Raw genomic sequence first — 56,507 nt, 5'->3', positions numbered from 1 at the left:
AGCGCCGGGCTGTCCAGGTACTGGAGGCGGATCGCCGGGCCGCCGCGGTCCCGGGCCAGCATCGCGACGGCCGTCGCCAGGCAGGCGCCGGCGCTGTCCCCGGCCACGGCGAGGCTGTCGGCCCGGATGCCGAGGCCGGCCGCGTTCTCCGCGGTCCAGCACAGGGCGGCGTAGCAGTCCTCCAGGCCGGCGGGGTAGGGGTGTTCCGGCGCGAGCCGGTAGCCGGGGGAGACGACCGCGCAGGGCAGTTCGCGGCACAGGCGGAGGTTGGCCTCGTGGTCGACGTCGGGGCTGCCGAGGACGAAGCCGCCGCCGTGGATGCGGAAGACGGCGGGGAGGGGGTGGGGGGCGTCCCCCGGGCGGGTGCCTTCCGGACGGGTGCCTTCCGGGCGGTAGACGCGCAGGGAGACGCCGGCCTGCTGCACGTCGATCACGGTCACGCCGGTGGTGTCCGTGTCGGTGACGCGGAGGAAGGTCTCGGCCTTCTGCGCGGCGCGGGCGGCCGCGAGGTCGGAGATGTCGACGGGGGGCATCATCGCGAGCGCGGCGGCGAGTTCGGGGTCCAGGGGGTGCGTCATGGGGACACGGTGGCATCGGGGGCGGGACGGGGGGAGCCGACGGGTGTCGGGGGCGGGGGGCTCCGCGTCCGACGGGCGTGCGGTGGGTGGTTCCGACAGGGGCCCGGGGAACTGCGCGATCTTTTCGGGGTCCGGGGGCGGAGCTCCCGGGGGACGGGAACGGGTAAGGGCGGCAGGGGCGAAAAGATCCGGGGCGCACCCCGCCGGTCAGGCGTTCGGTGCCGCGCTGCTCTGGCGGACGACCAGGCGGGTCGCCAGTTCCATGCGCAGCGCCGGGCGGTCGGCCTCGGCCGGCTGGAGCAGCATCCGCGCCGCCTCCTCCGCCATCTGCCGCAACGGCTGGTGCACGGTGGTCAGCGGCGGGCTCGACCACTGGGCGAGCGGCACGTCGTCGTAGCCCACCACCGAGAGGTCCTCCGGCACGCTCAGCCCCTGCCGCCGTGCCGCCTCCAGGACGCCCAGCGCCTGCAGATCACTGCCCGCGAAGATCGCGGTGGGCCGGTCGGGGAGGGTGAGCAGCTCCATGGCCCGCTCGAAGCCGCCCTGGACGTGGAAGTCGCCGTACCGCACCAGACGTTCGTCGGTCTCCAGGCCCGCCATCGTCATCGCGGAGCGGAAGCCGTCCAGCCGGGCGAGCGAGCACATCATGTCGGTGGGGCCGGTGATGATGGCGATGCGCCGGTGGCCGAGTTCGGTCAGGTGCCGGGTCGCCGCCATGCCGCCGGCCCAGTTCGCCGAACCCACCGAGGGCACGTCCGCCTCGGGGTCCCCGGCCGGGTCGATGATGACGAACGGCACGGCGCGGGAGCGCAGTTGGCGCTTGACCCTGTCCGGCAGCGAGGAGAAGACCAGCACCACGCCCAGCGGGCGGCGCTGGAGCACGCCCTCGATCCACTCGCGCCCGGGTGCGTGCCGGTCGCCGCTCTCGCTCAGCACGACGCTGGCCTTGTGCTGCTTCGCGACGTTCTCCACGCCGCGGATCAGCTCCATCGCCCAGACGCTCTCCAGCTCCGGAAAGACCAGCTCGATGAGCGGCGCGTGCGAGGACGTCGCCGCCCGGCGCCGGTAGCCGTGGTTCTCCAGGAGCTGCTCGACCCGGGTCCGGGTGGCCGCCGACACGTCCGACCGTCCGTTGAGGACTTTCGAAACCGTCGAAAGGGACACACCGGCCTGAGTGGCCACCTCCGCGAGGGTCACCCTGCCGGCCGTGTTGTCCTCGTCTGTCACGCGCATGGGCAGCAGCATAGGGCACGACGCCGGTAACGGTTCGGTCGCGGCCGCACACCCCCGTTGACCGAGCGGAAACACTCGCCTAATGTCCCGGCAACAGCGAATTTCGTGAGCTTGATCGAAACTTTCGAAAAGGGGTGGGTGATGCGGACACGTACTCGGTTCTCCCGCATGCTCGTCGGCGGTGTGACCTTGGGCATGGCGCTGTCACTCTCCGCGTGCGGGGACAACGGCGGGTCGGGCTCCAGCGACGGGAAGATCCACGTACTGGTCTACGGGGACGCCACCAACAAGGTGGAGAAGGCGGTCGTCGCCGAGTTCAACAAGACCTCCAAGGTCAAGGCGGTCCTCGACACCATCCCGGGCGCCACGTACCAGCAGAAGCTCCAGACGATCATCAACACCCCGCAGGCCCCCGACGTCTTCTACAACTGGGGCGCGGGCAGCATCCAGCCCTTCGTCAAGGCCGGCCTGCTGATGCCGCTGGACGACTTCATCAAGGACGACCCCAAGCTGAAGTCGGCGTTCCTGCCCAGCGTCTTCAACGCCGCGGCCGTCGACGGCAAGGCCTACGGCATCCCGATGCGCGGCACCCAGCCCGTGCTGCTGTTCAGCAACGACAAGGTCCTGAAGAACGCCGGCACGCAGGCGCCCAAGACCTGGGACGAGCTGCTGGACTCGGTCAAGAAGCTGAAGAAGTCGGGTGTCACCCCGATCGCCCTCGGCGGCGGCGACCAGTGGCCCACCCTGATGTGGTTCGAGTACCTCTACGACCGCATCGCCGGCCCCGACCTGCTGAAGAAGGCCGTCGGCGGCGACAAGGACGCCTGGGCGAGCCCGGACAGCAAGGCGGCCCTGAACAAGCTCAAGGAGCTCGTCGACACCGGCGCCTTCGGCACCAACTACGACTCGGTGAAGTACACCGACGGCGGTTCGCCCGCGCTGGTCGCCCGCAGCAAGGCCGGCTTCGAGCTGATGGGCTCCTGGTACTACTCCCAGCAGCAGGAGAACGCCAAGGAGTTCGCCGAGAAGGACCTCCGGTACAGCTCCTTCCCGACGATCGACGGCGGCAAGGGCGACCCGGCGGACATCGTCGGCAACACGAACAACTACTACTCGGTGATGAAGAAGACCAAGCATCCCGAGGCCGTCGCCAAGTTCCTCAAGCTGATGTACTCCGACAAGTTCATCAAGCAGCAGCTCGCCATCGGCAACCTGCCGACGACGACGAACACCGAGAAGTTCCTGGACACCGCCGCCGACCCGAAGTACGCCCACTACCAGTTCGACCTGGTGAAGAAGGCCCCGTCCTTCCAGCTCTCGTGGGACCAGGCCTATCCGCAGTCGGCGAGCGAGCAGATGCACCAGGCCGTGCAGCAGTTCTTCAACGGCTCGCTGGACGTCGACGGATTCATCAAGGCCATGCAGGCCCTGCCGACCAGCTGAGCACACCATGACGACACAGCTGACACGCGCAGCCGCCCCCGCGAAGGACTCCGGCCGCAGGAGCGGCCGGGCCCGGGGCGCGCGAAGCGCCGACGTGGGCCGCCCGGGCTTCGCCTGGGCGGTCCCCGCCACGATCTTCTTCGTCCTCTTCGCCATCCTCCCGCTGCTCGCCGTCGCGGTCCTGTCCTTCATGAGCTGGGGCGGCATCGGCGACCCCGAGTGGGTCGGCCTCGACAACTGGAACCGGGTCTTCGACGACCCGGTCATGATCAAGAGCATCTGGCTGACCCTGCTGCTCACCGTGCTCGGCGTGGTCCTGCAGACCCCGCTGAGCATCCTGATCGGCGTCTGGGCCGCCGGCACCCAGCGCAACCGGGCCGTCATCTCCGCCGTCTACTTCGTGCCGCTGCTGCTGTCCTCCACCGCCGTCTCGGTGCTGTGGCGGGCGCTGCTCGACCCGAACTTCGGCATCCCCTCCGAGGCGACCTGGCTGTTCGGCGACGGCAACCTGTTCGGCGAGCAGTCCACCGCCATCGGCGTCCTCGCCTTCGTCAGCACCTGGCAGTTCACCCCGCTGCACAGCCTGATCTACCAGGGCGCCGCACGGGCCATCCCGCAGGTGCTCTACCAGGCCGCGGAGATCGACGGTGCCGGCCGGGTGCGGCAGTTCTTCTCCATCACGCTGCCCCAGCTGCGCAACTCGATCATCACCTCGATGATCCTCATGGTCGTCGGCGGCCTCACCACCTTCGAGACCGTCCTCATCCTGACCCAGGGCGGCCCCGGCACCGACACCACCATCAGCGCCTACTACATGTACCAGAAGGCCTTCAAGAGCTTCGACTTCGGCGCCGGCGCCGTCATCGCGCTGCTCCTGGTCGTCGCGGCCACGATCATCTCGCTGATCGTCGTGCGTCTCTCCGGCTACGACAAGATGCGCTCCACCATGGAGGGTGTGTCATGAGGCGGCGCCCCAACTACCTGGCCGGCGTCGCCGCCGTCGCCTGGCTGATCATCGTCGCCCTGCCGCTGTACGTGATGCTCGCCGCGACCGTGCAGTCCAAGGGCGACTACGCCAAGGGCAGCCCGCTGTCCTGGCCGGAGCACTTCACCTTCGAGAACTACTCGGGCGCCTTCGACGAGGGGTTCGGACAGTTCTTCGTCAACACGCTGATCGTCACCGTGGCCGTGGTCGGCATCGTCGTCGTCCTGGTGCCGCCGCTCGCGTACGCCGTCGTCCGCAGCCGGTCCCGGGTCGCCTCGGGGGTCTTCCGGCTGTTCCTGCTGGGCCTCGCCATCCCCGCCCAGGCGGTGATCGTGCCGATGTTCTACCTGATCAGCGAGGCCGGGCTGTACGACAACCTGATCGGTGTCATCCTGCCCACCGCCGCGTTCTGCCTGCCCATCTCCACATTGATCCTCAGCGGCGCCATGCGGGACATCGGACACGAACTCTTCGAGGCCATGGCCGTGGACGGCGCCTCGCCGCGCCGGATGTTCCTGCAACTGGTGCTCCCGCTGTCCAAGGGCGGCATCTCCACCATCGTGGTGTTCTCCGCGCTCCAGGCCTGGAACGGCTTCCTGTTCCCCCTCGTCCTGACCCAGTCCGACTCCACCAAGGTCATCACCCTGGGTCTGTACAACTTCCAAACCGAGCACGGCATCAACGTCCCCGGCACGCTGGCCGCGGTGTTCATGTCCATGGTGCCGATCCTGCTCGTCTACCTGTTCGCCCGCCGAGCCCTGGTCCAGGGCCTGATGGGCGTCGGAGGAAAGTGACCGCCAACGTGGCTGTTGAGACAACCCCCGTCACCCCGACCACTCCCACCACCCCCACCGCGCCGGTCTGGCAGGACAGCGGTGCGGATCTCGACACCCGGGTCACCGCCCTGATCGAGGCCATGACCGTCGAGGAGAAGATCGCCCAGCTCGTCGGCGTCTGGGTCGGCGCCTCCGACGAGGGAGGTGAAGTCGCCCCGCACCAGCACGACATGGAGGAGGCCGTCGACCTCGACGCGCTGCTCCCCTCGGGCCTCGGGCAGCTCACCCGCCCCTTCGGCACCGCCCCCGTCGACCCCGCGCTCGGCGCGCTCTCCCTGCTGCGCACCCAGCAGCGCATCGCCGCCGCCAACCGCTTCGGCATCCCCGCCCTCGCCCACGAGGAGTGCCTGGCCGGCTTCGCCGCCTGGCGGGCCACCGCCTACCCCGTGCCGCTGTCCTGGGGCGCCACCTTCGACCCGGACCTGATCCGGGAGATGGCCGCCGCCATCGGCCGCGACATGGCCGCCGTCGGCATCCACCAGGGCCTCGCCCCCGTCCTCGACGTGGTGCGCGATGCCCGCTGGGGCCGGGTGGAGGAGACCATCGGCGAGGACCCCTACCTCGTCGGCACCGTCGCCACCGCCTACGTCCAGGGTCTGGAGTCGGCCGGCATCGTCGCCACCCTCAAGCACTTCGTCGGCTACTCCGCCTCCCGCGCCGGACGCAACCTCGCCCCCGTCTCCATGGGGCCGCGCGAACGCGCCGACGTGCTGCTGCCGCCGTTCGAGATGGCGATCCGCGAGGGCGGCGCCAGGTCCGTCATGTCCGCCTACACCGACATCGACGGCATCCCGTCCGCCGCCGACGAGGACCTCCTCACCGGCCTGCTGCGTGACACCTGGGGCTTCGAGGGCACCGTCGTCGCCGACTACTTCGGCATCGCCTTCCTCAAGACCCTGCACGGTGCCGCCACCGACTGGGCCGACGCCGCGGGCACCGCGCTGCGGGCCGGCGTCGACGTCGAACTGCCCAGCATCAAGACGTTCGGCGAGCCGCTGCGCGCCGCCGTCGCCGACGGCCGCGTCCCCGGGGAACTCCTCGACCGCGCCCTGCGCCGGGTGCTCACCCAGAAGGGCCAGCTCGGCCTCCTCGACGCCGACTGGGACCCGGTGCCGCCGGCCCTGGCCGGAGCCGCCCTCGACGACCCCGAGGCGCTGCGCGGCACGGTCGACCTGGACTCCGACGACAACCACCGGCTGGCCGCGGAGATCGCCGACCGGGCCGTCGTCCTGCTCGCCAACAACGGCGCCCTGCCGCTGTCCGCGCCCCGCCGGATCGCCCTGGTCGGCCCCCAGGCCGACCAGCCGTACGCCGTGCTCGGCTGCTACTCCTTCCCCGCGCACGTCGGCGTCCACCACCCCACCACCCCCGTCGGCATCGAACTGCCCACGCTGCGCGAGGCGTTGGTGCGGGAGTTCCCGAACGCCGAGATCGTCACCGTGCGCGGGGCGGACATCGACGGCGAGGACACCTCCGGGTTCGCCGCGGCCGTGCGCGCGGCACGCGACGCCGACGTGGTGGTCCTCGCGCTCGGCGACCGCGCCGGGCTGTTCGGCCGCGGCACCAGCGGCGAGGGCTGCGACGCCGAGTCGCTCGCCCTGCCCGGCGTGCAGCAGGCCCTCCTCGACCGGCTGCTCGACGTGGGCACGCCGCTGGTGCTGACGCTGCTCGCGGGGCGCCCGTACGCGCTCGGCCGGGCCACCACCGAGGCGGACGCCGTCGTGCAGTCCTTCTTCCCCGGCGAGGAGGGCACCGCCGCGATCGCCCGGGTCCTCAGCGGCCGTACCAACCCCTCCGGCCGGCTCCCGGTCAGCGTGCCCGCGGGGCCGGGCGTCCAGCCCTCCACCTACCTCGCCGCGAAGCTCGCCCGGGCCAGCGAGGTCTCCGCGATCGACCCCGGCCCGGCGTACGCCTTCGGCCACGGACTGTCGTACACGAGCTTCGCGTGGAGCGACCTCGCGGTGGAGGGGGAGGAGGCCGCCACGGACGGGGAGTTCCGGCTCGGGTTCACGGTGCGCAACACCGGGGACCGGGAGGGGACGGAGGTCGTGCAGCTGTATCTGCACGATCCGGTGGCCTCGGTGGTGCAGCCGGTGCAGCGGTTGATCGGGTACGCGCGGGTGCGGCTGGCGCCGGGGGAGTCCCGGCGGCTGACGGCGCTCGTCCCGGCGGACGTGGCGTCCTTCACGGGGCGGGACGGGCACCGGGTCGTCGAGCCGGGCGAGCTGGAGCTGCGGCTGTCCGCGTCCTCGGCGGAGTCGCGCCTGACGGCGGCGGTCCGGCTGACGGGGGCGGCCCGCCGGGTGGACCACACGCGCCGCCTGCACGCGACGATCCGGCCGGCGTAGGCGTCTCTCCCGCCCCCGCCACCCTTCCCGTCCCGACCCCGGGGGGGGGCTCCGTCCCCCGGGACCCCCGAAAAGATCGCGCGGTTCCCCGCGCCCCCGACCAGGGGCGCGGGGCTGTGCCGGCATGCGGCTCCGCCGGGTGGGCACGAAACGCCCCACCCACCCGTACGTCCGGGTCAGAGGGGCAGCGCCCCTTGTCGTGAGGGGGAGGGCAGGGGCGGCGGGGGCGTGAACAACTGGTCGCGTGCCCGTACCGTGTCGCGCCACAGCGTCCGCGCCGCGCTCACCGTCGCCCCCACCAGCAACCCGTTCCGCACCACCAGCGACAGAACCCCCACCCCGTCACTCGCCACCACCTCCCCGAAGTACACCGGGAACTCCAGCACCGTCACCGGACACGCCACCAGCACCAGCACGGCCGGCACCTCCATCCGGCTCCCCCGGCAGCACAGACACACCGCTCCCAGCCCCACCAGCCACACCAGGTACTGCGGGCTGATCACCCGGCTCGTCACCGTGAACACCAGCACCGCCACGAACCCCGCGTCCACGAGCGTGCGCGGCGAGAACGCGCGGGCGCTCAGCCGCCACACCACCAGCCACCCCAGCCCCGCCACACTCAGCACCATCGCCCCCGCGCTCACCGCTCCCACCCACGGCCCGAGGAACTCCACCGAGCCGTAGTGGAGCAGCACCCGCCCCCGCCACCCGAAGTGCCGCGCCGCGTGGAAGACGAGCGCCCCGAGCGACTCCACCTCCGTGCCCCGCCCGCCCTGGTGACGCAGGAACGTGAACGCCCCCGGCATCACCACCGCGCACACCAGCGCGAGCCCGCCCGCGGCCACCGCCGCCGCGCCCCACGCCCGCCGCCGCACCGCTCCCGCCAGCAACAACGCGGGCCACACCTTCAGCAGCGCGCCGAACCCCGCGAGCACCCCCAGCACCCGCGGACGCCGAGCCCCCGCCACCAGCGCGGCCACCGCCACCGCCGTCACCATCAGGTCGTAGCGGGCGTACACCGTCGGCCCGAGCAGCGCGACGCCCAGCGTCCACAGCCACACCCCGCGCACCCCGCCCCCGTCCCGGGCCCCGGCGTACAGCAGCAGGCACACCACCGCCAGGTCGGCCAGGAGAGCGAGGGCGAAGAAGGCGTGCGCGTAGTCCAGGAACGGCAGCAGCGCGGGGGAGAGGACCGCGAGGACGGCCCCGGGCGGGTACTGCCAGGAGACGTCGCCGCTCGGGAAGCCGCCGGAGCGCAGGACGTCGTACCACCCCCGGTAGATCACCGACACGTCGCTGGTGACGTCCGGCCCCGGGAACACCCACACCTTGAGGACGTACAGCAGCAGGGCCGACCGGCTCACCGTCCAGACGGCGAACAGCCCCACCGGAATCCGTCGCGCACCCGCCATGCCCACGAGAACCCCGCCCGTCCGTCCGCCGCCGCTGCCGTCCGGGGCATGATCGCGCGACGGGCGGGGCGGCGGCCGTGAGGCGGGGCCGTACCGTGCGCGAAAACGACCGGGCGGGGGGTCCCGCACGGCCGGTTCGGTACTGTCGTCGGCGATGCACAAGACCCTGATCGTCACCAACGACTTCCCGCCCCGGCCCGGCGGCATCCAGGCCTTCCTGCACAACATGGCGCTGCGGCTGGACCCGGAGCGGCTGGTCGTCCACGCGTCCACCTGGAAGCGGAGCGGGGAGGGCGTCGCCGCGACGGCGGCCTTCGACGCGGAGCAGCCCTTCACCGTCGTACGCGACCGCACGACGATGCTGCTGCCGACGCCCGCCGCCACCCGCCGGGCCGTCGGACTGCTGCGCGAACACGGCTGCACCTCGGTGTGGTTCGGGGCGGCGGCACCGCTCGGCCTGATGGCCCCCGCGCTGCGCCGGGCCGGGGCGGAGCGCCTGGTGGCCACCACCCACGGCCACGAGGCCGGCTGGGCGCAGCTCCCCGCCTCCCGGCGACTGCTGCGCAGGATCGGCGACTCGGTGGACACGATCACCTACCTCGGCGAGTACACCCGTGCCCGCATCGCCCCGGCGCTCACCCCCGCCGCCGCCGCGAGGATGACGCAACTGCCGCCCGGCGTCGACGAGAAGACCTTCCACCCCGGCTCCGGCGGCGCCGAGGTCCGGGCCCGGCTGGGGCTGACCGACCGGCCCGTGGTGGTGTGCGTCTCCCGGCTGGTGCCGCGCAAGGGCCAGGACACGCTGATCCTCGCCCTGCCCCGTGTCCTGGCCGCGCACCCGGACGCGGTGCTGCTGATCGTGGGCGGCGGCCCCTACGAGCGCGACCTGCGCCGCCTCGCGCGCGAGACGGGCGTCGCGGACTCCGTACGCTTCACCGGTTCCGTGCCGTGGGAGGAACTGCCCGCGCACTACGGCGCCGGGGACGTCTTCGCCATGCCGTGCAGGACCCGGCGCGGCGGACTGGACGTGGAGGGCCTCGGCATCGTCTACCTGGAGGCGTCCGCCACGGGCCTCCCCGTCGTCGCCGGCGACTCCGGCGGCGCCCCCGACGCCGTGCTCGACGGCGAGACGGGCTGGGTGGTGCCGGGCGGCGCCCCGACGGCGGTGGCCGACCGCGTCAACGCCCTCCTCGCCGACGAGGAACTACGGCACCGCATGGGCGAACGGGGCCGGCGGTGGGTCGAGGAGAAGTGGCGCTGGGACCTCCTGGCGGAGCGTCTGAAGGCGCTGCTCTAGCGTCCGTCCGGACCCGGTCGGCCCCGCCTTCCCGGCCCCGTCACCGCGCGTACATCTCCTCGATCTCCGCCGCGAAGTCCTTCGCTACCACGCCCCGCTTCAGCTTCAGCGACGGCGTGAGGTGCCCCGACTCCTCCGTGAACTGCCCCGGCAGTACCCGGAACTTCCGCACGGACTCGGCCTTCGACACCGCCGCGTTCCCGTCGTCCACCGCCCGCTGCACCGCCGCGAGCAGCTCGGGGTCCTCCCGCAGCGACGCCGCCGTGGAGCCGGCGGGCTTCCCGCGGTCCGCGGCCCAGCGGCCCAGGAACTCCTCGTCCAGCGTGACCAGCGCGCCCACGAACGGCCGCCCGTCGCCCACCACCATGCACTCGGCGACCAGCGCGTGCGCCCGGACCCGGTCCTCGATCACCGCGGGGGCGACGTTCTTGCCGCCGGCGGTGACGATGATCTCCTTCTTGCGGCCGGTGATCCGCAGATACCCGTCCTCGTCGAGGGTGCCGACGTCCCCCGTGTGGAACCAGCCGTCGGCCAGCGCCTCCGCCGTCGCCGCCTCGTTGTTCCAGTACTCCTTGAACAGGTGCTCGCCGTGCAGCAGCACCTCGCCGTCGTCCGCTATGCGGATGACCGAACCGGGCAGCGGCTGCCCGACCGTGCCGATCTTCTGCCGGTCCCAGGGGTTGAACGCCGTCGCCGCGCACGACTCGGTCAGGCCGTAGCCCTCCAGGACGGTGAAGCCGATGCCGCGGAAGAAGTGACCGAGCCGCTCGCCCAGCGGGGCGCCGCCGGAGATGGCGTACTCGCCCCGGCCGCCGAGCACCGCCCGCAGCTTGCGGTAGACGAGCCGGTCGAAGAGCCGGTGCCGGATCCGCAGCCCGAGGGAGGGGCCGGAGCCGGCGTCCAGCGCACGGCTGTACGCGATCGCGGTGTCGGCCGCCCGGTCGAAGATCTTCCCCTTGCCGTCGGCCTGCGCCTTGGCGCGCGCCGAGTTGTAGACCTTCTCGAAGACGCGCGGCACGCCGAGGATCAGCGTGGGCCGGAAGGAGGCCAGTTCGCCGGTGAGGTCCTTGATGTCCGGCAGACAGCCGAGCTTGATCGGCGCCATCATCGGCGCGACCTGCACCAGCCGCCCGAAGACATGGGCGAGGGGCAGGAACAGCAGCACCGAGCACTCGCCGGTGCGGAACAGCGGACGCAGCCGCTCCACCACGTTGCCGCACTCGGCGAAGAAACTGCGGTGGGTGAGGACACAACCCTTGGGGCGGCCCGTGGTGCCGCTGGTGTAGACGATGGTGGCCGGGTCGTCCGCCCGGGCCAGCGAGGAGCGCTCCTCCACCGTGGCGTCGCTGACGTCCCGGCCCAGGCGGCCCAGCTCCGCCACCGCGCCGGCGTCGATGCCCCACACGTGCTTGAGCGCGGGCAGTGCCTCGCGCACCGACTCCACGGCCGCCGCGTGCGCGTCGCTCTCCACCAGGCAGGCGGTGGCGCCCGAGTCGCCGAGGATCCACTGCACCTGCTCCGCCGAGCTGGTCTCGTACACCGGTACGGTGATCGCGCCCGCGCTCCAGATCGCGAAGTCCAGCAGCGTCCACTCGTAGCGCGTACGGGACATCAGCCCCACCCGGTCGCCCGGCTGCACGCCCGAGGCGATCAGGCCCTTCGCCGCCGCCCGCACCTCGGCGAGGAACACGGCCGCCGTGACGTCCTGCCAGCCGCTGTCCGTCCGGCGGGCGATGACCGCGACGTCGGGATGCTGCGCGGCGTTTCTGCGGACGATGTCGGTCAGATTCCCGTCCGCAGGGACCTCGTACAGAGCCGGAAGGCTGAACTCGCGCAAGACTGCTGCTCCTCATAGGGCACCGACGCCACGACGTCGTGCTGCGACGGTGCGGTCCAAGGCTGGGGGCGGGTGCGCGGGACCCCGGCGAACGCGGTGGCCGGAAACCCTGGGCACGACTGGACTGCCTGGACGTTACCCGTCGGTATGGTTCCGGGACAGGGGGTCCCGGGGAGATGTTCGGTGTGTCACACGCCGTGGCGTCACCGGGATCACGGTAGTGCAGCCGGGCGACAACCGGCCAGTAACCGCCGGTTCGGCCCGGACTGTTCACAACCGTTCCGCTCCGCCTACCCTTGATCACCATGGCACGGACCCCCGGCGGTGACCGCACTACCCCGACGACCAGGATCCACGTGGTCAGCGACGTGCACGGCAACGCGCGCGACCTGGCCCGCGCCGGGGACGGCGCGGACGCCCTGGTCTGCCTCGGCGACCTCATCCTCTTCCAGGACTACGCCGACCGCTCGCGCGGCATCTTCCCCGACCTCTTCGGCGCCGAGAACGCCAACCGGGTCGTCGAACTGCGCACCGCCCGCCGCTTCGAGGAGGCGCGCGCACTCGGGACCCGGCTGTGGGAGGCGCTCGACGTCGACCGCGTCACCGCCATCGAGTCCGCGGTGCGCAGGCAGTACGCCGAACTGTTCGCCGCCTTCCCCACCCCCACGTACGCCACCTACGGCAATGTCGACATGCCCGCGCTGTGGCCGGAATACGCCGGCCCCGGTACCCGCGTCCTCGACGGCGAGCGGGTCGAGATCGGCGGGCGCGTCTTCGGCTTCGTCGGCGGCGGCCTGCGCACCCCCATGCGGACTCCGTTCGAGATCGGCGACGAGGAGTACGCGGCGAAGATCGAGGCGCTGGGCGAGGTCGACGTGCTGTGCACCCACATCCCGCCCGAGGTGCCGGAACTCGTCTACGACACGGTCGCGCGCCGCTTCGAGCGCGGCAGCCGGGCCCTGCTCGACGCCATCCGCCGCACCCGGCCCCGGTACGCCCTGTTCGGCCACGTCCACCAGCCGCTGGCCCGGCGGGTGCGGATCGGCGGCACGGAATGCGTGAACGTGGGCCATTTCGCACGGACCGGGCGGCCTTGGGTTCTCGAGTGGTGAGGCGGGGCGGTGAGGCGCGGTGGCAACGAGATCGCCGGCGCGCGGTAGCCTTCCGCTGCACATACGTGCGCTTTAGCGCACACCCTCCCTCACCGGACCGCACCTGGAGGAGCCACGGCGATGGCGGAACACACCAGCTCGAGCATCACGATCGAGGCGGCACCGGCCGATGTCATGGGGGTGATCGCCGACTTCGCCCGTTATCCGGACTGGACGGGCGAGGTGAAGGAGGCCGAGGTCCTCGCTACGGACGGACAGGGCCGCGCGGAGCAGGTGCGCCTCGTCATGGACGCGGGCGCGATCAAGGACGACCAGGTGCTCGCGTACACCTGGGGGTCCGAGCAAGAGGTGTCCTGGACGCTGGTGAAGTCGCAGATGCTGCGCTCCCTGGACGGCTCGTACCTGCTGAAGCCGGCGGGCGCGGGAGCGACGGAGGTGACGTACCAGCTCACGGTGGACGTCAAGATCCCGATGCTCGGCATGATCAAGCGCAAGGCGGAGAAGGTCATCATCGACCGGGCGCTGGCCGGCCTGAAGAAGCGGGTGGAGTCGGAGCGGTAGCTCTTCGGCGGTAGATTTTCCGCCCCCGCCCCGCCCCCGCCGCCCCTGCCCTCCCCGTCCGTCCAAGGGGCTTCGCCCCCTGGACTCCCGAGGTGCGCTGTCGGCCGCCCGCCGGTGGGGACTTCCCGCGCAGTGCCCCGCGCCACTGAAAGCGGGGTGCAGCCCCGGCTTCACAGGGGCGCGGGGCTGTATCCGTCCGCGGCTCCGCCGCGGGGCGCGACCGGCCACGACGCACCCGCAGCCGGCCACGCACCCCACCCACCCGAACTCCCCGCGCCCGTCCCACCGCTTCCAGCTCTTAGGCGCCCCCTTTGCGTACTCTCCTCGTCACCGGCCCCGGCGGCTCCGGTCGGACCACCGTCGCCGCCGGCGCCGCACTGCGCGCCGCCCGCCTCGGCGTCCGCACGCTGCTGCTGTCCGCCGACCCCGCCGACACCCCCGGTGCCGCCCTCGGCACCCCCACCCACGCCGGCTCCCGGGCCGTCGAGGGCGTCCCGTGCCTCACCGCCCGGCGGCCCGACGCCGACACCCGCTTCCGCGACGACCTCCTCGCCCTGCAGACCAAAGCCGCCTCCGCCCTGGACCTGCTCGGCGCAGCCCGCCTGGACGCCGAGGAACTCACCCCGCTCCCCGGCGCCACCGAACTCGCGCTGCTGGGCGCGGTGCGCGACGCCGCGCTCTCGGGCGACCACGACCTGATCGTCGTCGACCTGCCGCCCGCCCCGCAGGCCCTGGCCCTGCTCGCCCTGCCCGAGCAGCTCCGCCGCTATCTGCGCCGGCTGCTGCCGCCCGGGCGGCAGGCCGCCCGCGCGCTGCGGCCGGTGCTGGGCCGGCTCGCGGGAGTCCCCGTGCCCGGCGAGCGGCTCTACGAGGCCGCCGCCCGCTGGGACACGTCCCTCGGCGCGACCGAGGCCGTGCTCGCCGACCCCGGCACCACCGCCTGGCTGGTCGCCGAACCCGGCCCCGCCGGCGCCGACGCCGTGCGCACCGCCACCACCGGGCTCGCCCTGCACGCCCTGCGCCTGGACGCCGTGATCGCCAACCGGGTGCTGCCCGAGCCCGGCGCGGACACCTGGTCGGCCGGGCTCACCGCACAGCAGCGCAAGACGACGGACGAGTGGCGGGAGACGTACGGGAGCGACGCCGTGCACTGCGTCCCGCACCTCGGGCGGGACCCGCGCGGCACCGACGACCTGGCCGCGCTGCGCCTCCCCGGGCCCGCGCCGGACGACCCGGCGCCCGCCCCCGTCGAGTGGCCGGTCACCGAACAGCCGGCCGAGGACGGTCGTGGGGGAGGCGTCGTCCTCGTGTGGCACCTCCCGCTGCCCGGCGCCGTACGGGAGGAGCTGGACCTGGTCCGGCGCGGCGACGAACTGATCCTCACCGTCGGCCGGTTCCACCGGATCGTCCCGCTCCCCTCCGCGCTGCGCCGCTGCACCGTCGTCGGCGCGGCCCTGCGCGAGGGCGAGCTGCGCGTCCGGTTCGCTCCCGATCCGGAACTGTGGCCGGGGCGGTTCGGGTAACGTCGAAGGGACGAGACGCAGTCAGGAGCCCGCCATGAGCGAAGAGCGCCCCCACCCCGACGCCGATGGCGCCGATGGCGCCGACGAGGCCGCCCGGGAAGCGGCGCAGGCGCACTCGGAACCGGACCGTGAGCCGGCGGCCGCGAAGCCGGTGGCGGAGCCGGCCCCGAAGCCGGCCGCGGACGGTGACACGGGCCGCCCGCGGGCGACCGCCCCCGATCCCGATGCCTGGGCCACCGCCGCCGCCGAGGACCTCGCCGAGGAGAAGGCCCGCCGCAGGGCCCAGTACGGCGCGCCGCCCGGATCGGCCGCGGACGAACTGCGCCGTCTCCTCGACACCGTCGCCGACAGACTGTCCGGCCTCCAGTCGCCGCTGCTCGGCGCCGCCGCCTCCGGCGCGGCCCAGCAGATGGTCAACCAGGTGGTGCGGCAGGCGCGGGCGGTGGTGGAACCGGTCATCGAGCGCAACCCCGATGTCTTCGACCACCTCGCCGCCGCCGGCACCGAGCTGCTCGCCGCCTACCGCAGCGCCGTGCAGGCCCAGGAGAGCCGTTGGACCGCCCGTGACCAGGGCGCGAACCCCCGAAAGGACGTCCGGAAGGACCCCGGGAACGACGACGAGGGGCCCGGCCCCACGGTCCACATCGACGTGGAGTGACACCGCCCTCGGGTACGGTTGACCATAGCGGGGCTCGACCGGAACTGAGGGATTCATGGGACTCACCATCGGCGTCGACATCGGCGGCACGAAGATCGCGGCCGGCGTGGTCGATGAGAAAGGCAACATCCTTTCCACCTTCAAGGTGCCGACCCCCACCACGCCCGAGGCCATCGTGGACGCCATCGCCGCCTCGGTCGAGGGCGCGCGGGCCGGGCACGAGATCGTCGGCGTGGGCATCGGCGCCGCCGGTTACGTCAACCGGCAGCGGTCGACGGTCTACTTCGCGCCGAACATCGACTGGCGGCAGGAGCCGCTCAAGGAGAAGGTCGAGGCCCGGGTCGGGCTGCCGGTCGTCGTGGAGAACGACGCGAACGCGGCGGCCTGGGGCGAGTACAAGTTCGGCGCGGGTGCGGGTCACCGCAACGTCATCTGCATCACGCTCGGCACCGGGCTCGGCGGCGGCATCATCATCGGCAACAAGCTGCGCCGCGGGCACTTCGGGGTGGCCGCCGAGTTCGGCCACATCCGCATGGTGCCGGACGGGCTGCTGTGCGGCTGCGGCAGCCAGGGCTGCTGGGAGCAGTACGCCTCCGGGCGGGCGCTCGTGCGGTACGCGAAGCAGCGGGCCAACGCGACGCCGGAGCGCGCGGACATCCTGCTCGCGCTCGGCGACGGAACGCCCGACGGCATCGAGGGCAAGCACGTCTCGATGGCCGCGCGGCAGGGCTGCCCGGTGGCGGTGGACTCCTACCGTGAGCTGGCCCGCTGGGTGGGCGCGGGCCTCGCCGACCTGGCCTCGCTGTTCGACCCGTCGGCGTTCATCGTGGGCGGCGGACTCTCGGACGAGGGCGACCTGGTCCTCGACCCGATCCGCAAGTCCTACAAGCGCTGGCTGGTCGGCGGCAACTGGCGTCCGGTCGCCGACGTGATCGCCGCCCAACTCGGCAACAAGGCGGGCCTCGTCGGCGCGGCCGACCTCGCCAGGGAGCCCGACCCCGTCATGTGACGGAGCGGCGGCAGGGCCACCTCGCCCCCGCCGCCCCTGTCCTCCCGGCCCGGTTCGGGGGAGGGCAGGGGCGGCGGGGGCGAGAACGTTTCCGGCGGGAGCAGGGCGGCGAACCCGCGGCGTATCTTGATCACCATGCCGACCACAGCCCCGCTGGCCACCTCCCGCACGGAGCCCGACGGCACCGCCGTCATCCGTGCCCTCAGCTACAACGTGCGCTCCCTCAAGGACGACACCGACGCTCTCGCCCGCGTCCTCACCGCCTGCGCCCCGGACCTCGTCCTCCTCCAGGAGGCCCCCCGCTTCTTCCGCTGGCGCAAGAAACTGGCCCGCCTCGCCGCGGCCTCCGGGCTCGTCATGCTCTCCGGCGGCGGCACCGCCGCGGGGCCCGCCCTGCTGTGCTCCCTGCGTGCCACCGTCGAGCGCACCGAGGACGTCCTGCTGCCGCTCACCCCCGGACAGCACCGGCGCGGCTTCGCCACCGCGGTCGTCCGCTTCGGCGGCGCCCGCCTCGGCGTCCTGAGCTGCCACCTCTCGCTCCAGGAGCAGGAGCGTCACCAGCAGGGCGGCCTGCTCCTCGACCGGGTCGCCGCCCTCGGCACCCCGCACGTCCTGGCCGGCGGCGACCTCAACGAGCCCCCCACCGGCCGTACCTTCGGCCGGATCGCGGCCGACCTGCGGGACTGCCGGACCGCCGCGCCGTGGGGCGAGGAGCACACCTGGACCCGCACCGACCCGCACCGCCGTATCGACGCGCTCTTCGCCACCAAGGGCGTGGAGATCCTCGGCTGCGGCGTCCCGTTCGGTCACCCGGGCGTGAGGGCACGGGACCTGAAGGCGGCCAGCGACCACCTTCCGGTCCTCGCCGCCCTGAGGCTTCCGCCCACCGGCTGAGCCCCGGCACGGGGGCCGCCCGTCGTCCGCGGAGGCCGCCCCGTCGTCAGACCACCGCGCCCCGGCCGGGGTCGTCGTCGTCCTCGTCGCCCGGGTGCATGCGCACCACGAGGGTGGCGCAGCCGCCGAGGAACCCGCCGATACAGGCGGTGGTGAGCCACCAGGTCATGTCCCAGCCGAGCAGGACGGCGAGCAGGAGCAGGATCGGACCGCCGACCGCGCCGAGCCAGGCGAACCTGGCCGTGGTGTCGGAGGCGGGCAGCGGCGGCGGCTCCGGAGGCACGAAGTGCCCCTCGTCGTCGTCCCCACGGGGCCCGCTCGGCGGGGAGTAGTCCCGCGGCCCGACACCGGGCGCGAACGAGATCGAACCGCCCAGCGCCCCGCCGGGCCGCCCCGTACGCGGCGGCCCGCCGTCCCCCGCCGAGGGGGCGTCGGCGCCGGACGAGCCGGGCGCGTCCCCCGCACCCGGTACGGCCGCGGGACCGGAGTCGCCGGGGATACCGACCGCGCCCTGCCCTCCGGCCCGGCCGGGAGAGCCGATCCCGCCGGGTCCCGTGACCGCGCCCGCGGGTCCGCCGGACCCCGTGGCGTCACCCAAGGTTCCGGTTCCGCCGCCCGCCGTCGTGTCTCCACCGGGAGTCCCGGCCGCGCCGGGTCCCTCCGCCGCTCCCGGTCCGGCCGCCGCTCCCGGCGGCTCCGGCAGGGACACGTCCTCCACCGGGCGGACCGGTCTCACCGGCCGGAACGGTTTGAACGGTTTCGCGCCGGGCGGGTCCGGCGGTTCCTCGCCGTACCCCGCGACGATCGCCGCCCACGCGGCGTCCTCGTCGAGGGGGAGCCCTCGCTCCTCCGGCTCGTGGTCGGAGTCGTGCTCAGCCACCTACGGCCGTCCCTTCCTCGTGGTCGTGCCCCTCCCCGGGTGCGGGCGCGGACTCGGGCGTGAGACGGCCGATGAACGCGTGGGTCTCCTCGAAGATCCGGTCCGCGTCATGGTCCAACGTCGCCACGTGGTAGCTCTGTTCCAGCAGGATCTCGGTGACGTCGGTCGACGACACCCGGCTCAGCACCCGCGCGGAGTCGGCGGCCGGCACCACGTGGTCCCGCGTGCTGCGCATCAGCAGCAGCGGTTGTGTGACCTGTGGCAGCTCGCCGTCCACCCGGCGCAGGAAGGAGCGCAGGGAATGCGCCGCGTGCAGCGGCACCCTGCCGTACCCGACCTCCTCGCCGCCCTCCTTCGCGATGTCGCTGACGATCCCCCGGGTGCTCGGCACCAGGTGCCGGACCACCGGCAGGGCGTGCGCGGCGAGCCCGTGCACCTTGTTGGCGGGGTTGACGGCCACGACCCCGGTCACCGCGTCCCCGTGCTTCGCGGCGAGCCGCAGCGCCAGCGCCCCGCCCATCGACAGGCCGAGGACGAAGACGTGCGCGCACCGCTCCCGCAGTACCCGCAGCTCGCGGTCGACCTCGGCGTACCAGTCCGGCCAGCCGGTGAGCTGCATGTCCTGCCAACGGGTGCCGTGCCCGGGCAGCAGCGGCAGGGAGACGGTCAGATGCCGCCGCGCCAGATGCTCCGCCCAGGGGCGCAGCGACTGCGGGGAACCGGTGAAGCCATGGCACAGCAGCACACCGACCGGACCGCCCTCGTGGCGGTACGGTTCGGCTCCAGGGAGGACCGGCACGTCGGTCTCCTGTTCGTCAGTAGTCGGTACGGCGGAGTAGTCGGTACGGCGGAGTAGTCGGTACGGCGGAGTGGTCGGTACTGCGGGAAGGACTGTGCTCGCTGGTGAACACCGCGCCCAGTGGTGATGCCTGTGCTCAGCAGTACGGAAACCGACGACCGGCCGTTCGGTGATCGACGGTCGCGGTCGGACGGCGTACTTCACCGTACGCGACCGCACTGACACCGACCAGGGCCGTCGGGCCCTGCGGCCGCAGGCCGCGCCGGGCGCGGCGCAGATCCGCACGGACGTCCCACCCGCGTCCGCCCCGTCCCGAACTCGCCCTTCGCGGAGTGGACTTGGGGGCACCCCCGCGCCGGGCACAGTTACCGAGCCATGACATTCGCATGTACAACTCATGGCCCCCGGATCACGTCGAACTCACTGAACGCGGCATTCCGCGTCCCGGAACCGACCGATCCGAAAGGCTCCCCCACATGACCCGACCGCTCCGCCGAACCCTTACCGCGCGTCTCACCGCGCCCCTGGCCGCCGCCGCGCTGCTCGCCGCGGGACTCGGCGCCGTGGCCCTGTCCGCCGGCTCCGCGCAGGCGGCCCCGGCCACCCCGGCCGGGGCCGCCGCGCAGAACGACTTCAACGGCGACGGATACGCCGACCTGGTCGTGGGCGCCCCCGACGCCACGGTCTCCGACGCGGCCAAGGCCGGCTACGTGGCCGTCACCTACGGTTCCGCCGACGGCGTCTCCCTCACCGACAAGAAGGTGATCAGCCGCTCCACCAGCGGCGTCCCCGGCTCCGCCACCGCGGGCCAGCGCTTCGGCTCCACCTTCAGCAAGGGCGACCTGGACGGCGACGGCTTCAGCGACCTGGTGATCGCCGGCGGCAAGGCCGGCTCCGTCGTCCTGTGGGGCTCCGCGTCCGGGCTCACCGGCGGCACGGCCCTGGCCGGCTACGGGTCCGCCCCGCAGGCCGGCGACTTCGACGGCGACGGGAAGACCGACCTCGCCCTCTTCTCCGCCCAGTCCCTCGGCGGCGACGACCCCGAGGGCGCCCCGGCCGCCCTGTGGAAGGGCCCCGTCTCCCGGGCCGGCAAGCCCACCGCCGTCCTGCCCCTCCTGAACAAGTCCCTGTGGTGGGGCTACGGGGCGGACGACGCGTCCTGCGCCACCAACGGCGGCTGCGAGGACGGCGCCTCCTCGATCACCGGCCCCATCGACTCCGGCCAGGTCGGTGACGTCAACGGGGACGGCAAGGACGACATCGTCCAGTGGGTCTACGGCGGCGACGGCGTCTGGGGCAACCGGCTGCTGCTCGGCGGCGGCGCCTCCGGCTTCACCCGCGGCTGGGTGCCCGGGGAGGACACCGGCCACGAGACGGGCACCGGCATCGGAGACGTCAACAACGACGGCTACGACGACGTGGTCGTCGGCCGCGACGGCTGGAACGACAAGGTCCGCATCGCCTTCGGCTCGGCCTCCGGCCTCTCCGAGGACCACGTGCAGTCCTTCGACCAGAGCCTGCCCGGCTTCCCCGGAGCCGAGGAGGAGGGCGACGGGATCGGCACCACGGTGTCGGTCGGCGACGTCACGGGCGACGGGTACGCCGACATCGCGCTCGGCCTGCCCGGCGAGGACGTCGGCGACATAGAGGACGCCGGCTCGGTCGCCCTCGTGCCCGGCAGCGCCTCCGGCGTGACGGGCGCCGGCGCCCAGACGTTCCACCAGAACACCGCCGGGGTGCCCGGGGCCGCCGAGGCCGGCGACCGGTTCGGCGTGAGCAGCGCGCTCCTGGACGTCGACGGCGACGGACACCTCGACCTCGCCGCCGGGTCCACCGCCGAGAACGCCGAGAAGGGCTCGGTGTGGGTGCTGCCCGGTACGGCGAACGGCCTGACCGCCACGTCGTCCGTCTCGTTCGGCGCCGGTGACCTCTCGGCGCCCGCCACGAAGGCCCACTTCGGGGCGTTCCTGCGCTGAGCCGACGCGCGACAGTGCGGTGGGGCGGCCGGGTGCCGCCCCACCGTCATGTCCGGGGGCGTCGTGCCACCGTCATGTCCGGGGACATCGCCCCGCCGTCATGTCCGGGGACATCGTTTATGGTCTGTTCGAGGACATCGGGAGGCACTCGGTTGTTGTACGGCGCGATGAAGGTCACCGTCGGGGGCACGCTGAAGCTCGCCTTCCGCCCCTGGGTGGAGGGCCTGGAGCACGTGCCCGCCACCGGTCCCGCGATCCTGGCCAGCAACCATCTGTCCTTCTCGGACTCCTTCTTCCTGCCCGCGGTGCTCGACCGCAAGGTCACCTTCATCGCGAAGGCCGAGTACTTCACCACGCCCGGTATCAAGGGACGGATGACCGCCGCCTTCTTCAGAAGCGCCGGCCAGCTCCCCGTCGACCGCTCGGGCGCGCGCGGCGCCGGTGAGGCGGCCGTGCGCAGCGGCGTCGAGGTGCTGCGCCGCGGCGAACTGTTCGGCATCTACCCGGAGGGCACCCGCTCGCCCGACGGCCGCCTCTACCGGGGCAAGCCCGGCGGACTGGCCCGCGTGGCGCTGGCCGGCGGCGCGCCCGTCCTCCCGGTCGCGATGATCGACACGGAGAAGATCCAGCCGCCCGGGAAGGTGGTGCCCAAGCTCATGCGCCCGGGCATCCGTATCGGCAGGCCGCTGGACTTCTCCCGCTATCAGGGCATGGAGCACGACCGCTTCGTCCTGCGGGCGCTGACCGACGAGGTCATGTACGAGATCATGCGGCTCTCCGGCCAGGAGTACGTCGACATCTACGCGACGGCCGCCAAGCGGCGGCTCGCGGAGGCCGCCAAGGCCGAGAAGCAGGGGTAGCCACGGGGCCGCCGGCCGCCACGGGGGCGGGCGGCCGAGGATTCCGGCAGAGGCGGGGGAACATGCCGAAACGCGTGAAGGTCATGAGGATGTCGGTCGAGCAGCCTCTGTGGCGCGCGCTCACCGCCTACCGCGTCCTGACGATGCTGTACGCCCTGGGGTTCTTCCTCAGCGCGTACGGCGACTTCCGGCGGCCCGGCGTGGCCATCGGTTACTTCGCCGTCCTGGTCGTGTGGACCCTGGCCACCCTGCCCAAGGTCGCGGGCGCGGCGCACTGCACCAAGCCGTTCCTCGCCGTCGACCTGACCGTCGCGCTCACCGGCATCCTGCTCACCCCGGTCGCCGACGCCCACCAACGGGTCGTCGAGGGCGGCCCGACCCTGCCCTCGATATGGACCGCCGGCTCCGTCCTGGCGTTCGCCGTCAAGGGCGGCTGGCGCTGGGCGGCCTTCGCCTCCACGCTGGTGGCCGCCGCCAACCTGGTCGAGCGCGGGGCGCCGACCCGGGACACCCTGCACAACGTCGTCCTCGTCTGGGTCGCCGCCATCGCCATCGGTTACGTCGTCGAGGTCGCCCGCGCCTCCGAGCGCACCCTCGCCCGCGCCCTGGAGATCGAGGCCGCCAACCGCGAACGGGAACGGCTCGCCCGGGACATCCACGACGGCGTGCTCCAGGTCCTCGCCATGGTGCAGCGGCGCGGTACCGCGCTGGGCGGCGAGGCGGCGGAACTGGGGAGGATGGCCGGCGAGCAGGAGGTGGCGCTGCGCTCCCTGGTCACCGGCGGCCCCAGCCCCGTCTCCCGCCTTTCCGAGGACGCGGCCGAGGGCGCGTTCGTCAGACTCGTGCAGGAACCGGACGACGGGGCCGACGAGGCGGCGGGCGCGGAGAGCGGTGCGGGGGAAGGCCCGCACGGGCCGGTCGACCTGCGCTCCCTCCTCGCCCCCCACGCCGGGGCCCGGGTCACCCTCTCCGACCCCGGCGCGCCGGTGCCCCTCCCGCCGGCGGCCGCGCGCGAGGTGGCCGCCGCGGTCGGTGCCGCGCTGGACAACGTACGGCTCCACGCGGGGGACGAGGCCCGGGCCTGGATCCTGGTCGAGGACGAACCGGACGAGATCGTCGTCACCGTACGGGACGACGGCCCCGGGGTCCCCGAGGGGCGGCTGGCCCAGGCCGAGGGGGAGGGCCGGCTCGGCGTCGCCCAGTCGATCCGGGGCCGGCTGCGCGACCTCGGCGGCACGGCCGAGCTGCTCTCGGTCCCCGGTCAGGGCACCGAGGTGGAACTGAGACTGCCGAAGGACGCGCCGGACACAGGGGCCGGTGCACGGGACGTACGGGACGTACGGGGGAAGGCGGGACGGCGATGAACGACCGGCGGGACACACGCGACACGCACGGCGCTGCCGGCGAGGGCGGTACCGGTGTGGGCGAGGGCGGCGGCCGGATCCGGGTCATGGTGGTCGACGACCACCCGATGTGGCGCGACGCCGTCGCCCGCGACCTGGCCGAGTCGGGCTTCGACGTGGTCGCCACCGCCGGTGACGGCGAACAGGCGGTGCGCCGGGCCACGGCCGCCGCCCCCGACGTCCTCGTGCTCGACCTCAACCTGCCCGCCAAGCCCGGCGTCCAGGTGTGCAAGGAACTGGTCGGCGCCCGCCCCGGCCTGCGGGTGCTGGTGCTCTCGGCCAGCGGCGAGCACGCGGACGTGCTGGAGGCGGTGAAGTCCGGCGCCACCGGCTACCTGGTCAAGTCCGCCTCCACCGAGGAGCTCGTCGACGCGGTGCGCCGCACGGCGGCCGGCGACCCCGTCTTCACCCCCGGACTCGCCGGGCTCGTCCTCGGCGAGTACCGGCGGCTGGCCGCCGAGCCCGCTCCCGTCCCGGACGCCGGTGACGCCGCCCGGGCGCCGCGGCTGACCGAACGCGAGACCGAGGTGCTCCGCCTCGTCGCCAAGGGCCTGAGCTACAAGCAGATCGCCGAACGCCTCGTCATCTCGCACCGCACCGTCCAGAACCACGTGCAGAACACCCTGGGCAAACTCCAGCTCCACAACAGGGTCGAGCTGGTCCGGTACGCCATTGAGCGGGGTCTCGACGACTCCTGACCGCGCGGTACGCACCGGTTCCCAAACATATGTGACGTCACCGATCCGCCAAACGAAGCCCGATTGATCAACGTCCGAGTGATTCACCGGAATTGACCGTCCCGTGCATGCCGAAGTGACGTGGGTCACCATTAGCGTGACCCGCGTCAGGCAACCGCGGCGAAGGGACACTGTCATGCGGGTAGGAGTACTGACCGGGGGCGGCGACTGCCCCGGGCTCAACGCCGTCATCCGGGGCATCGTCCGCAAGGGCGTGCAGGAGTACGGCTACGACTTCGTCGGCTTCCGGGACGGCTGGCGCGGTCCCCTGGAGGGCGACACCGTCCATCTCGACATCCCCGCCGTGCGCGGCATCCTGCCCCGCGGCGGCACGATCCTCGGCTCCTCCCGCACCAACCCCCTCAAGCAGGAGAACGGCATCCGCCGCATCAAGGACAACCTCGCCAAGGAGGAGGTCGACGCGCTCGTCGCGATCGGCGGCGAGGACACCCTCGGGGTCGCCGCGCGCCTGGCCGACGAGTACGGGATCCACGTCGTCGGCGTGCCGAAGACCATCGACAACGACCTGTCCGCCACCGACTACACCTTCGGCTTCGACACCGCCGTCAACATCGCCACCGAGGCCATCGACCGGCTGCACACCACCGCCGAGTCGCACATGCGGGTGCTGGTGGTCGAGGTGATGGGCCGGCACGCCGGCTGGATCGCCCTGCACTCCGGGCTGGCCGGCGGCGCCAACGTCATCCTCATCCCCGAGCGGAGGTTCGACGTCGAGCAGGTGTGCGCGTGGGTGACCTCGCGGTTCAAGGCGTCGTACGCGCCGATCGTGGTCGTCGCGGAGGGGGCGCAGCCCCGGGACGGCGACATGGTGCTGAAGGACGACTCCATGGACTCCTTCGGGCATGTGCGGCTGTCCGGGGTGGGGGAGTGGCTGGCGAAGCAGATCGAGCGGCGGACGGGGAAGGAGGCGCGGACGACGGTGCTGGGGCATGTGCAGCGCGGGGGGACGCCGAGCGCGTTCGACCGGTGGCTCGCGACGCGGTTCGGGCTGCACGCGATCGAGTGCGTGCGGGACGGGGAGTTCGGGAAGATGGTGGCGCTGCGGGGCACGGACATCGTCCGCGTCCCGATCGCCGAGGCGACGTCCCGCCTGAAGACGGTCGACGCGTCCCTGTACGAGGAGGCGTCGGTCTTCTTCGGCTGAGGGCACTTCTTCCCGCCCCGCCGCCCCTTCCCGTCCCACCCCCGGGGGGCTGCGCCCCCGGACCCCCGGAAGACGCCAGTTCCCCGCGCCCCTGATCAGGGGCGCGGGGAACCGCGCGATACGGGGCGAAGCCCCGTGCCGGGGTCCGAGGGGCGGAGCCCCCTGAAGGGACGGGAAGGGAAGGGGCGGCGGGGGCGAGGAAGAAATTCAGGGGCGCACCCCTTCCGCCACCCCCGCCAGCAACTCCCGTACCACCTCCGCCCCGTTCACCGTCAGCACCGACTCCGGATGGAACTGCACCCCCGCGAACCCGGCCCCCCGCACCGCGTGCACCTCCCCGTCACCACCCCGGCAGACCTCCACCCCCCGCCCCGCCAGCTCCCGTGCCGCCCCCTCGTCGCACCGCGCCACGAAGCTGTTGTAGAACCCCACCGTCTCCGCCCGCCCGAACAGTTCGATCCCCACCTGCGCCCCCTGGTACGGCACCCGCTTCCGCTCCACCACGAGCCCCAGCTCCGCCGCGATCAGCTCGTGCCCGAGGCACACCCCCAGCACCCCCCGCCGATGTCCGCGCAGCACCTCCCCCGTCAGCCCCCGCAGGAACCGCATCTTCGGATCCGCCAGGTCGCAGGGGTCCCCGGGGCCGGGGCCGAGCACCACGACCCCCTCGTGCGCGAGCACCTCCTCCCGCAGCCCCGCCGCGTCGTACCGCCGCACCGTCACCCCCAGCCCCGACGACCGCAGCATGTGCGCCAGCATCGCGGTGAACGTGTCCTCCCCGTCGACGACGAGCGCGTGACCGTTCGACTCGTGCGCCGGCTCCCGCATCCGGAGCCAGAACGGCGCCAGCGCCGCCCGCCGCCCGTCCAGCGCCGCCCGCACCCGCGGATCGTCGGCCAGCCGCGACCGTACGGACTCCTCGCGCGGCCGCCCCGGCCGCACCCCCAGCGCCGCCAGCACCCCGGCCGCCTTCGCGTGCGTCTCGGCCACCTCGCCCGCCGGGTCCGAGCCGCGCACCAGCGTGGCCCCGACCGGCACCCGCAGCCGCCCGTCCGCCGCGATGTCGGCGGTCCGGATCAGGATGGGGGAGTCCAGGGTCTGCGCGCCCCCGGCGTCCCGCCCGAGCAGGGCCAGCGCCCCCGCGTAGTAGCCGCGCCCGCCGCCGTCCGGACCGGCGGGCTCGTACCGTTCGATCACCCGGCAGGCGTTCTGCACCGGCGAGCCGGTGACGGTCGCCGCGAACATGGTCCCCTTCAGCACCTCGCGCACGTCCAGCGAGGAGCGGCCGCGCAACTCGTACTCGGTGTGGGCGAGATGGGCCATCTCCTTCAGCCGCGGTCCGACCACCACCCCGCCCATGTCGCCGACCGTGCACATCATCTTCAGTTCCTCGTCGACGACCATCGAGAGCTCCTCGGTCTCCTTGGCGTCCGCGAGGAAGTCCAGCAGGTGCTCCGGGGTCGGCCCGCCGGCCGGATAGCGGTACGTGCCGCTGATCGGGTTCATCACCACCGTCCCGCCGGCCATCCGCACATGCACCTCGGGGCTCGCGCCCACCAGGGTCCGCTCGCCCGTGTGGACGACGAACGTCCAGTACGCGCCCCGCTCGCCCACCAGCAGCCGGCGGAAAAGAGCCAGCGCGTCCGCCCGCCCGAAGCCGGGGATCTCGCCCCGGTACGTCCGCCGGATCACGAAGTTGGCGCCCTCGCCCCGGCCGATCTCGTCCCGCAGCACCCGCCCGACGATGTCCGCGTACTCCTCGTCGTCGACGTCGAAGCCGCCGTCCGCCACCCCCACCTCGTGCCGAGGCAGCTGCGCGAGCGCCGTCTCCAGGGGGAGCGTGTGCGTCTCCTCGGGGACGAGGACCAGCAGCGGGGTGCCGTCGTCCCGCACGTCGAAGCCGCGTTCGCGGATCTGCCGGAACGGGACGAGGGCCAGGCCCTCCTCGGGCAGGTCGGCCAGGCGCTCGCGGGCGGTGACCGGGCCCCGCAGCACCTCCACCGTGTCGTGGTCGTGGCCCGGGGTGCGGCGGCGCAGCAGTGCGAACGGCCGGTCGTCGGTCAGCAGGGCGGACAGGTCCATGGGGTGGTTCCTCTTCAGTCAGTGGGAGGAACGGCCCGGCCGGTCGCGGAAACGCCGAAGGCCGCCCCTCGGGCGGCCTTCGCGGAGATCAGTGTGTACGCGCGATCAGCGGGCCGCCGGGTGAGCGGTCCACCACCACATACGGTGCACTGGCGCGAACATGGCGTGCACCCTACCCGATACCGGTCCGTCACGGCAGCCGCGCTCGCCCGACACGGCGGAGGGCGGCCCCGGACGGCCCACGCGGGGCCTCACCACGGTTTCGCGGCACGGCCGTTGGTGGAAGGACGCCGAGCACACTGGCTCACCGGAGAGGTCCGTCCTCGTGCGCACCATTCCCGACCCGCTCCCGCCGCGTTCCCCCTTCCCCCGGACGCGGAGCGCGGCCCGCCGTACCGTCCGTACACTCGCCGCGCTGACCGCGACGCTCGCCGCGCTCGGCGCCGCCGCCCCTGCCGGGGCCGCCCCCGCCGGGGCCGACGACGGCAGCACTCGCATCAGCTACCGCGGCCACACCTTCACCGTCCCCGCCGGCTGGCGCGTCGTGGACCTGGAACAGAACCCCACCGCCTGCGTCCGCTTCGACCGGCACGCCGTCTACCTCGGCACCCCCGGCGAGCGCCAGGACTGCCCGGCCCGCGTGCTCGGCCGCACCGAGGCGCTGCTCCTGCAGCCCGCCCAGGCGGTGGCGTCCGAGCGCTCGGTCACCGAGAACTCCACCTCCCGCACCTACCGCGCCACCGACGAGCGCATCACGGTCACCGCCGCCTACGGGCGGGACCGTGCGGCGATCCGGCGCATCCTCGACGGCGCCGGGCTCTCCGCCGGAGCCGCCCGCGTCGAACCCTCCGCCGCGGTACCGGCCCCGCTGCCCGCCGACGCCACCTCCTACCGGGGCCGGGGCTTCGACGCCTGCACCGCGCCCAGCCAGTCGTCGATGGACGCCTGGAAGGACGACTCGCCCTACAGCGCCGTCGGCATCTACATCGGCGGCGTCAACCGCGGCTGCTCGCAGGCCCGGCTCACCGCACAGTGGGTGCGCAACCAGTACGCGGGCGGCTGGCGGTTCCTGCCGTTCTACGTCGGCCCCCAGCCGGTCGGCGGCAGTTGCGGCAGCGCCTGCACCACGCTCACCAGCCCCACCGCGCAGGGCACCGCCGCCGCCGACGACGCGGTCCGCCAGGCCGCCGCGCTCGGCCTCGGCAAGGGCACGGTCCTCTACAACGACATCGAGGCCTACCCCCGCTCCACCGCCGTCACCACCGAGGTCCTCACCTACCTCAAGGCCTGGACCGAACGGCTGCACACCCTCGGCTACCGGTCCGGCGCCTACGGCAGCACCGCCTCGCTCGTCACCGACCTGGTCGCGCACGAGGGCACCACCACCCTGCCCGACGTGCTGCACTTCGCCCACTGGAACGATCAGGCGAACACGACCGACGCGACCCTCCCCGCCCGGCTGTGGGCCGACCACCGCCGCGTCCACCAGTACGCCGGCAACCACACCGAGACATACGGCGGCGTCACCATCAACATCGACCGCAACCAGCTCGACGTCGGCCCGTTCACCGGGACACCGTGACGCGGGCCGCTCCCCGTCGTGCTCCCGGGCACGCTCCCCCACAGGCGTGATGTCCATGGTTCCGCCCGGCTCCTGACGGCCGGGCGGAGCCGTCTCACGGATTGAGCGCGGGCATGGACGGTCAGGCCGACCGCGTACTGTTTGACGGGTGACCGTGAACGCTGATTCCCGAAGCGTCGCCGCTCAGGCGACATGGCGAGACCTGCCCGCGGCGCAGCAGCCCGAGTACCCCGACACCGAGGCTCTGCGCGCAGTGATCGCGGACCTCGAGTCGTATCCCCCGCTGGTCTTCGCGGGCGAGTGCGACCAGCTGCGCGCCCGGATGGCCGCCGTCGCCAAGGGCGAGGCGTTCCTCCTCCAGGGCGGCGACTGCGCGGAATCCTTCGACGCGGTGTCCGCCGACCACATCAGCGCCAAGCTGAAGACCCTCCTCCAGATGGGCGCCGTCCTCACCTACGCGGCCTCCGTACCGGTCGTGAAGGTCGGCCGGATCGCCGGCCAGTACTCCAAGCCGCGCTCCAAGCCCACCGAGACGCGCGACGGCGTCACGCTGCCGACCTACCGCGGCGACTCCGTCAACGGCTTCGAGTTCACCGAGGCCGCCCGCGTGCCCGACCCCGAGCGTCTGAAGCGGATGTACCACGCCTCCGCCTCCACGCTGAACCTGGTGCGCGCCTTCACCACCGGCGGTTACGCCGACCTGCGCCAGGTGCACGCCTGGAACCAGGACTTCGTCCGCTCCTCGCCCTCCGGCCAGCGCTACGAGCAGCTCGCCCGCGAGATCGACAGCGCGCTGAACTTCATGCGCGCCTGCGGCACGGACCCGGAGGAGTTCAAGACCGTCGAGTTCTACTCCTCGCACGAGGCGCTGCTGCTCGACTACGAGTCGGCGCTCACCCGCGTCGACTCGCGCACGGGCCGGCTGTACGACGTCTCGGCGCACATGGTGTGGGTCGGCGAGCGCACCCGGCAGCTCGACCACGCGCACATCGAGTTCGCGTCGAGGATCCGTAACCCGATCGGCGTCAAGCTCGGCCCGTCCACGACGGCCGAGGAGGCGCTGCGGTACATCGAGCGGCTCGACCCCGAGCGCGAGCCCGGCCGGCTCACGTTCATCGTCCGCATGGGCGCCGACAAGGTCCGCGACAAGCTGCCCGAGCTGGTGGAGAAGGTCACCGCCTCCGGCGCCACCGTCGCCTGGATCACCGACCCGATGCACGGCAACACCTACGAGGCGGCCTCCGGTCACAAGACCCGCCGCTTCGACGACGTGCTCGACGAGGTCAAGGGCTTCTTCGAGGTCCACAAGGGCCTCGGCACCCACCCGGGCGGCATCCATGTGGAGCTGACCGGCGACGACGTCACCGAGTGCGTGGGCGGCGGCGACGAGATCTTCGTCGACGACCTGCACCAGCGTTACGAGACGGCGTGCGACCCCCGGCTCAACCGCAGCCAGTCGCTGGACCTGGCGTTCCTGGTGGCGGAGATGTACCGGGACCAGTGATGCCGGTGCGTGGCATTCCGTTTGTCGGTCGGTGAGCGGTTCCGGCGCAGGTGGGGCGCGGATCACACACGATCCGCGCCCCGTCCGCTTTCACCTCCCCGGCACGCCGGTTAAGGTTAGGTTTGCCTCACCGGACGATCGGGCATCCCGGCGACCGGTACGGCACGACCCCGAACCCCGCCGGGAGGTGACCCGCGTGTACGTCTGCAGTTGTTTCGGCGTGACCGAAGAGCAGATCAAGCAGCACGCGGAGAGCGGGGCCTGCACCCCTCGTCAGATCGCCTCGCAGTGCAAGGCGGGCACGGACTGCGGGAGCTGTGTGCGGCGCATCCAGGCGTTGCTGGGCCGGGGCGGCTGCCCGCGCCGCGACCTTCTCGACCGGGACCGCCCGGCCTCCGTCGGCCCCGGGCCGCGACCGGGCGCCCACGACGTACCCGTGCGGCTGCCGGACGCACACGACGTACCTGTACGGCTGCCGGACGCCGGCGAGGGACCCGGACGGTTGCCGGACGCCGCCTGAGCGCGGCGGGGGGCCGCCGTCGGGTCGCATCGGCGCCGCCCCGTCAGTACGCGCTCGGGCCCGGGCTCGACGCGTCCGGCTGGGTCTGCTCGACGACCGTCGACAGATAGAGCGACTCGCCGAGCTTCTCGATCAGGTCGAGCTGGGTGTCCAGGTAGTCGATGTGGTGCTCCTCGTCCGCGAGAATCGCCTCGAACACGTTGGCGGACGTGACGTCCCCCTTGGCGCGCATCAGCTCGATCCCGCGCCGCAGCCGGTCGATCGCCTCGACCTCGACCTGCTTGTCGGCCTCGAACATCTCGGTCACCGACTGCCCGACGCGCACGTGGAACAGCCGCTGGTAGTTGGGCAGGCCGTCCAGGAGCAGGATGCGGTCGGTGAGGAGCTCCGCGTGCCTCATCTCGTCGAAGGACTCCGAGCGGGTGTAGCGCGCGAGTTTCGTCCACCCCTTGTGGTCCTGGAGCTTGGCGTGCAGGAAGTACTGGTTGATCGCGGTGAGTTCGGCCGTCAGCTGCTCGTTGAGGAATTCGATGACCTCGGGATCGCCCTGCATCGGCGTACTCCTTCCGGGAGGGTTCGGGCAGGTTGCGCCGCATGATTGCACTGATCGCATAGATCATCCAGTAAGCCCGCACTTGGCTGGTTCATGCATGAGTGGCGATGATTGGTAGGAGTTTGCCCCGATTCGTGCTCCCGGTCATGGGCACTGTGCCCGGTCTGTCAGGATGGAGGCATGGGGCAGCCGGTGGAGAGGAACGCAGGAGAGGCGGCACAGCAGCCCCCGCTCCCGCCGGGGCAGCGGCTCCAGCGCGGCTGGCCGGTGACCCATTACGGCCCGGTGCCCAGGTTCCGCCCCGAACGCTGGGAGTTCCGCGTCTTCGGCGCCACCGCCGACGGGGAGAAGCACTGCTGGAACCACGAGGAGTTCACGGCCCTGCCGTACTCCACCGTCGTCGCCGATCTGCACTGTGTGACGAAGTTCAGCATGCTCGGCGCCGAGTGGGGCGGGATCCCGGCGCGCACGGTCCTTCAGAGCGCCCCGCCCGCGCCCGGTGTCACCCATGTGATGGTCTGGGCGGAGTACGGCTTCAGCTCGAACATGCGGCTGTCCGACTTCGCCTCCGCGCGCACGCTCTTCGCCACGCACAAGGACGGCGAGCTGCTCACCGCGGAGCACGGCTTCCCGCTGCGGCTGATCGTGCCGCACCTGTACGCGTGGAAGGGCCCCAAGTGGGTGCGCGGCGTGGAGTACATGACCGCCGACCGCCGCGGTTTCTGGGAGGAGCGCGGCTACCACAACGTCGGCGACCCCTGGAAGGAACAGCGCTACTCCTACCAGGAGGAGCCGGGGGAGGGACCGGAACTCTGAGCCGCGCCCGGGCCCGCCCGGGGCCGGGGGCCGCTCAGCCGTCGCGGAGCTTCTTGAGCCGGGCCACGTCCGCCGCGTGGCCCTCCTTGCCGCCGGGCGTCTCGATGACCAGCGGGACGCCCTCGGTGGCGGGGTGGGTCATCAGCGCGCGGAACGGGTCCTCGCCGATGTGCCCGTCCCCGATGTTGGCGTGCCGGTCCTTGTGGGCGCCGACCACGTCCTTGGAGTCGTTGGCGTGGATGAGCTTCAGCCGGCCCGGGCCGACGGTGTCCACGAGCAGGTCCAGCGTCTGGTGGGCGCCGTGCGGGCCGGTCAGGTCGTGTCCGGCGGCGAAGACGTGGCACGTGTCGAGGCAGACGCCCAGGCGGGGGTGGGCGTCCAGGGCCTCGAAGTACGGGGCGAAGTCCCAGGTGCGGGAGCAGAGCGAGGCGCCCTGGCCGGCGGTCGACTCCAGCAGCAGCCACGGGTCGTCGTCGTGGTCCAGCTCCTCCAGGAGGGGGAGCAGACGCGTGCGGACCTGCTTGAGGGCCACGGCGCGGTCGCGGCCGCCGGTGGCGCTGCCGGTGTGCACGACGACGCCGAGGGCGCCGATGGCGCGGGCGCGGCGCAGGGAGTGCCGCAGCGACTCGACGGAGCGTTCGACGGTGGCCTCGGTGTGGGAGCCGAAGTTGATCAGATACGGGGCGTGGACGTAGACGGGGACGTCCCGCTCCGCGCACGCCGCGAGGAAGGCCTCGTCCTCGCGGGGGTTGCCGGGTGGGGTGGCCCAGCCGCGGGGGTTGGCGACGAACACCTGCACGGCTTCGGCGGCGAGGTCGTGGGCGTAGGGGAGCCCGACGCGGTGCAGGCCGCCGGCGACGGGGATGTGCGCGCCGACGGGGTTACGGGGTGAGGGGGTAGCGACCACGCCACAAGGGTCGCACGTGCTTTTCCGCCCCGGCCGTCAGCCGAGCTTGATGGTGATCTTCGAACCGTACGGAGCCCGGTCGCCGCCCTCCACCGACTGGCTCTTCACCGTGTCACCGCCGAACAGGTCCAGGAAGCCCCGGTCCTCGTCCACCTCGAACCCTGCCGCCTCCAACGCCTTCCGCGCGTCCCCCGCGTCGTCGCCCACGACATCCGGCACCTCCACCCGCTTGCGCCCCTTGGACACCGTCACCGTCACGGTGTCGCCCTCGGCGACCTGCTTCCCCTCGCCGGGCGACACCGCCGCCACCTGCCCCGCGTCGAACTCGGACGCCACCCGCCCCTCGGCGACCTTCACCTTCAGTCCGGCGTTCTCCAGCTCGCCCCGCGCGTCCTCCAGCGACGACCCCGCCACCTCCGGCACCTCCACCGGACGCCCCCGGCTGACGGTGAGCGCGATCGCGGAACCCCCGTGCCGCTCGGTGCCCGCCGCGGGATCCGTGCGGACGACCTGTCCCTTGGGCACGTCCTCGCTGAAGTCCCGGGTCACCATGCCCGCGGCCAGCCCCTCCTTCTGCAGCCGCGCCCGCGCGTCCGGAAGGCTCTGCCCCTTCAGGTCCGGCACCTTCACCGTCTCGGGACCGTCCGAGACGGTGAGCGACACCGCGTCGTGACTGCGGATCCGCTCCGCCGGTGCCGGATCACTGCTGATGACCCTGCCCTTGGCGACGGTGTCGCTGTACGCGTGGCGGACCTTCCCGACATCGAGGCCGGCGCCGTCGAGCTGGTCCCTGGCCTGCGCCTCCGTCTTGGAGAGCACCGGCGGCACCTTGGTGAACTGGCCCGAGTTGATGTACCAGACGCCCGTGCCGACCCCGAGCACCAGGAGCAGGGCGGCCACGACCGCGATCAGCCCCCGGCGCGACCGCGGGCTCCCGCCGCGGGCCGGCGCGGGCGGCACCGGCGGACTCTCCAGCCGGCTGGTGCGGTTCTCCCCGTCGAAGCCGCCCCCGCCGAAGCCCCGGCCGGGACCGTCGTCGGGCTCGTTGACCGGCAGCGGCCGCATCACCGTCAGCGCGCGCGGGATCACACTCGTACGGTCCTCGGCGTTGTCGTGCCCGCCGTCCGCCGCGGTCAGCGCCCCCGGCGGCACCGCGTCCAGCTGGGCGGGGCCGAGCACGGACCGCGCCCGGAGCACCTCGCCGAGCAGCGCGGCCGCGTCCACCGGGCGCAGTTCGGGGTTGCGGGCGGTGGCCGAGACGACCAGCTCGTCCAGCTCGTACGCCAGTCCGGGGACGGCGGCCGACGGCGGCGGCACGTCCTCGTGGAGGTGCCGGTAGAGCACCTGCGCGGGGGTGTCCCCGCGGTGCGGCTTGGCGCCGGTGAGCATCTCGTGCAGCAGCACCCCGCACGCGTAGACGTCGACCCGGGGGTCGGCCGTGCCGTGCTCTATCTGTTCGGGGGCGAGGTAGGAGACCGTGCCGAGGACGGCGCCGGTGGTGCTGGTCACTGTGTCCACGGCCCGGACCAGGCCGAAGTCGGCAACCTTGACCCGGCCGTCGTCCCCTATGAGGACGTTCTCCGGCTTCATGTCCCGGTGCACGAACCCGGCGCGGTGCGCGGCCCCGAGCGCGGCCAGCACGGGCTCCAGGATGTCCAGCGCGGCGCGCGGGTGCAGGGCACCGCGCTCGCGCAGCACGTCACGCAGGGTGCAGCCGGCGACGTACTCCATCGCCAGGTACACGTACGACCCGTCGGTGCCCTGGTCGAAGACCTGCACCACGTTCGGGTGGGCCAGGCGCGCCACGGACTTCGCCTCGCGGATGAACCGCTCCACGAAGGAGCCGTCGGCGGCGAGCGTCGGGTGCATCACCTTGAGCGCGAGCACCCGGTCGAGACGGGTGTCCAGGGCCCGGTAGACCGTGGCCATCCCGCCGGCGGCGATCCGCGCGTCCACGCGGTAGCGGCCGTCGAGCACCTGTCCGACGAGCGGGTCCTGAAGGGTCGTATCCACGGCCGAAGTCTACGAGCCGCCACCGACAACCCCCACGCCCCCGGAAAACCCGGTACGGGACTGCAGCGCACCTGTGACGTGCGACGGGGCCGCGCCCCGTCCCGGGGGCGCGGGGAACCGCGCGACGAGCCACGGTGCACCGGCGGTCGCCGATGAGCCCGGACCCCCGAGCCGTGAGGCGCCCACCCGGGGCAATGGGGCCGGCCTCCCGGGATGCCGGCCCCCCGGGGCGCCGCACCGCTCAGAACGCCGGCCGCTCCGGATCCAGCGCCGCCAGCCCCTCCGCCGGAGACGACGCCTCGGCGAAGAACCGGCGGGGGATCCGCCCCGCCCGCCGGGCCAGCCGCCCCGCCTCCACGGCACGGCGCATCGCCTCGGCCATCAGCACCGGCTCCTGCGCCCGCGTCACCGCCGACGCCAGCATCACCCCCGCACACCCCAGCTCCATCGCCAGCGCGACGTCGGACGCCGTCCCGGCCCCCGCGTCGAGGATCACCGGCACGCGCGCCCGCTCCACGATGAGCCGGAAGTTGTGCGGGTTGCGGATGCCGAGCCCGGACCCGATCGGCGAGCCCAGCGGCATGATCGCCGCGCACCCCACGTCCTCCAGCTTCCGGGCCAGCACCGGATCGTCGTTGGTGTACGGCAGCACGGTGAACCCCTCGTCGACGAGGGTCTCCGCCGCGTCGAGCAGTTCCACCGGGTCCGGCAGCAGCGTGCGCTCGTCCGCGACGACCTCCAGCTTGACCACGTCCGTGCCGAGCGCCTCCCGCGCGAGCCGCGCGGTGAGCACGGCCTCCCCGGCGGTGAAGCACCCCGCCGTGTTCGGCAGCACCCGGATGCCGAGCCGGTCCAGCACCGAGAGCACCGAACCCCGTACGGAGGGGTCCACGCGCCGCATCGCGACCGTCGTCAGCTCGGTCCCGGAGGCGACCAGGGCGCGCTCCAGGACGTCGAGGCTGGGCGCCCCGCCGGTGCCCATGATCAGACGGGACGACAGCGTCGTACCGCCGAGGACGAAGGGATCGTCGGCCATGGTCAGCCTCCTTGGACGGCGGTGAGGACCTCGACGCGGTCGCCCTCGGCGAGCGGCGTGGCCTGCCACTGGCCGCGCGGGACGACGGTCTCGTTGAGCGCGGCGGCGACCCCGGAGGGAGCGGTCGTCAGTGTGCGCACCAGGGCGTCGAGGGGGGTACCGGCGGCCACCTCGCGCGGCTCGCCGTTGACGGAGACGGTGACGGTCACGTGGCTCATGCCGGCTGCTCCGAGAGGGCGGGGGAGAGGGACCGGGTGCGGGCGCCGAAGCGCCGGGGACTGAAGGGACGGGCCTCCTCCGGCAGCACCCCGGTGGTCAGGACGTCCGCCATGACGTCACCGGTGACCGGGGTGAGCAGGACGCCGTTGCGGTAGTGCCCGGTGGCCAGCAGCAGCCCGTCCAGGCCGGTGGGGCCGAGCAGCGGCGCGTTGTCGGGGGAGCCGGGGCGCAGCCCGGCGCGGGTCTCGGTGAGCGGCAGCTCGGTGATGCCGGGGACGAGCTCGTGCGCGTCGCGCAGCAGTTCGTACACCCCGCCCGCGGTCACCGTGGTGTCCCAGCCCAGCTCCTCGCTGGTCGCGCCGAGGACCAGCTCGCCGTTCTCGCGCGGCACCAGGTAGACGTGGCTGCCGCGGACCACGGCCCGCACCGTACGGCTCAGGAAGGGCGCGTACCGCTTCGGCACGGTCAGTCGCACCACCTGCCCCTTCACCGGCCGCACCGGCGGCAGGACGGCGTCGGGCACGCCCGCGAGCCGCCCGCTGGCGCTGCCCGCGGCGAGCACCACCTGCCCGGCGGTGAACGCGGTGCCGTCGCCGGTGACCACGCCCGTGGCCCGGTCCCCGGCCACCGTGAGCCGCTCGGCGCACGCCCGGTGGAACACCACCCCGGCCCGCTCGCAGGCCACGACGAGGGCCGCGGCCAGCCGGCGCGGGTCGATCTGGTGGTCGCCGTCGACCCGCAGCCCGCCGCGCACGCCCGGCGCGAGCAGCGGTTCGAGCCGGCGGCACTCCCGCCCGCTGAGCCATTCCGAGGCAAGGCCCGAACGCCCCTGGAGGGCGTGCAGGTCGCGCAGGTGGGCCCGGTCGTCGGCGTCGAGCGCGACGGCGAGCGTGCCGCAGCGGCGGTAGCCGAGGTCGTGGCCGGTGACCTCGGTCAGCTCGGCGGCGAAGTCGGGGTAGCGGCGGGCGGACTCCAGGTTGAGCGCGAGCAACGTCTGCTCGCCGTGGTGCAGTTCGGTGACGGCGGCCAGCATCCCGGCCGCCACCTGAGCGGCTCCGCCGCCGGGTTCGGGGTCCAGCACGGTGACGGACAGTCCGCGTCCGGCGGTCCGCCAGGCGGTGACCAGTCCGATGAGCCCGCCGCCGACGACCAGGACGTCGGGGCTGTGCCCCGCGCCGCCCGCCGCCCCGTTCGAAAGCCTCTGCGGCCCTTGCGATGCACGCGACATGGGCGTCCAGCTCCTCCCTTCGCCGGCATGACCCGGATCAGGTTCGTACGGTCGGAGGCCGCAGCCTCCCTCTCAGCCCGGTACGCCCGGGCTCCCGCGGGTGCTTTACGGTGGCCACCCTAGTCCTTCGCCCCCCGACCCCCACAGGGAGCCCCGCACCATGACGCCCTCGCTCGACGGACTCGTCCTCGCCCCGGTGGCCGACCAGGCGCCGGGGCAGGTGGGTACCCGTACCCGTTTCTCGTACCACGAGAAGGACGGCGAGATCTGGGCCGAGTACGCGGGCGGCGACGTGGTCCGCGGCCACCTCGTGGGCACCCGCGCGGGCGACCGGCTCGACTTCCGCTACGTGCAGCTCAAGCACGACGGCAGCACCTCCTCGGGGCACTGCCTCTCCCGCGTCGTCGCGCTGCCCGACGGGCGCGTGCGTCTGGAGGAGAGCTGGGAATGGGAGTCCCAGGAGGGCAGCGGAACGAGCGTCGTCGAGCAGATTCCCGGCTGAGGCGGGTGCCCGGGCGGGAACGCTTATCGAGAGACGGCGTCGGCATGACGGCATCGGCATGACGGCATCGGCATGACGGCATCGGCATGGCGACATCGAAGGCGGGCAACCGCTGTGGACACTGTGGACTTCGAGGTGAACAGGTGAGCGAGCAGGCGCGGGGACCGGCGGAGCGGCGGGCCGTGATCGTGGGCGCGGGGATGGCGGGCGTGCAGACCGCGGTCGCCCTGCGCGAACAGGGGTTCACCGGACCCGTGACCCTGATCGGCGCGGAACCGCACCAGCCCTACGACCGGCCGCCGCTGTCCAAGGCGGTCCTGCTCGGCAAGGCGGAGGGCTCCGCCTTCGACATCGACTTCGAGGCCCTCGGCATCACACTCCGACTCGGCCGCGAGGTCCTCGGGGTGCGCCCCGGCGACCACGTGCTGGACACCGCCGACGGCCCCGAGCCCTACGACGTCCTCGTCCTCGCCACCGGTGCCGAGCCGGTCCTGCTGCCGGGCACCGAGGGCGTGCCCGGGGTGCACCTGCTGCGCACCCTGGACGACGCCGAACGGCTGCGCCCGGTGCTCGCGGGCGGGCACGACCTCGTGGTCGTCGGCGCCGGCTGGATCGGCGCCGAGTTCGCCACGGCCGCGCGCGAGGCGGGGTGCGAGGTGACCGTCGTGGAGGCCGCCGGCCGGCCGCTCGCCGAGGCACTGCCGGCCGAGGTCGCCGCGCCGATGGCCCACTGGTACGCCGAGAGCGGCGCCGTCCTGCGCACGCACGCCCGCGTGGCCCGCGTCGAGCCCGGCGCGGTCGTCCTCGACGACGGCGTGCGGCTGCCGGCCGGGGCGGTCGTCGTCGGCATCGGCGCCCGGCCCGCCACGGGCTGGCTCGCGGGGTCCGGGATCGCGCTCGGCGCGCACGGCGAGGTGCTCGCCGACGACCACCTGCGCGCCTCCGTGCCCGACGTGTACGCGGTCGGCGACTGCGCGTCCTTCCCGTCGGCGCGGTACGGGGAGCGGCTGCTCGTGCACCACTGGGACAACGCGCTGCAGGGACCCCGGACGGTGGCCGCGCACATCGTCGGGGAGGCGGCGGCCCCGTACGACGCGGCCCCCTACGACCCGGTGCCGTACTTCTGGTCGGAGCAGTTCGGGCGGTTCGTGCAGTACGCGGGGCACCACGCGGGTGCCGACACCATGGTGTGGCGGGGGGACCCGGCGGAGGCGGCCTGGTCGGTGTGCTGGCTCCGGGACGGGCGGCTGGTGGCACTGCTCGCGGTCGGCCGGCCGCGGGACCTGGCGCAGGGCCGCCGGCTGATCGAGGCGGGCGCGCGGATGGACCCGGAGCTCCTCCCCGACCCGACGCGCCCGCTGAAGACGGCGATGGCGTAGGGCCTTCTCCTCGCCCCGGCCGGCGCACCCGGGCCCCGACCACTGCGGCGCCGCGTCGCACGAGTGGCCGGTCCCACTTCCGACTGTCAGTCGGCAATGGCACGCTTGGTCCCGTGACCGAGATTGACGCAAAGATCGATGCTCTCGTCCCCGCCTGGCTCACCCTCCCCGACATCGCCGAGCAGCTCGGCGTGGAGGTGACCCGCGTCCGCCAGCTGGTCAAGGAGGGCCAGCTCATCGCCGTACGCCGGGGTGAGAACCGCGCACTGCACGTCCCCGCCGCCTTCATCGACGGGGACAAGGTCGTCAAGGGCCTGTCCGGCACCCTGACGCTCCTGCGGGACGACGGCTTCACGGACGAGGAGATGCTGGAGTGGCTCTTCACGGCGGACCCGAGCCTGCCCGGCACCCCCGCGCAGGCGCTCGCCGAGAACCGCGGCACGGAGGTGAAGCGCCGGGCCCAGGCGCTCGCCGTCTGACGCGGGGGACGTAACCTCCGGCGTACGGGCCGCCCGCCACGGACGGCCCGTACGCCGCCGACCTGGCCGCCCGTCGGACGGGCGGCCCGCACACCACCGAGAACCACCGGGGGAGCCCCACCGTGCCCGACACCGCCCGCGCCCGCCTCGACGACGCCCTGCTCTATCTGTGCACGGACGCCCGGCGGCGCCAGGGCGACCTCCCCGAGTTCCTCGACGCGGTGCTCGCCGCCGGCGTCGACATCGTGCAGCTGCGCGACAAGGGCATGGAGGCGGCCGAGGAACTGGCACACCTGGAGGTCTTCGCCGAGGCCTGCGCCCGCCACGGGCGCCTGCTCGCGGTGAACGACCGCGCGGACGTCGCCCACGCCGCCGGCGCCGACGTGCTGCACCTGGGCCAGGGCGACCTCCCGGTGCCCGCCGCCCGCGCGATCCTCGGCGACGGCGTCCTCGTCGGCCGCTCCACGCACTCGCCGGCCGAGGCCGAGGCCGCCGCGGTCCAGGACGGTGTGGACTACTTCTGCACCGGCCCCTGCTGGCCCACCCCCACGAAGCCCGGCCGTCCGGCCCCCGGACCGGACCTCGTCCGGCACACGGCCGCCCTCGGCACCGACCGGCCCTGGTTCGCGATCGGCGGCATCGACCTCGGCAACCTCGACGAGGTGATCGAGGCCGGCGCCCGCCGGGTCGTCGTCGTCCGCGCCCTCACCGAGGCCGAGGACCCCGGAGCGGCCGCGGCCGAGTTCGCGCGACGGCTGCGCGGGGTTCGGTGACGACGCACGCGGTGACGCCGGACCCGCCGACGTCCGCCCCGCCGGCGCCGGGCCCGGCACCGGTTGTCCGAGGGGTGGACAGGTGGCCCGCAAACACCCGACAAAATCCGACAAACATCGGCCGTCCGGTTGGGGGACCGCACGCAGCTGGCTAACCTGCCGGTATGGCCCTTGGCACCGCATCCACCAGGACTGACCGCGCCCGCACCGTGCGCGACATGCTCGCCACCGGCAAGACGGTCTGCTCCTTCGAGTTCTGGGCACCCAAGACGGAGAAGGGCGAGCGCAACCTGTGGAACGCGCTGCGCAGGGTGGAGGCGGTCGCTCCGGACTTCGTCTCCGTCACCTACGGCGCGGGCGGCTCCACCCGCTCGGGCACGGTGCGGGCGACCGAGCAGATCGCCGCCGACACCACGCTCACCCCGGTCGCCCACCTCACCGCGGTCAACCACTCGGTGGCCGAGCTGCGCAACATCATCGGCCAGTACGCCGACGCCGGGATCCGCAACATGCTCGCCGTGCGCGGCGACCCGCCCGGCGACCCGATGGCCGAGTGGGTGGCGCACCCGGAGGGCCTGACCTACGCCGCCGAACTGGTCCGGCTCATCAAGGAGTCGGGCGACTTCTGCGTCGGCGTCGCCGCGTTCCCGGAGATGCACCCGCGCTCCACCGACTGGGACACCGACGTGGCCCACTTCGTCGACAAGTGCCGGGCCGGTGCCGACTACGCGATCACGCAGATGTTCTTCGAGCCGGAGGCGTACCTGCGGCTGCGCGACCGGGTCGCCGCGGCACACTGCGCGACCCCGGTCATCCCGGAGGTCATGCCGGTGACGAGTGTGAAGATGCTGGAGCGATTGCCACAGCTCAGCAACGCCGTGTTCCCAAGGGAGTTGAAAGAACGCATCCTCGCGGCACAGGACGATCCGGCCGCTGTACGCTCCATTGGCATCGACTTCGCCACGGAGTTCTGCGCGAGGCTGCTCGCCGAGGGAGTCCCCGGACTGCACTTCATCACGCTGAACAACTCCACCGCGACACTGGAAATTCACGAGAACCTGGGCCTGCACCACACACGGCAGACCTAGACCGGTCGCATCGTCGTACGACACACTGCGTAGCGACCACCGGGAGAGGGGCGTACATGGGCTGGACGGTCCTCTACATCGCGTTCGGCATCGTCGCGCTGTGGCTGCTGGGCGAGGTGCTGCTGCAGTACAAGGCGCGGCTGCGCTGGCGGCTGCTCGCCTTCGGCGGCTTCCTCCTCGTCGTCCTCGGGGTGCTGGTCCCGTCCGTCCTCGTGATCGGACTGGGTGCCGCGGCGTTCGCCGTCGGGCAGACGTACGTCACGCTGTCGTTCCGCCGCGGCTTCGCGGCGGGCTGGGCCGTCGGAAACCCCAAGCGGGAGCCGGGCGGCAGCAAGCGGCGCCGGGGCGAGAACGCCCGGCCCGAGCCGCACCCCGCCGAGTCCGGGCCGGAGGCGGAGGACATCGCCGCCGGAACGTACCAGCAGGCCGAGTCCTTCGACGACGACCGCGACGACGTCTTCACCCCCACCCGGCCCGTGGGCGCGGAGAGCGCCGCCGAGTCGACCGCGGTGTACGAGCCGCAGCCGCTGCCCGACGAGACCGGCACCTACGGCGTCTACACGGACGCGGCGTACGCCGCCGCGAACGCGGCCGCCGCCCAGCAGCAACAGGGCTACGGGTACGACGGCTACTCCTACGACCAGCAGGGCTACGCCTACGACACCGGGCAGCAGCAGTACGCGGCCTACTCCGACCCGTACATCGGCGCGTCGGCGTACCCGGAGGGCGGCGACTACGACGCCGGCGCCGGATACGGCGAGCAGCAGCAGTACGGCCAGCAGGGGTACGGCCAGGAACAGGACCAGTACGCCGCCGGGAACCAGGGCGGCTACGGGGAGACCCCGCCCGGAGGCGTCTGGGTCCCCCAGCAGCGCGACACCGAGGACGGCTACGGCGGCGAACTGCCCCCCGAACAGTCCTACCCCTACCAGAACAACACCAACGGCCAGGGCTACGGCGACCAGTACCGCTACTGACGGGACCCGTGCCCCGTCAGGGGCGCGGGGCTGTGTCGACATGCGGCTACCGCCGCGTGGGCGCGAACACCGACCGTTCTGCCGTCAGGGGCGCGGGGCTGTGTCGAGGTGCGGCTTCCGCCGCGTGGGCGAGAAGAACCCGGGCGAGCCCGACTACCGCGACCCCCCGAACCCAGGCCCCTCCACGATCAGCCCCGCGACCAACGCCCCGGACATCCCCGCATGCGGCAACCCCCCACCCGGCTGAGCCCACCCCCCCACCGCGAACAACCCCGACGCCCCCGTCACGTTGGAGGGCCGCAAAAAGCGGCCACCCCCCGCCGCGAACGCCGGCCACGGCACCGCCCCCGACGTCATCCCCGTCTCCGCCGCCGTCTCCACCGGCGTCCGCACCTCCCGCCACAGCACCCGCTCCCGCACCCCCGGCACGGCCGCCTCCGCCGCCTCCAGCAGGCGCTCCGCGAACCGCTCCCGCACCTCCGCCGACGCCCAGTCACACCCCCCGCCCGCCACCGGCACGGCCGCGGACACCACCACCGCCTCGTGCCCGTCGTCCGGCCGCAGCGCGGCGTCGTCCGGCCGCAGCACCGTCACCGTGGGCCGTGCCTCCGCCGCCGACGGACGCCCGGCGAGGAAGTCCAGTTCGGCCACGCGGTCCGGGGAGTGCACCACCGTGCGGTGCGCCGCCGCCGACTCCCGCGCCTCCCGCAGCGCGAGGAGCACGGTGAACCGACCGGCCCCCGCCGCCCCGGCGGCCGCGGGATCGGCCCCCACCTCGCCGTCCCCCCACGGCGGACGCCCCGCCAGCCCGGCCAGCCGCACCGGATCGACACCGGCCACCACGTGCTCCGCCTCGGCCACCGTGCCGTCACCGAGCTCCACGCCCGCCGCCCGGCCGTCCTTCTCCACCACCCCGGTGACCTCCGCGCCGAAGACGAACTCCACCCGGCGGGCCAGACACCGCTCGTAGACCGCGCGGGCCAGCTCCCGCAGGCCGCCGCGCACGTACCACAGGCCGAACGCGTGCTCCATGTACGGCAGCACCGCCGCGCTCGCCGGAGTCGTCCGGGGATCGAGCCCCCAGGCCAGGGCGTGGCTCTCCAACAGCGCGGCCAGCCGGGGATCGGTCAGTTCCAGCTCGCCGACCTCGGCGAGCGTGGCGGCCGTACGGGTGCGCAAGCGACGTCGGCGCGGCACCGCCGGATACGGCTCCCGCTCGCCCAGCACCCGCCAGTCGGCCCACAGCGGCTCCTCCAGCAGCGGGCGCCGTGTACGGTCCCAGGCCTCCCGGGCGCGCACCAGGAAGTCGCCCCACCGCGTCCCCGCCCCGTCGCCGAGCGCCGCGTCCAGTGCCGCCACGACGCCCGCCCGCGAGGCGTTGGGCAGCGAGACCTCCGTGCCGTCCGCGAACACGTGCCGGGCGGCGGGATCGACCTGCGTCAGCTCGACGCACGACTCCAGCGGCTCCTTGCCGGTCTTGACGAACAGATCGCGCCAGACCGCAGGCAGCGGCAGCAGCCCCGGCCCGGTGTCGAAGGAGAAGCCCTCGCGGGTGAAACGGCGCACCGCTCCGCCGTACGTGTCCGTGCGCTCGTACACCGTCACCCGGTGGCCCGCGACGGCCAGCCGGGCGGCCGCCGCCATCGCGCCCATGCCGGCGCCGATCACCGCAATCCGTGCCATGTCAGGGACTGTATCGGCCGCCACCGGCAATCCGTCCCGGGGGCCACCGGCCCCGGGGGCGGGTACGGGGCACTGAGCATGCGTACCCAGACGCGGGATTGAGTACCCGCGCGGATGGCCTCCGACGTGCGCGGACGGAAGAGTGGACGCACGGAGGAGGGGCACGGCTCCGGCACCGCCGACACGGGGCGGCGGAACGGAGCCCGCCCCCGGCCGGGCCAGGGGGACGAGGAAGCGCCGGTCCGGGCCGGCCCGCGGGGGACGCGGCCGGCCGGGACCGGCGTCCCCGCGCGCCGCGCGTCATCCGCGGCCGCTCACCCGGCCCTGCAACAGCCGGGACAGTGCCGCGTGGACGTCGTCCAGCGAGCGCTCCGGCTGGAAGGACTGCCAGTCGAGCGCCGCCACCAGCACCATGCCGACCAGGGCCGCCGCCGTCAGCGACACGTCGATCTCACCGCTCAGCTCCCCCCGCGCCACCCCCGCCCGCAGCACGTCCTCGATGACCGCGACGACCTGCTGCCGCACCACCATCAGGGTCGACTGCCAGGCCCTGTTGGTGCGCCACAGTTCGGCCACGTAGAGCTGGGTGAAGGCCGGGTAGCGGGCGATGAACCCCAGCCCCGCGCGGATCATCGCGTCCAGGGCGTCCACCGTGCGGCCACCCTCGCGGCCGGTGCGCTCGGCCGCCTCCCGCAGGGAGGCGGTCAGCAGCCCCACACCGTGCCGCAGCAGCTCCTCGAAGAGCACCGACTTGCTCGCGAAGTTGTAGTACACCGTGCCCTTGGCCACGCCGGCGCGCTCGGCGATCTCGTCCACCGTGGTGGCGGAGAACCCCTGTTCCGCGATGAGGGTGACGGCCGCCTCGTAGAGCTTCTGGCGGGTGGCCTCACGGCGGCTCGTGACGCCCGGCGTGACGCTGCTGGTTTCGACCATGCCCCCGATTCTCACAGCAACCTTGCGAAACTCCCGCCCGCATCTCTTCCCGAACGTGTGAGCGAGGCAAAGGTGCAGGTCAGAACGGATTGTCAGTGCCATACCTCACTATGGGGGCATACGGACACAGTGCCGTGGAGAAGACGACAGGAGGTTCGTCATGGCCCACCACGACGCGGGCGCCGCCCGGCGGCGCCGCGCGACCGGCCCTGCCCCCTCACTGACAGGCCCGGCGAGCGACGTGCACCCGGTGCTCCGCCGGACCACGGCTCCACCCGCCGCGCTCGACCTGCTCGCCCAGGCCCGCGCCGGTCTCGACGAGGCGGCCATGCTGGAGACGCCGAACGAGCGGTACGCCGCGGCCCACCTGGCCGCCCTGCGCACCGCCGCCGCGGTGCTGGCCGCCCGCGGCCGCCCGGAGCGGACGCCCAGGCGCCGCGCCCGGATACGCAGCGCCTGGGAGGTGCTGCCCGAGATAGCGCCCGAACTCGACGAGTGGAGCGCGCTGTTCGCCTCCGGGGCGGAGCGGCGCGCGCGGGCCGAGGCCGGCATCCGGGGAGCGGCCGGCCACCGCGACGCGGACGATCTGATACGCGACGTGGCCATGTTCGTCCGGCTGGTGGAACGGATGCTGGTGCTGCAGCCCGCGCTGCCCGCTCCCCGGGGCGAAACGGGCCGGACGGACCGCGAAGGCCGTGGAGGTCGCGAAGGCCGTGGAGATCGCGGCGACCGTGCGGACCGGGAGGTGCCGCACGCGGGGTGAGCGGGCGCGGGCGGACGGGACTCTTCGGACGTCGCCGGAGGCAATAGGGTGGAAGGCGCCTGAAGCCTTCCGCCCCGATGACGGCCGGCGAGCCCGGTGACACGGGGGCCGGAGGGCAGCCCAACACGCTCCGCCGTACCCCCGGCGGTGCCGCGCCGAGGAGTCAACTGCCGTGTCGGACCCGATGCGCCCCCGCGCCTCCCTCCGTACCGCCGTGGTCTGGGAGGTCCTCCAGGACGCCCTCGACCGCCGGGTCAAGGTCACGGGCCGGGACGTGCTCGACGTGCTCGACACCGGGGGCGGCAGTGGCAACTTCGCCGTGCCCGTCGCCCGGCTCGGCCACCGCGTCACCGTCGTCGACCCCAGCCCCAACGCGCTGTTCGCCCTGGAGCGCCGGGCGGCCGAGGCGGGCGTCGCCGACCGGGTGCGGGGCGTGCAGGGCGACGCCCACGGCCTGTTCGACGTGATCGAGCGCGGCGGACACGACGCCGTGCTGTGCCACGGGGTCCTGGAATACGTGGACGATCCCGGGGAGGGCGTGCGCAACGCGGTGGCCGCGCTGCGCCCCGGCGGCGTGCTCAGCCTGCTCGCCGCCGGCCTCGGCGGTGCCGTGCTCGCGCGCGCCCTCGCCGGGCACTTCAAGGAGGCCCGCCAGGCCCTCGACGACCCGAACGGCCGATGGGGGGACGCCGACCCCGTGCCGCACCGTTTCACCGCCGGACAGCTCACCGCGCTCGTCGAGGACGCGGGGCTGCGGGTGGCCGCCGTGCACGGCGTGCGCGTCTTCGCCGATCTCGTCCCCGGGGTGCTGGTGGACACCGAGCCCGGGGCCCTGGAGGCGCTGCTCGCGCTGGAGGCCGCAGCGGCCGAGCACACTGCCTTCCACGCCGTGGCCACCCAGCTCCACGTTCTCGGCGAGACGGGTCCCGGCGAGACGGGTCCCGGCGACACGGGTCCCGGTGAGACTGGTCCGGGCGAGACGGCTTCCGGTGGAACGCGAGGGGCGGACGGGGCCTGAGCGGGTCCCGCGCCGCCGCGCTGATCAGGGGCGCGGCGGCGGATGGAGTACGCCACAGGCCCCCCGAACGGGTGCCCGGCGCCGTATGATCGAAGGAGACCGCCCGGCATGACGGAGCGGCCGCTGGGGAATGGAAGCCTCAGTGAGCCGGACGGCCATGGCGGATTCCGGTCGGTCGATTGGCGCAGAGGGGCGGGTTTCACGGGGGCGATTCCCTGCCTATCCTGAAGGGGACCCCCGGTCGCCCCGGCGACTGCACGATGAGGAGGACTCCGTGCCGCTCTCGGAGCACGAGCAGCGAATGCTCGAGCAGATGGAGCGAGCGCTGTACGCCGAAGATCCCAAGTTCGCGACAGCGCTTGAGGGAAGCGCGCTGCGTACGTACACCCGGCGACGGGTCTACCAGGCGGTGGCGGGCTTCCTCGTAGGTATCGCGCTCCTCATGGCCGGAATGGTCGCACAGCAGATCTGGGTCAGTGTGGTCGGGTTCCTGGTCATGCTGGGCTGTGCGGTGCTCGCTGTGACGGGCTGGCGTAAGGCTCCCAAACCGGGCGAACAGGCGGCCGGGCCGCCGGCGGCCCGGCCGAGCAGACAGCGACGCTCCATGATGGACCGCATCGAACAACGCTGGCAGCGCCGCCGAGACGAACAGGGCCAGTAGCCCACAGTTTTCCTCGCCCCCGCCGCCCCTTTCGGGGGCGGCGGGGGCGTGCGCGATCCTTCGGGGCCCGGGGGCGGAGCCCCCGGGGACGGGAAGGGCAGGGGCGGCGGGGGCGATGAAACCTCCCGACCCGCCCCCCTCAGCCCTGTGCCCGCCGGGGCACGGACGGGACACGGGCACGCACCGCGGCCCGCAGACCCGCCCACCGCTCCGCCACCGCCCACATCACCCGCCGCACCGACCGCGGCGCCACCGCTGCCCGCAGGCGAGCTCCGCCACCCACCGCCGCCCGCAGGGCACCCAGAACGACCCGCGCGTCCCGCGCCACCCCCGCGACCGGTCGCGGCCGCGGCGCGTACAGCACCGCCTCCACCGCCGAGGCCAGCCGGTGCATCGCCTCCGCCGCCCCGCCGCCGAGCCCCCCGAGCCGCACGATCCGCTCCGCCGTCCTGCGCGGGGTCAGCGAGTCGTCCGGCACGATGCCGAGGTCCCAGGCGGAGTCCATGACCTCCTGCCACACCGCCAGGGCGTGCCCGGCCGTCTCGTGCTCGCCGCGCCCGTGCCCGCCGAGCCGCGCCGCCCGCCGTCTCTGCCGCCACAGCATCGGCAGCAGCGGCACGACCAGCACCAGCAGCACCAGGGCGGCGAGGCCGGCGATCTGCCACCACGGCGGCCCGTCGTCGTGCGAGGCGGCGCCCGCCAGGGCCGATTCGGTCGGGCAGGCCTGCAGCCGCTTCTGGTCGGGCGAGCAGCTCTCGTCCGCGGACGGTTCGGCCGACGCGGTCGCGGAGGCCGACTCCGTCGCCTCCGGGGCCTTCGACTCCTCGCCCGTCGGCGTCCGGGTCCGCGTGTACTCCGGAGTCGTCCCCCGGTTCGGGGTCGGCTCGAAGCGGGTCCAGCCGACACCCTCGAAGTACAGTTCCGGCCACGCGTGCGCGTCCCGCAGGCCCACCGACATCGACCCGTCGGCCTGCGCCGTCCCCGGGGTGAAGCCGACCGCGACCCGGGCCGGAATGCCCAGCGTCCGCGCCATCGACGCCATCGCGAAGGAGAAGTGGACGCAGAAGCCGCGCTTGTCCCGCAGGAAGCGGGCGATCGCCCCGGAGCCGCTGCCGACCTCCACCTGGGTGTCGTAGGTGAAGCCACCGTTGAGGGCGAACCAGTCCTGGAGCTTCACCGCCTGCTCGTAGTGGTTGTGCGCGCCCTTGGTCACTTCCGCGGCCTTCTCGGCCACCACGTCCGGCAGCGAGGCGGGCACCTTGGTGAACTCCCGCTCCAACTCCGCCGACGGCGCGGGCGCCGTGGCCAGCTGGCGTGCGGTCGGCTGCACGACCAGGCTGCGCACTGTGTAGCGCGCGCCCTTGGTGGTCTGCCCGTGGTCGCCGACGAGCGTGCGGCCCACCGGCTCGTACCGCCACTTGCCGTCGACGTCGACACCGCTCGCCGGATACGGCATCGGCAGCCAGTCCTGGGCATAGGTGTCCGCCGCCGCTATCCGCGTGCGGATCTCGTCGCGCCGGACGTCCCGGGCGAGCCCCGCCGGGTCGGGGAAGGTGCCGGGCACGTCCTCGATGTGCCGCTGGGCCGGTCTCCAGGTGGTGCCGTCGAAGTCGTCCAGCGCCACGATCCGCAGATACATGTCCTGCGTGTCCTCGGTGCTGGTGCGGTACGACAGCACCTGGCGGTCGTCGTCCGTGTTCAGGCTGTCGCGCAGCGACACCAGGGGGTTGACCGCCGAGATCGTGCCGCCGCCCGTGCCCTGGCCCACGCCCGCGCCGGCGGCGTCCAGCAGCCCGCCGTCCAGTGTGGGCAGCGCGAGCGGCACGACGACGGCGACCCCCAGGGCGAGCGCCCCGATGCGCCGGCCGGTGCGCACGGGCGCCGTCGTGCCGCTGTCGCCCCGGGCCTGGGCGCCGCCGGAGCCGCCGAAGACGCGACCCCACTGCGAGAGCCGGTCGCGGCCCTCGGCGAGCAGCAGCATCAGATAGCCGGCCGACGCCAGCAGGAACCACAGCCAGGCGGCGCCGCCGTCGGCCAGGCCCGCGGCCACCGAATACAGGGCCAGCAGCGGCAGTCCGGCCGGGGCCGCGCTGCGGAAGGTGACCGCGAGCGCGTCCACCGCGAGGCCGATCAGCGCCACACCGCCGACCAGCATCAGCCGGATGCCGGGGGTGAGCGGCGCCGGGATGGCGTACTGGGCGACCTGGTCCGAGCCGCTGTCCAGCAGCTCGGCGAAGTACCGGAAGGCCTGGGGGCCGGGCACGAACCCGGCGATGGCGTAACTCCGGGCGCAGAACAGCGTCAGCAGCAGCAGGGTGACGAGGGCCTGACAGGCCAGGGTCAGCGTCCTGGCCAGCGGCACCCGCCGGGTCACCGCGCCCACCCCGGTCTGCACCAGCACCAGGAACACCGCCTGGAAGTACCAGGTCGCCGGGGACACCAGGGGCAGCAGCGCGCACGACGCCATCAGTGTCGCCGCCGCCGCGCACAGCGCCAGTCGGGCCCGCCCGCTCATGCCCGTCCTCCTGTGAAGCCGCCGCTCAGCGCGCCCGTCCCGGTCCGCTGCCGGTCGGCCTCGCGCCACACCGCGTCCAGGGCGGCGCCGCGTCCCACCGGCACCGCCGTCCAGCCCGACTCGCGCAGCAGCCGCAGCGCCCGGTCGCCGTCCCCCCGTCCGGCGGCGGGCACGTCGGTCGCCTCCCGCAGCCAGCCCGCGGGGTCCAGCACGAAGGCGACGGCGCCGCTACGCCGGCTCATCCTCGCGGCCATCGCCGCCTGTTCCTCGTTGAGTTCGCCGAAGAACGCCACGAGCAGTCCCTCGTTCCCGCCCCGCAGCACGTCGTGCGCGCCCGACAGACCGGTGCCGTCGGAGTGGTCGACGACCGCGAGGGTGTCCATCATCAGCCCGGCCGCGTCCGCCGACTCCTGGCTCGCGCCCGCGAACCCGTCGGAGCCCTCGCCGGGCACGGAGCTGCCGGTGTCGGTCAGCAGCCGCACCGAGTAGCCCCGTTCCAGCATGTGCACCAGTACGGACGCGGCGCCCGCCACCGCCCACTCGAAGGCGGAGTCCGGCCCGGCGCCCTCGTAGGCGCCGCCCCGGGTGTCGAGGAGCACCGTGCAGCGGGCGCGCTGCGGCTGTTCCTCGCGGCGCACCATCAGCTCGCCGTACCGTGCCGTCGAACGCCAGTGCACCCGGCGGAGGTCGTCGCCGTGCCGGTAGCCGCGCGGGATGACGTCGTCGTCGCCGGCCAGGGCCAGCGAGCGCTGCCGCCCGTCGCCGTACCCGGTGGCCTCGCCGCCCAGGCGCACCGGCGGCAGCGGCTCCACGCGCGGTACGACGGTCAGGGTGTCGAAGGTGGAGAAGGACCGGGTCAGTTCGCACATGCCGAACGGATCGGTGAGCCGGAGCTGGAGCGGGCCCAGCGGATAGCGGCCGCGCAGATCGGAGCGGACCCGGTAGGAGACCTCGCGCCGGCCGCCCGCCTCCACCCGGTCCAGCACGAACCGGGGCCGGGGCCCGAGCACGTAGGGCACCCGGTCCTGGAGCATCAGCATCCCCGTCGGCAGCCGCGAGACGTTGTCCATCCGCAGATGGACCCGGGCCTCGCTGCCCGCGGGCACGCGCCCGGGGGAGAGCCGGCGGCTGCCCGCCACCCGGTAGCGGGTGCGGTACAGCACGGTGGCGCAGATCAGCGGCAGCACGGCGAGCAGCAGCCCGACGCGGAGCAGCTCGCCCTGGCCGAGGACGTAGGCGCAGACGGCGGCCGCGACCCCGGCGGCCAGGAAGGACCGCCCGCGGGTGGTGAGCCCGGCGAGCGCCGTGCGCAGCCCGCCCCGCTCTTCCCCGGCCGCGGACCCCGGCGCTCCCGGCGGCATCACAGCCTCCGCGGCGGCTGCTGGCCGTACGCGGGCGCCCCGCGGCCCAGGGTGAGGTCCGGGACCCGCGGGGGAGCGGCGGCGGGCACGGCGGTGCTCTGCAGGATGTCCTCCACGACCTGCTCCGCGGTGCGGCGGTTGAGCTGGGCCTGGGCGGTGGGCAGCAGCCGGTGGGCGAGGACCGCGACGGCGAGCGCCTGCACGTCGTCGGGGAGCGCGTACTCCCGGCCGCTCAGGGCGGCGGACGCCTTCGCCGCGCGCAGCAGGTGCAGGGTGGCGCGCGGCGAGGCGCCGAGTCTGAGGTCGGGATGGATGCGGGTGGCGGCGACCAGCTCCACCGCGTACCGCCGTACCGGCTCGGCCACGTGGACCCCCCGCACGGCCTCGATCAGCTTGCCGATCTCGTGCGCGTGCGCCACCGGCTGGAGATCCTCCAGCGGGGAGATCCCGCCGTGCACGTCCAGCATCCGCAGCTCGGCCTCGATGCTCGGGTAGCCCACCGAGACGCGGGCCATGAACCGGTCGCGCTGCGCCTCCGGGAGGGGGTAGGTGCCCTCCATCTCGACCGGGTTCTGCGTCGCCACCACCATGAAGGGGTGGGGGAGTTCGTAGGTGTGCCCGTCGATGGTGACCTGGCGCTCCTCCATCGACTCCAGCAGCGCGGACTGGGTCTTGGGCGAGGCGCGGTTGATCTCGTCGCCGATCACGATCTGCGCGAAGACCGCTCCCGGTTTGAACTCGAAGTCCCGGCGCTGCTGGTCCCAGATGGACACACCCGTGATGTCCGAGGGCAGCAGGTCGGGCGTGAACTGGATGCGCCGCACCGAACAGTCGATGGACCGTGCCAGCGCCTTGGCGAGCATCGTCTTGCCCACTCCGGGCACGTCCTCGATGAGGAGATGCCCCTCGGCGAGCAACACGGTCAGCGAAAGCCGTACGACCTCGGGCTTGCCCTCGATCACCCCTTCCACCGCGCTGCGGACGCGCTCCACGGTGGCAGTCAGATCAGTGAGGCTCGCTCGATCGTCATAGGTCGTCACCCGGCCCTCCTCGGCCCGTACTTTCCATGGGCCGACGCGTCATGACGCGGACCGGCCCACCCCGATGCACGGATGCCGCGCGGAGGGAATCCGCGTGGCATCACACCCGCATTGTTGTTGCCGTTACCGGTTCGTGTCACTCGCCTGTGGACAACTGACAGCGTTTTGTCATGCTTGCGCGGCTTTGGCCGTCGGCTGGATCTCGCGCAGCCGGCCGGTCCGCACGTCGAAGACGAAGCCGCGCACGTCGTCGGTGTGGAGAAGGAACGGCGAGGTGCGCACCCGCTGCATCGACTGCCGCACGTCCTGGTCGACATCGCGGAACGCCTCGACGGCCCAGGAGGGGCGCTGGCCGACCTCCATCTCCAGGTCGTGCCGGAAGTCCTCGGTGACCGTCTCCATGCCGCAGCCGGTGTGGTGGATGAGCACCACGCTGCGCGTGCCGAGCGCCCGCTGGCTGATGGTCAGCGACCGGATCACGTCGTCCGTGACCACGCCGCCCGCGTTGCGGATGGTGTGACAGTCGCCGAGCCGCAGACCGAGCGCCTGGTGCAGGTCGAGGCGGGCGTCCATGCACGCCACCACGGCCACCTGCCGCACCGGGCGGGCATCCATGCCGGGATCGGCGAAGGCCTCGGCGTACCGCTCGTTGGCGTCGACGAGGTTGTCGATGACGGATTCGGCGGCGGAGCTCTGCGGCCCGGCGGAAGAGGATGCGGAAGTCGTCATACTCATGACGTTACTGGTCGTGGGCGGTCCCGTCCTGCCGTGCGAAGCGGACAAAAGGTGTCATCGTGATGTCCTGTGAGCTACCCCACACGCACGGCGAACCCCTCGTCGTACCGGTGGTTCCGGACCCTCCAGGGTTTCCCGCGCGGTCCCGCCGCGACGCGCAGGCCGGTTGATTGACGGCGACACACCGTGGACTAAAGTGACGCGAAGCGGCAGACGAGACGTCCTCGCCGCGCCCCAGCTCATCATTCACCACGGGAGGTTCCGGCCCGGTCCGGAGCCTTCCCGCGTGCGCGGCGCGTACGTTACGGCCCGGCCTCCGCCCGCCCCGGCCGGCCGACGCTTCCGGCGCCGGCCGGTTCCCCCCTTCCCCGGCGGGCCGGCGGGGACCCGGCGGTGCGGGCGCGGCGCGCCCGACTCGGAAGGGCCCGGCATGGAAGCGCGCGAGGCGCAGGAGCCGCAGGCACACGGACAGCCGGGCGACGGCGCTCACCGGCCGGCCCCCGGCCGGCACATCCCGGTCATGCTCCACCGCTGCCTGGACCTGCTGGCCCCGGCGCTGGAGCGGCCCGGTGCCGTCGTCGTGGACTGCACTCTCGGTCTCGGCGGCCACAGCGAGGCCCTGCTCGCCCGCTTCCCCGAGGCCCGCCTCGTGGCCCTGGACCGCGACAAGGAGGCGCTGCGGCTGTCCGCCGAGCGGCTCGCCCCGTACGGCGACCGCGCCACCCTGGTGCACGCGGTCTACGACGAACTCCCCGACGTCCTCGACCGGCTGGGCCTGGCCCGCGTGCAGGGCGTGCTGTTCGACCTCGGGGTCTCCTCCATGCAGCTCGACGAGGCCGGGCGGGGGTTCGCCTACGCCCAGGACGCGCCGCTCGACATGCGCATGGACCAGTCGGCCGGGATGAGTGCCGCCGAGGTGCTCAACACCTACCCGCCCGGCGAACTGGTGCGCATCCTGCGGGCGTACGGCGAGGAGAAGCAGGCCAAGCGGATCGTGTCCGCCGTCGTGCGCGAGCGCGAGAAGGAGCCGTTCACCACCAGCGCCCGCCTGGTGGAGCTGATCCGCGACGCGCTCCCGCAGGCCGCCAAGCGCACCGGCGGCAACCCCGCCAAGCGCACCTTCCAGGCGCTGCGCATCGAGGTCAACGGTGAACTCGCGGTCCTGGAGCGCGCGATCCCCGCGGCGGTGAGGGCGCTCGACGTCGGCGGCCGGATCGCCGTGCTGGCGTACCACTCGCTGGAGGACCGGCTCGTCAAACAGGTGTTCGCGGCCGGTGCCGCCACCACCGCGCCGCCCGGGCTGCCCGTCGTCCCCGAGCGCTACCAGCCCCGGCTCAAGCTGCTGACCCGCGGTGCCGAACTTCCCACCGAGGAGGAGATCGCCGAGAACCGCCGGGCCGCCCCGGCCCGGCTGCGCGGAGCCCTGCGCATCCGGGAGGACGCCGAGTGAGGCACGGTGGGCGGCACACCGGACCGACCCGGACCGGGAGGGGACGTGAGTAGGAAACCGCACCTCAAGGGGCGGGCCGCGCGGCTCGCCCGACTGTTCCCGGCGGCACGGGGACGGGCCGCCCGCACCCCCTTCGTCCTGTTGGTGGTGGTGCTGCTCGGCGGCGGTCTGATCAGCCTGCTGGTGCTCAACTCCGCCCTCAGCGCGGGGTCGTTCAGACTCGACGACCTCCAGCAGGGGACCAAGAACCTCACCGACGAGGAACAGGCGCTCCAGCGCGACGTGGACGCCTACTCGGCCCCCGACGCGCTCCAGCGCCGCGCCCGCGCACTCGGCATGGTCCCCGGCGGCACGCCCGCCTTCCTCGGTCCCGACGGCACGGTCGAGGGCGACCCCTCGCCGGCCGCGTCCACCGAGACCCTCGAACAGTCCGCCTTCGACGGCACCGGCGCCAGGGCCGACGAGAGCACCGGCGCGAGCGCGGACCCGGGCGCCGCCCCGACCGCCGCCCAGCCCCCGAGCGCCCCCGGCACCCCGGCCGGCACCGCCCCGCGGAGCACCGCCTCCGCGGTCGGTGCCACCCCCGGCCCCGCCGCCCCCGCAATGCCCGCGACGACCCCCGGCAGGTGACGGAAGTGGTAGACGACCCCGGCAGGCAGCCGCCGCGCCGCCGTGTGCCCGGCCCCGCCCGGCCCGCCCGGCCGGTCCGGCCCGAGCGCTCCGGCGGCCCCCGGCGGCCCGGACCCGGGGCCCGCCCCGTGCGCCGCCCGGTCCCCTCCTCCCGCGCCATGCCGCGCACCATCCGGCTCACCGGACCCCGGCCCCGGCTGCGCATGGTCGGCGTCGCGCTCGCCCTGGTGCTCTCCGTCTTCGTCGTACGGCTGCTCCAGGTGCAGGCCGTCGACTCGGCCACGTACACCGCCAAGGCGGACGTGAACCGCTACGTCGCCCACGTACTGGCCGCCGAACGCGGCCGGATCACCGACCGCGACGGCGTCACGCTCGCCACCAGCGTGGACGCCAGTGACATCACGGCCGACCCGAAGTTGTTCACCCGGGAACAGCTGGGGATCGACGACGGCCCCGAGCAGGCCGCCGCCCTGCTCGCCCCGATCCTGGACCAGGACCAGGCGACCCTCGCCAA

At 73.6% G+C, this 56,507-nt stretch carries 52 protein-coding genes and 1 riboswitch (2 of these 53 cut by a window edge); of the genes, 32 read left to right on the top strand and 20 right to left on the bottom strand.

Features of this window, described 5'->3' with window-relative positions; genetic code table 11:
• Window positions 1–578, bottom strand: the 5' portion of a protein-coding gene (locus QFZ64_RS09900) for an alpha/beta hydrolase (protein ID WP_307064495.1). Its footprint begins 385 nt before the window's first position; the window shows 578 of its 963 coding nt (coding positions 1–578); the start codon lies at window positions 576–578; its stop codon lies off the left edge, out of view.
• A gap of 207 nt (window positions 579–785) precedes the next feature.
• A complete protein-coding gene (locus QFZ64_RS09895; RefSeq protein WP_307064493.1) occupies window positions 786–1,823 on the bottom strand; it encodes a LacI family DNA-binding transcriptional regulator in 1,038 nt (345 codons plus the stop codon).
• 129 nt (window positions 1,824–1,952) lie between these two features.
• Here QFZ64_RS09895 and QFZ64_RS09890 point away from each other — a divergent pair, with 129 nt between their 5' ends.
• The 4 genes from QFZ64_RS09890 to QFZ64_RS09875 are packed head-to-tail and all read left to right on the top strand — an operon-like array spanning window position 1,953 to window position 7,423.
• Window positions 1,953–3,254: an ABC transporter substrate-binding protein gene (locus QFZ64_RS09890; protein ID WP_307064491.1), complete on the top strand. Its 1,302-nt coding sequence runs from the start codon at window positions 1,953–1,955 to the stop codon at window positions 3,252–3,254.
• Between the two features lie 7 nt (window positions 3,255–3,261).
• A complete protein-coding gene (locus tag QFZ64_RS09885; RefSeq protein WP_307064489.1) occupies window positions 3,262–4,218 on the top strand; it encodes a carbohydrate ABC transporter permease in 957 nt (318 codons plus the stop codon).
• Window positions 4,215–5,033: a carbohydrate ABC transporter permease gene (locus QFZ64_RS09880; protein ID WP_307064487.1), complete on the top strand. Its 819-nt coding sequence runs from the start codon at window positions 4,215–4,217 to the stop codon at window positions 5,031–5,033. Before QFZ64_RS09885 ends, QFZ64_RS09880 begins: the two co-directional genes overlap by 4 nt.
• Window positions 5,030–7,423, top strand: a complete 2,394-nt coding sequence (locus QFZ64_RS09875; protein ID WP_373430576.1) for a glycoside hydrolase family 3 N-terminal domain-containing protein — start codon at window positions 5,030–5,032, stop codon at window positions 7,421–7,423. Before QFZ64_RS09880 ends, QFZ64_RS09875 begins: the two co-directional genes overlap by 4 nt.
• A gap of 176 nt (window positions 7,424–7,599) precedes the next feature.
• On the opposite strand, the gene QFZ64_RS09870 is transcribed toward QFZ64_RS09875, so the two are convergent.
• The gene (locus QFZ64_RS09870; protein WP_307064484.1) at window positions 7,600–8,835 is read right to left on the bottom strand and encodes a glycosyltransferase 87 family protein; all 1,236 of its coding nucleotides are present in this window, start codon (window positions 8,833–8,835) and stop codon (window positions 7,600–7,602) included.
• 154 nt (window positions 8,836–8,989) lie between these two features.
• Between QFZ64_RS09870 and QFZ64_RS09865 the strand changes: the two genes are divergently transcribed.
• Entirely contained in the window at window positions 8,990–10,132 is a 1,143-nt protein-coding gene (locus tag QFZ64_RS09865) for a glycosyltransferase family 4 protein (protein ID WP_307064482.1), read from the top strand.
• 40 nt (window positions 10,133–10,172) lie between these two features.
• On the opposite strand, the gene QFZ64_RS09860 is transcribed toward QFZ64_RS09865, so the two are convergent.
• The gene (locus tag QFZ64_RS09860) at window positions 10,173–11,969 is read right to left on the bottom strand and encodes a long-chain fatty acid--CoA ligase (RefSeq protein WP_307064480.1); all 1,797 of its coding nucleotides are present in this window, start codon (window positions 11,967–11,969) and stop codon (window positions 10,173–10,175) included.
• Window positions 11,970–12,274: 305 nt separating this feature from the next.
• On the opposite strand from QFZ64_RS09860, the gene QFZ64_RS09855 reads away from it, so the two are divergent.
• From QFZ64_RS09855 to QFZ64_RS09830, 6 genes are all read left to right on the top strand, one after another.
• Window positions 12,275–13,081, top strand: a complete 807-nt coding sequence (locus tag QFZ64_RS09855; protein WP_307064478.1) for a metallophosphoesterase — start codon at window positions 12,275–12,277, stop codon at window positions 13,079–13,081.
• Window positions 13,082–13,201: 120 nt separating this feature from the next.
• The gene (locus tag QFZ64_RS09850; RefSeq protein ID WP_307064476.1) at window positions 13,202–13,642 is read left to right on the top strand and encodes an SRPBCC family protein; all 441 of its coding nucleotides are present in this window, start codon (window positions 13,202–13,204) and stop codon (window positions 13,640–13,642) included.
• A 311-nt stretch (window positions 13,643–13,953) separates the two neighbouring features.
• Window positions 13,954–15,165, top strand: coding sequence for an ArsA family ATPase (locus QFZ64_RS09845; RefSeq protein WP_307064475.1), 1,212 nt, complete (start codon window positions 13,954–13,956; stop codon window positions 15,163–15,165).
• Window positions 15,166–15,199: 34 nt separating this feature from the next.
• Window positions 15,200–15,823 carry a DUF5304 domain-containing protein gene (locus QFZ64_RS09840; RefSeq protein WP_307064473.1) on the top strand — a complete coding sequence of 208 codons (624 nt, stop codon included), beginning with the start codon at window positions 15,200–15,202 and terminating at the stop codon, window positions 15,821–15,823.
• A gap of 55 nt (window positions 15,824–15,878) precedes the next feature.
• Window positions 15,879–16,832, top strand: coding sequence for an ROK family glucokinase (locus QFZ64_RS09835; protein WP_307064471.1), 954 nt, complete (start codon window positions 15,879–15,881; stop codon window positions 16,830–16,832).
• Window positions 16,833–16,967: 135 nt separating this feature from the next.
• A complete protein-coding gene (locus QFZ64_RS09830) occupies window positions 16,968–17,726 on the top strand; it encodes an endonuclease/exonuclease/phosphatase family protein (RefSeq protein WP_307064469.1) in 759 nt (252 codons plus the stop codon).
• Between the two features lie 46 nt (window positions 17,727–17,772).
• On the opposite strand, the gene QFZ64_RS09825 is transcribed toward QFZ64_RS09830, so the two are convergent.
• On the bottom strand, window positions 17,773–18,606 hold the full coding sequence (locus tag QFZ64_RS09825) for a hypothetical protein (protein WP_307064467.1): 834 nt from the start codon (window positions 18,604–18,606) through the stop codon (window positions 17,773–17,775).
• Entirely contained in the window at window positions 18,599–19,405 is an 807-nt protein-coding gene (locus tag QFZ64_RS09820; RefSeq protein ID WP_307064465.1) for a carboxylesterase, read from the bottom strand. The genes QFZ64_RS09825 and QFZ64_RS09820 overlap by 8 nt, the downstream gene beginning before the upstream one ends.
• A gap of 476 nt (window positions 19,406–19,881) precedes the next feature.
• Here QFZ64_RS09820 and QFZ64_RS09815 point away from each other — a divergent pair, with 476 nt between their 5' ends.
• The 5 genes from QFZ64_RS09815 to QFZ64_RS09795 all read left to right on the top strand — a co-directional run bounded on the left by QFZ64_RS09815 (window position 19,882) and on the right by QFZ64_RS09795 (window position 25,546).
• A complete protein-coding gene (locus QFZ64_RS09815; protein ID WP_307064463.1) occupies window positions 19,882–21,381 on the top strand; it encodes an FG-GAP-like repeat-containing protein in 1,500 nt (499 codons plus the stop codon).
• A 155-nt stretch (window positions 21,382–21,536) separates the two neighbouring features.
• A complete protein-coding gene (locus QFZ64_RS09810; RefSeq protein ID WP_307071634.1) occupies window positions 21,537–22,241 on the top strand; it encodes a 1-acyl-sn-glycerol-3-phosphate acyltransferase in 705 nt (234 codons plus the stop codon).
• A 62-nt stretch (window positions 22,242–22,303) separates the two neighbouring features.
• Window positions 22,304–23,605, top strand: coding sequence for a MacS family sensor histidine kinase (macS, locus tag QFZ64_RS09805; RefSeq protein WP_307064460.1), 1,302 nt, complete (start codon window positions 22,304–22,306; stop codon window positions 23,603–23,605).
• 86 nt (window positions 23,606–23,691) lie between these two features.
• Window positions 23,692–24,342 (top strand): response regulator transcription factor, encoded by a 651-nt coding sequence (locus QFZ64_RS09800; protein ID WP_307071633.1) that lies wholly within the window; start codon window positions 23,692–23,694, stop codon window positions 24,340–24,342.
• Window positions 24,343–24,517: 175 nt separating this feature from the next.
• Window positions 24,518–25,546: a 6-phosphofructokinase gene (locus QFZ64_RS09795; protein WP_307064458.1), complete on the top strand. Its 1,029-nt coding sequence runs from the start codon at window positions 24,518–24,520 to the stop codon at window positions 25,544–25,546.
• A 207-nt stretch (window positions 25,547–25,753) separates the two neighbouring features.
• Here QFZ64_RS09795 and QFZ64_RS09790 read toward each other — a convergent pair whose 3' ends face one another.
• A complete protein-coding gene (locus QFZ64_RS09790) occupies window positions 25,754–27,628 on the bottom strand; it encodes an anthranilate synthase family protein (protein WP_307064455.1) in 1,875 nt (624 codons plus the stop codon).
• A gap of 105 nt (window positions 27,629–27,733) precedes the next feature.
• Window positions 27,734–27,790, bottom strand: a complete 57-nt coding sequence (locus QFZ64_RS35325) for a trp operon leader peptide (RefSeq protein WP_373430732.1) — start codon at window positions 27,788–27,790, stop codon at window positions 27,734–27,736.
• Window positions 27,791–27,953: 163 nt separating this feature from the next.
• Here QFZ64_RS35325 and QFZ64_RS09785 point away from each other — a divergent pair, with 163 nt between their 5' ends.
• The 3 genes from QFZ64_RS09785 to QFZ64_RS09775 all read left to right on the top strand — a co-directional run bounded on the left by QFZ64_RS09785 (window position 27,954) and on the right by QFZ64_RS09775 (window position 31,234).
• Complete coding sequence (locus QFZ64_RS09785; RefSeq protein WP_307064452.1) at window positions 27,954–29,210, top strand: glycoside hydrolase domain-containing protein; 1,257 nt, start codon at window positions 27,954–27,956, stop codon at window positions 29,208–29,210.
• A gap of 148 nt (window positions 29,211–29,358) precedes the next feature.
• A complete protein-coding gene (locus QFZ64_RS09780) occupies window positions 29,359–30,714 on the top strand; it encodes a class II 3-deoxy-7-phosphoheptulonate synthase (protein WP_307064449.1) in 1,356 nt (451 codons plus the stop codon).
• Between the two features lie 196 nt (window positions 30,715–30,910).
• A complete protein-coding gene (locus QFZ64_RS09775; RefSeq protein ID WP_373430575.1) occupies window positions 30,911–31,234 on the top strand; it encodes a bacterioferritin-associated ferredoxin in 324 nt (107 codons plus the stop codon).
• 43 nt (window positions 31,235–31,277) lie between these two features.
• Here the strand turns inward: QFZ64_RS09775 and bfr are convergent, their stop codons facing one another.
• On the bottom strand, window positions 31,278–31,787 hold the full coding sequence (bfr, locus tag QFZ64_RS09770) for a bacterioferritin (protein WP_307064445.1): 510 nt from the start codon (window positions 31,785–31,787) through the stop codon (window positions 31,278–31,280).
• Between the two features lie 180 nt (window positions 31,788–31,967).
• Between bfr and QFZ64_RS09765 the strand changes: the two genes are divergently transcribed.
• Window positions 31,968–32,603, top strand: coding sequence for a sulfite oxidase-like oxidoreductase (locus QFZ64_RS09765; protein WP_307064443.1), 636 nt, complete (start codon window positions 31,968–31,970; stop codon window positions 32,601–32,603).
• Window positions 32,604–32,637: 34 nt separating this feature from the next.
• On the opposite strand, the gene QFZ64_RS09760 is transcribed toward QFZ64_RS09765, so the two are convergent.
• From QFZ64_RS09760 to thiO, 5 genes are all read right to left on the bottom strand, one after another.
• Window positions 32,638–33,510 carry a deoxyribonuclease IV gene (locus QFZ64_RS09760; RefSeq protein ID WP_307064441.1) on the bottom strand — a complete coding sequence of 291 codons (873 nt, stop codon included), beginning with the start codon at window positions 33,508–33,510 and terminating at the stop codon, window positions 32,638–32,640.
• A gap of 36 nt (window positions 33,511–33,546) precedes the next feature.
• Window positions 33,547–35,523 (bottom strand): Stk1 family PASTA domain-containing Ser/Thr kinase, encoded by a 1,977-nt coding sequence (gene pknB / locus QFZ64_RS09755; RefSeq protein ID WP_307064439.1) that lies wholly within the window; start codon window positions 35,521–35,523, stop codon window positions 33,547–33,549.
• A 241-nt stretch (window positions 35,524–35,764) separates the two neighbouring features.
• Window positions 35,765–36,559 carry a thiazole synthase gene (locus QFZ64_RS09750; protein WP_307064437.1) on the bottom strand — a complete coding sequence of 265 codons (795 nt, stop codon included), beginning with the start codon at window positions 36,557–36,559 and terminating at the stop codon, window positions 35,765–35,767.
• Window positions 36,560–36,561: 2 nt separating this feature from the next.
• A complete protein-coding gene (gene thiS / locus QFZ64_RS09745) occupies window positions 36,562–36,777 on the bottom strand; it encodes a sulfur carrier protein ThiS (RefSeq protein ID WP_307064435.1) in 216 nt (71 codons plus the stop codon).
• On the bottom strand, window positions 36,774–38,006 hold the full coding sequence (gene thiO / locus QFZ64_RS09740) for a glycine oxidase ThiO (protein ID WP_307064432.1): 1,233 nt from the start codon (window positions 38,004–38,006) through the stop codon (window positions 36,774–36,776). Before thiO ends, thiS begins: the two co-directional genes overlap by 4 nt.
• Window positions 38,004–38,114: riboswitch (TPP riboswitch) on the bottom strand. It overlaps the preceding gene by 3 nt.
• 52 nt (window positions 38,115–38,166) lie before the next feature.
• Between thiO and QFZ64_RS09735 the strand changes: the two genes are divergently transcribed.
• From QFZ64_RS09735 to QFZ64_RS09710, 6 genes are all read left to right on the top strand, one after another.
• Entirely contained in the window at window positions 38,167–38,508 is a 342-nt protein-coding gene (locus QFZ64_RS09735) for a hypothetical protein (protein WP_307064430.1), read from the top strand.
• A gap of 200 nt (window positions 38,509–38,708) precedes the next feature.
• Window positions 38,709–39,887 (top strand): NAD(P)/FAD-dependent oxidoreductase, encoded by a 1,179-nt coding sequence (locus QFZ64_RS09730; protein ID WP_373430731.1) that lies wholly within the window; start codon window positions 38,709–38,711, stop codon window positions 39,885–39,887.
• Window positions 39,888–40,000: 113 nt separating this feature from the next.
• Window positions 40,001–40,366, top strand: a complete 366-nt coding sequence (locus QFZ64_RS09725) for an Rv2175c family DNA-binding protein (RefSeq protein ID WP_307064425.1) — start codon at window positions 40,001–40,003, stop codon at window positions 40,364–40,366.
• A 122-nt stretch (window positions 40,367–40,488) separates the two neighbouring features.
• On the top strand, window positions 40,489–41,139 hold the full coding sequence (gene thiE, locus QFZ64_RS09720; protein ID WP_307064423.1) for a thiamine phosphate synthase: 651 nt from the start codon (window positions 40,489–40,491) through the stop codon (window positions 41,137–41,139).
• A 164-nt stretch (window positions 41,140–41,303) separates the two neighbouring features.
• Window positions 41,304–42,227, top strand: coding sequence for a methylenetetrahydrofolate reductase [NAD(P)H] (gene metF, locus QFZ64_RS09715; protein WP_307064421.1), 924 nt, complete (start codon window positions 41,304–41,306; stop codon window positions 42,225–42,227).
• Between the two features lie 56 nt (window positions 42,228–42,283).
• Window positions 42,284–43,204: a hypothetical protein gene (locus QFZ64_RS09710; protein ID WP_307064419.1), complete on the top strand. Its 921-nt coding sequence runs from the start codon at window positions 42,284–42,286 to the stop codon at window positions 43,202–43,204.
• Window positions 43,205–43,357: 153 nt separating this feature from the next.
• Here QFZ64_RS09710 and QFZ64_RS09705 read toward each other — a convergent pair whose 3' ends face one another.
• Together QFZ64_RS09705 and QFZ64_RS09700 are read right to left on the bottom strand one after the other, a co-directional pair.
• On the bottom strand, window positions 43,358–44,887 hold the full coding sequence (locus tag QFZ64_RS09705; protein ID WP_307064417.1) for an NAD(P)/FAD-dependent oxidoreductase: 1,530 nt from the start codon (window positions 44,885–44,887) through the stop codon (window positions 43,358–43,360).
• A gap of 300 nt (window positions 44,888–45,187) precedes the next feature.
• Window positions 45,188–45,820: a TetR/AcrR family transcriptional regulator gene (locus QFZ64_RS09700; RefSeq protein ID WP_307064415.1), complete on the bottom strand. Its 633-nt coding sequence runs from the start codon at window positions 45,818–45,820 to the stop codon at window positions 45,188–45,190.
• A 160-nt stretch (window positions 45,821–45,980) separates the two neighbouring features.
• Here QFZ64_RS09700 and QFZ64_RS09695 point away from each other — a divergent pair, with 160 nt between their 5' ends.
• The 3 genes from QFZ64_RS09695 (at window position 45,981) to QFZ64_RS09685 (ending at window position 48,262) form a co-directional block, all read left to right on the top strand.
• Window positions 45,981–46,583, top strand: a complete 603-nt coding sequence (locus QFZ64_RS09695; RefSeq protein ID WP_307064413.1) for an SAV_6107 family HEPN domain-containing protein — start codon at window positions 45,981–45,983, stop codon at window positions 46,581–46,583.
• 172 nt (window positions 46,584–46,755) lie between these two features.
• Entirely contained in the window at window positions 46,756–47,601 is an 846-nt protein-coding gene (locus tag QFZ64_RS09690; RefSeq protein ID WP_307064412.1) for a methyltransferase, read from the top strand.
• A gap of 274 nt (window positions 47,602–47,875) precedes the next feature.
• The gene (locus QFZ64_RS09685; RefSeq protein ID WP_307064410.1) at window positions 47,876–48,262 is read left to right on the top strand and encodes a DUF3040 domain-containing protein; all 387 of its coding nucleotides are present in this window, start codon (window positions 47,876–47,878) and stop codon (window positions 48,260–48,262) included.
• Between the two features lie 139 nt (window positions 48,263–48,401).
• On the opposite strand, the gene QFZ64_RS09680 is transcribed toward QFZ64_RS09685, so the two are convergent.
• The 4 genes from QFZ64_RS09680 to QFZ64_RS09665 form a co-directional block, all read right to left on the bottom strand.
• Window positions 48,402–50,777 carry a DUF3488 and transglutaminase-like domain-containing protein gene (locus QFZ64_RS09680; protein WP_307064408.1) on the bottom strand — a complete coding sequence of 792 codons (2,376 nt, stop codon included), beginning with the start codon at window positions 50,775–50,777 and terminating at the stop codon, window positions 48,402–48,404.
• The gene (locus QFZ64_RS09675) at window positions 50,774–52,138 is read right to left on the bottom strand and encodes a DUF58 domain-containing protein (RefSeq protein WP_307064406.1); all 1,365 of its coding nucleotides are present in this window, start codon (window positions 52,136–52,138) and stop codon (window positions 50,774–50,776) included. The genes QFZ64_RS09680 and QFZ64_RS09675 overlap by 4 nt, the downstream gene beginning before the upstream one ends.
• Complete coding sequence (locus tag QFZ64_RS09670; protein ID WP_307064404.1) at window positions 52,138–53,178, bottom strand: MoxR family ATPase; 1,041 nt, start codon at window positions 53,176–53,178, stop codon at window positions 52,138–52,140. Before QFZ64_RS09670 ends, QFZ64_RS09675 begins: the two co-directional genes overlap by 1 nt.
• A gap of 168 nt (window positions 53,179–53,346) precedes the next feature.
• Window positions 53,347–53,907 carry a carbonic anhydrase gene (locus tag QFZ64_RS09665; RefSeq protein ID WP_307064402.1) on the bottom strand — a complete coding sequence of 187 codons (561 nt, stop codon included), beginning with the start codon at window positions 53,905–53,907 and terminating at the stop codon, window positions 53,347–53,349.
• Window positions 53,908–54,343: 436 nt separating this feature from the next.
• Between QFZ64_RS09665 and rsmH the strand changes: the two genes are divergently transcribed.
• The 3 genes in view from rsmH to QFZ64_RS09650 are tightly spaced (at most 45 nt apart) and all read left to right on the top strand, a layout consistent with a single transcriptional unit that may run on beyond the window.
• Window positions 54,344–55,363 carry a 16S rRNA (cytosine(1402)-N(4))-methyltransferase RsmH gene (gene rsmH, locus QFZ64_RS09660; protein ID WP_307064400.1) on the top strand — a complete coding sequence of 340 codons (1,020 nt, stop codon included), beginning with the start codon at window positions 54,344–54,346 and terminating at the stop codon, window positions 55,361–55,363.
• Between the two features lie 45 nt (window positions 55,364–55,408).
• Complete coding sequence (locus QFZ64_RS09655) at window positions 55,409–55,993, top strand: septum formation initiator family protein (RefSeq protein ID WP_307064398.1); 585 nt, start codon at window positions 55,409–55,411, stop codon at window positions 55,991–55,993.
• A protein-coding gene (locus tag QFZ64_RS09650) for a penicillin-binding protein 2 (RefSeq protein ID WP_307064396.1) crosses the window boundary here: on the top strand, window positions 55,990–56,507 show its start. 1,468 nt of this gene lie beyond the right edge of the window; 518 of the gene's 1,986 nt are visible here — the first part of the coding sequence; its start codon is at window positions 55,990–55,992; its stop codon lies off the right edge, out of view. Before QFZ64_RS09655 ends, QFZ64_RS09650 begins: the two co-directional genes overlap by 4 nt.

This window comes from Streptomyces sp. B3I8, assembly GCF_030816915.1.
Classification (GTDB): Bacteria; Actinomycetota; Actinomycetes; order Streptomycetales; family Streptomycetaceae; genus Streptomyces.
The sequence above is the reverse complement of the archived record's forward strand: the minus strand, read 5'-3'. Positions and strand labels throughout refer to the sequence as shown.

What these genes read in the sequence shown, in the direction of transcription:
- QFZ64_RS09895 (WP_307064493.1), bottom strand. Translation starts at nt 1,823, where the DNA reads ATGCTGCTGCCCATGCGCGTGACAGACGAGGACAACACGGCCGGCAGG.
- QFZ64_RS09890 (WP_307064491.1), top strand. Translation starts at nt 1,953, where the DNA reads ATGCGGACACGTACTCGGTTCTCCCGCATGCTCGTCGGCGGTGTGACC.
- QFZ64_RS09885 (WP_307064489.1), top strand. Translation starts at nt 3,262, where the DNA reads ATGACGACACAGCTGACACGCGCAGCCGCCCCCGCGAAGGACTCCGGC.
- QFZ64_RS09880 (WP_307064487.1), top strand. Translation starts at nt 4,215, where the DNA reads ATGAGGCGGCGCCCCAACTACCTGGCCGGCGTCGCCGCCGTCGCCTGG.
- QFZ64_RS09870 (WP_307064484.1), bottom strand. Translation starts at nt 8,835, where the DNA reads ATGGCGGGTGCGCGACGGATTCCGGTGGGGCTGTTCGCCGTCTGGACG.
- QFZ64_RS09865 (WP_307064482.1), top strand. Translation starts at nt 8,990, where the DNA reads ATGCACAAGACCCTGATCGTCACCAACGACTTCCCGCCCCGGCCCGGC.
- QFZ64_RS09855 (WP_307064478.1), top strand. Translation starts at nt 12,275, where the DNA reads ATGGCACGGACCCCCGGCGGTGACCGCACTACCCCGACGACCAGGATC.
- QFZ64_RS09850 (WP_307064476.1), top strand. Translation starts at nt 13,202, where the DNA reads ATGGCGGAACACACCAGCTCGAGCATCACGATCGAGGCGGCACCGGCC.
- QFZ64_RS09840 (WP_307064473.1), top strand. Translation starts at nt 15,200, where the DNA reads ATGAGCGAAGAGCGCCCCCACCCCGACGCCGATGGCGCCGATGGCGCC.
- QFZ64_RS09835 (WP_307064471.1), top strand. Translation starts at nt 15,879, where the DNA reads ATGGGACTCACCATCGGCGTCGACATCGGCGGCACGAAGATCGCGGCC.
- QFZ64_RS09830 (WP_307064469.1), top strand. Translation starts at nt 16,968, where the DNA reads ATGCCGACCACAGCCCCGCTGGCCACCTCCCGCACGGAGCCCGACGGC.
- QFZ64_RS09815 (WP_307064463.1), top strand. Translation starts at nt 19,882, where the DNA reads ATGACCCGACCGCTCCGCCGAACCCTTACCGCGCGTCTCACCGCGCCC.
- macS (WP_307064460.1), top strand. Translation starts at nt 22,304, where the DNA reads ATGCCGAAACGCGTGAAGGTCATGAGGATGTCGGTCGAGCAGCCTCTG.
- QFZ64_RS09800 (WP_307071633.1), top strand. Translation starts at nt 23,692, where the DNA reads ATGGTGGTCGACGACCACCCGATGTGGCGCGACGCCGTCGCCCGCGAC.
- QFZ64_RS09795 (WP_307064458.1), top strand. Translation starts at nt 24,518, where the DNA reads ATGCGGGTAGGAGTACTGACCGGGGGCGGCGACTGCCCCGGGCTCAAC.
- QFZ64_RS09790 (WP_307064455.1), bottom strand. Translation starts at nt 27,628, where the DNA reads ATGGACCTGTCCGCCCTGCTGACCGACGACCGGCCGTTCGCACTGCTG.
- bfr (WP_307064445.1), bottom strand. Translation starts at nt 31,787, where the DNA reads ATGCAGGGCGATCCCGAGGTCATCGAATTCCTCAACGAGCAGCTGACG.
- QFZ64_RS09765 (WP_307064443.1), top strand. Translation starts at nt 31,968, where the DNA reads ATGGGGCAGCCGGTGGAGAGGAACGCAGGAGAGGCGGCACAGCAGCCC.
- QFZ64_RS09750 (WP_307064437.1), bottom strand. Translation starts at nt 36,559, where the DNA reads ATGGCCGACGATCCCTTCGTCCTCGGCGGTACGACGCTGTCGTCCCGT.
- thiS (WP_307064435.1), bottom strand. Translation starts at nt 36,777, where the DNA reads ATGAGCCACGTGACCGTCACCGTCTCCGTCAACGGCGAGCCGCGCGAG.
- thiO (WP_307064432.1), bottom strand. Translation starts at nt 38,006, where the DNA reads ATGTCGCGTGCATCGCAAGGGCCGCAGAGGCTTTCGAACGGGGCGGCG.
- QFZ64_RS09735 (WP_307064430.1), top strand. Translation starts at nt 38,167, where the DNA reads ATGACGCCCTCGCTCGACGGACTCGTCCTCGCCCCGGTGGCCGACCAG.
- QFZ64_RS09730 (WP_373430731.1), top strand. Translation starts at nt 38,709, where the DNA reads ATGGCGGGCGTGCAGACCGCGGTCGCCCTGCGCGAACAGGGGTTCACC.
- metF (WP_307064421.1), top strand. Translation starts at nt 41,304, where the DNA reads ATGGCCCTTGGCACCGCATCCACCAGGACTGACCGCGCCCGCACCGTG.
- QFZ64_RS09710 (WP_307064419.1), top strand. Translation starts at nt 42,284, where the DNA reads ATGGGCTGGACGGTCCTCTACATCGCGTTCGGCATCGTCGCGCTGTGG.
- QFZ64_RS09705 (WP_307064417.1), bottom strand. Translation starts at nt 44,887, where the DNA reads ATGGCACGGATTGCGGTGATCGGCGCCGGCATGGGCGCGATGGCGGCG.
- QFZ64_RS09700 (WP_307064415.1), bottom strand. Translation starts at nt 45,820, where the DNA reads ATGGTCGAAACCAGCAGCGTCACGCCGGGCGTCACGAGCCGCCGTGAG.
- QFZ64_RS09695 (WP_307064413.1), top strand. Translation starts at nt 45,981, where the DNA reads ATGGCCCACCACGACGCGGGCGCCGCCCGGCGGCGCCGCGCGACCGGC.
- QFZ64_RS09680 (WP_307064408.1), bottom strand. Translation starts at nt 50,777, where the DNA reads ATGAGCGGGCGGGCCCGACTGGCGCTGTGCGCGGCGGCGGCGACACTG.
- QFZ64_RS09675 (WP_307064406.1), bottom strand. Translation starts at nt 52,138, where the DNA reads ATGCCGCCGGGAGCGCCGGGGTCCGCGGCCGGGGAAGAGCGGGGCGGG.
- QFZ64_RS09665 (WP_307064402.1), bottom strand. Translation starts at nt 53,907, where the DNA reads ATGACGACTTCCGCATCCTCTTCCGCCGGGCCGCAGAGCTCCGCCGCC.
- rsmH (WP_307064400.1), top strand. Translation starts at nt 54,344, where the DNA reads ATGGAAGCGCGCGAGGCGCAGGAGCCGCAGGCACACGGACAGCCGGGC.